Genomic DNA, 57,671 nt, shown 5'->3' with positions numbered 1-57,671 from the left:
CTCGACGGAGGTGAGGCGGTCGCCCGCCACGGCGAGGGCCGTCTTCGCTCCGGCGACGGTTCCCTTGGTCCACCAGACGAAGTCCTTGATCGTCGCAGGGCCGTGCCCGGCCAGATAGCGCACCAGGAACTCGGCCAGGGCCTCGTCCGGTTCGAGGTGGCGCGGCTCCGGGACCCACTCGTCGAGGAGCACGAGCGCCTGCTGGGACCGGTGCGTCGGCCCCCAGCACAACAGGCCCGTCTGCGCGAGGTAGTAGATGAGGTGATAGCCGCGTTGGCCGGCCGTCGCGATCCCGTTCGCCTCCCAGAGCTCCATCAGCTCGGCGCGCCCGATGCTGCGACCGCCGCTGAGCGCTTCGGTGACGAGGTCGCGTGCCCGGCCGAAGTCGGCATCTTCGAGCTCGAGCTGCCGGTGCCGCAGCGTGAGGCCGCTGATCATGCGCTGGGTGGTGACGCCCAGCATCCAGCCCAGATCGGCCGGCGGCACGAAGTGCAGGGTGCCGCGCATCGGCCACGACCGGATGACCGTGCCGGCGTCGAGCGCTGCCGTCACATCACCGAGGGTGATGCCGGGAGCGCGGATGCCGAGCGCCCAGCATGCCGCGCCGAAGTCCTGCGCCTGCACGGCGAGAAGATGCTGCACGACGGCTGCCGCGTCGACCGGGCTCGCGTCGTCGACATCATGCGGGCTCAGACCCTGCGGGCTCAGACCCTGCGCGATCAGACGAAGTCGGAGCAGGTCGGCGATGCTGGCGGGCATGCGCCCAGTATGGCGGAGACCGCCGACAGCCCGGCTAGGGAAGCATCCCGGCGTCGGTCAGCTGCTCGCTGAGGCCGGCGCCGTCGGGCGCGTAGACCCACGGCGCGCCGCTGATCTCGCTGTGCTTCTCGGCCTTGGAGCGTCCACCGGCCAGTACCGCCTCACCATTGGAGAGCTGGCGGATGGCGACCGCGGCGACGCTGTCAGGGTGCTCACGGGTGAAGTCGGCGTAGAGCTGCTCGTCGTGCTGACCGTCGTCGCCCACGAGCAGCCACTTGAGTCCGGGGAACTCCTCGGCCAGTCGCACGAGGCTGGAGCGCTTGTGGTCGCGTCCACTGCGGAACCAGCGGTCGTGCGTCGGCCCCCAGTCGGTCAGCAGCAGGGGACCTGCCGGGAACAGATTGCGCGACAGGAAGCGCGTGAGCGTCGGGGCGACGTTCCAGGCTCCGGTCGAGAGGTACACCACGGGAGTGCCGGGATGCGTGGCGGCGAGGCGCTCCAGCAGCACGGCCATCCCGGGGGTGGGGACGCGCGCGTGCTCGTCGAGCACAAAGGTGTTCCAGGCAGCCAGCAGCGGGCGGGGGAGCGCGGTGACCATCACGGTGTCGTCGACATCGGAGACGATGCCGAACGTCGCCGACGGATCGATGATGAGCACGGGGGACTCGAATGTGCGCGACGAGCCTTCTGTCGACATCCGCACCGTGTGCCAGCCGGGGGAGAGCTGCACCGGGATGACCGTGTCGAACACGCCGCCGCGGTCGGGCATCACCGTATGGGTGTCGCCCTCGATCTCGATCGTGACCGGCACGTCGGCGACGGGGACGCTCGTGAACGACCGCCAGCCCCGGATGCTCTCCTCGCGCTTGCGGTGCAGCCGCTCGGCGCGACTGCCCGGCTTCGGGTCCTTCGCCAGCACCACCCGGCCCAGGATGCGCGCCCACGTCGGCGCACCATAGCCGGTGTACGGCACGACGGTGGGCAGGTAGCCCCGCTTGCGTGCACGTCGCGCGCGGAAGGCGTGGAAGGCGTCCTCGACGCGCGCAGCACGATGCATGATGGGCTCGACGCTGCCGGCGCGTCGGTCAGAGGACTGAGGCATATGTGACCAGTTTCTCATGTTCCATGAGCACGTTTGCGCGCAGCCCCCAGATCTGGGGGACAGAATGACGGCGCGTCGTTGACAATTCGGAGGCGGAAATGAGGTTTCCACGAATATGATCCGAATATCGCAGAGCTGATGCTTCTGCGGGGCTGGGGACCCGGACCAACGTATTGTTGACCTGCAGGAAAGAAGGAGTTGCCCTCGTGCCCATCAATGACCTCGTAGCCGGTCAGAACCAGACAGGTGCGCCGCTCGTCCGCACGGAGCCGATCCAGGAGCGCAGTGCCGCCCGCATCGACGCGCTGCTCGACGCCGCGGCCGAAGTCGTCGACGAGATCGGTTTCGACCGACTCACGACGGCCATGGTCGCCGAACGCGCCGGCGCGTCGATCGGTACCGTGTACCGCTACTTCCCGGATCGCATCGTGCTGCTCCAGGCGCTGCGCGACCGGGCGGTGCAGCGCTATCGGGGCGCCGTCGTCGACGCGATCCGCGACGCCGAGCCCGAGCACTGGTGGAACGCTGTCGAATGCGCGATCGACGCTTTCGTGCTGATGTTCCGCACCGAGCCCGGTTTCCGCATCATCCGGTTCACCGACGCCGAGCGCTCGGGGTTGCCCGGCGAGACCGTCGACGATGATGACGACTTCTTCGCCCACCGCTTCGCCGAGATCCTGTCCGACGAGTTCGGTCTGCCGGCCGGAGACGAGTTGAAGTTCCGGCTCGAGATCGTCGTCGAGATCTCGGACTCGCTGATCAACCGCGCGTTCCTTGTCGATCCGGATGGCGACGAGCGGTTCATCGCCGAGGCGCGCGTCGTGGCCCGCGAGTACCTCGCGAAGCGCTACGGCGACGGCGAGTAGCGCGTCACCGCTGCGGTCGCGGTCTGCGCCCGCTGAAGGCTCGGCACGAGTCAGGCTCGCCCGCTGACGTGATCGGCACAGGCTGACCGGCCACGTGCGTACTCCGAGCGCCTGCCAATGCGCATGCGCCCGGTGGTCGGCGTGCGCTGGAGGCCGGCTCCGTACAACGGCGTAGGTGCGTGCGCGCTCCGCCGGATCCGGGCAGTCGATCCCGACCGAGCCGAGGACGGCGGCACCTGGTGTGCTCACACGCCGCTCCACCCTGGGATCGGGCTGGGAATGTCGGTGGGCGATGGCATGTTGGCATCCGATACGGCCCGCACGACGAACACAGTAGACACTCCTGCCGACAGCGAAAGGGGGCAACCGATGGCCGGCGCCCGCGTTGCCACAAATCGTCTCAATGCTTTGCCAAACCCCCGGAATGGTGTTTGGGTGGAAGGACAGGCCTGTGTTGATCCGATGCACACTTCGAGGAATGAGCCGCACACATGATCGAGTTCCGCTCGGTAACGAAGCAGTTTCCCGACGGCACCGTTGCGGTCAAAGACTTCTCGCTGGTCATCCCCTCCCGCACCATCACGGTGCTCGTCGGTTCGTCCGGTAGCGGCAAGACGACCATCCTGCGCATGATCAACCGGATGGTCGACCCGACCAGTGGATCCGTCGAGATCGACGGCGAAGACGTCATGACGCTCAAGCCGGTCCCGCTGCGGCGCAGCATCGGTTACGTGATGCAGAACTCCGGGCTGCTGCCGCACCGCAAGGTCGTGGACAACATCGCGACCGTTCCGCTGCTGCGCGGCGTGAAGAAGAAGGACGCCAGGGAGCGCGCGCTGGAGCTGATGGACGACGTCGGTCTCGAGCGGTCGCTCGCCGACAAGTACCCGAGCCAGCTCTCCGGCGGGCAGCAGCAGCGCGTCGGAGTGGCCCGCGGCCTCGCGGTCGACCCGAACATCCTGCTCATGGACGAGCCGTTCGGCGCCGTCGACCCGATCGTCCGCGACGAGCTCCAGAACGAGCTCCTCCGGCTGCAGCGCGACCTCGACAAGACGGTGGTGTTCGTGACGCACGACATCGACGAGGCTTTTCGCCTCGGAGAGCAGGTCGTGATCTTCCGCAAGGGCGGGATCGTCGCGCAGAAGGGCACGCCGTCCGAGATCCTGGCGAATCCCGCCGACGACTTCGTCGCCTCGTTCGTCGGGGCCGACCGCGGCAAGCGCGCGCTGCACATCGAGAAGACCCCGGCCGGCGACGTGCTGGTCGACAGTGAAGGGCGACCGGCCGGAGTGCTCTCCGGCGCGCCCGCTGAGGCAAAGGCTGCGACCGTCTCGGTCGTGGGTGCTCCGGCGCAGGGTGAGGAAGCGTCGTGAGCTGGCTGTGGTCGAACTTCGGCCTGGTCTGGGACCTCACGGTCGCTCACGTCATCCTGAGCGTCCTTCCGATCCTCATCGGGTTCGTCGTCTCCATCCCGATCGGCTGGGTCGCGAACCGCTATCACGCGAGCCGGGGAACGGTGCTGACGGTGTGCGGCATCCTGTACGCCATCCCGTCGTTGCCGCTGTTCGTGTCCATGCCCGCGTTGATCGGAACGCAGATCCTCAATCCGATCAACGTGATCATCGCGCTCAGCATCTACGCGCTCGCCCTCATGGTGCGCAGCACGGCCGACGCACTCGCCTCCGTCTCCGGCGACGTTCTCCAGTCGGCGACGGCGGTCGGGTTCTCCACCTGGAAGCGGTTCTGGACGGTCGAGCTCCCGCTCTCCGGTCCTGTGCTCCTGGCCGGCCTCCGCGTGGTGTCGGTGAGCACGGTCAGTCTCGTGAGCATCGGTTCCCTGATCGGCGTGAGCAGCCTCGGAAACCTGTTCACCGACGGCATTCAGCGCAACTTCCCCGACGAAGTGATCATCGGCATCGTGGCGATCATGATCATCGCGCTCGTGTTCGACACGATCCTGGTGCTTTTCGGGCGGCTGCTGATGCCGTGGACGCTCGTCGACCGCCGCAGCAAGCGGGCATCGCGACGCGCAGCACTGACGGCGGTGACTGAAGCATGACCGACATCCTCTCGGCGTTCGCCTGGCTCTTCGACCCCGTCAACTGGTCGGGGGAGGACGGCATCCCGAACCGCCTCTCACAGCACATCGAGTACTCGGCGCTCACCCTCGTCATCGCGGCGATCATCGCCATCCCGATCGGACTCGCGATCGGGCACACGCGGCGCTTCCGCGGCCTCGCGGTCGGCCTCTCGGGCGCTCTGCGCGCCATCCCGACGCTGGGCCTGGTCGTGCTGCTGGCACTCTCCCTCTCGAGCGTCAGCCTGACGATCATCCCCGCGCTCATCGCGTTGACGATCCTCGCGATCCCGCCGGTGCTCGCCGGCGCCTACGCCGGTGTCGAATCGGTCGATCCGCGCACCGTCGACGCCGCCCGCGCGATGGGCATGACCGAGTTCCAGATCCTGCGCAAGGTCGAGCTGCCGCTCGGGCTGCCGCTGCTGATCGGCGGACTCCGGTCGGCCGCACTGCAGGTGATCGCGACGTGGACCGTCGCGGCGATCCTGTCGGTCGGAGGGCTCGGACGATATCTGTTCGACGGCCTCCCGGTGCGCCGCTACGACGAGATGCTCGGCGGCTCGATCCTCGTGGTCGCGCTCGCTCTCGTCGTCGACGGGCTCTTCGCTCTGACGCAACGACTCGTCGTCCCGCGCGGCGTCACCGCCGGCAAGGTCGCCGACGTGCGCACCAGAGACACCGGACGCTCTGTCGGAACGGCCCGCGTGTCCTCGGATCCGGCCGTCAGCCCGGAGGCCCCCTGAACGTTCCCGACCCACCCAGCACCACTGACACCACTGCACCCACGAAAGAGAGAAATCACATGTTCGCACACAAGAGAGGCCGCATCGCGGCCGGCGTGATCGCGGCGGGAGCCCTGCTGGCTCTCAGCGCGTGCTCGTCTGGCGGCGGCGCGCTGAGCGGCGACACCGCCTCGTCCGCGCCCGACACCATCACGGTCGGCTCGGCCGCGTTCCCCGAGAACGAGATCCTGATGCAGATCTACGCGCAGGCGCTCGAGTCCAAGGGCGTGAAGGTCACCACCAAGCCGAACATCGGCCAGCGCGACGTCTACCTTGCCGCGCTCAAGGACGGCTCGATCGACCTGGTCCCGGAGTACAGCGGCAACCTGCTGCAGTACTACTCGAAGGACAGCACGGCGACCTCCAGCGACGACGTCTTCGCCGCGCTGAACGACGCCCTTCCCAGCGGGTTCGAGGTCCTCGATCAGTCGCAGGCCCAGGACGCCGACTCGTACAACGTCACCAAGGAGTTCTCGGACAAGTACGGCGTCACCAGCCTGGCCGATCTGTCCAAGGTGACGATCCCGCTGGTCGTCGGCGCGAACCCCGAGTTCGCCACGCGTCCGTACGGCATCCCGGGACTCAAGAGCGCGTACGGCGTTACCGCGACGCTCAAGAAGATCAGCGACAGCGGTGGTCCGCTGACCGTCGCCGCCCTGAAGAACGGCGACGTCCAGCTCGCGGACATCTACACGACCACGCCCGCGATCAAGGAAAACAACTTCGTGACCCTCAAGGACCCGAAGAGCCTGATCGCCGCGCAGAACGTGGTGCCGCTGATCAACAGCAAGAAGGCCTCGAACACCGTCAAGGACGTCCTGAACCAGGTCTCCAAGGCGCTGACCACCGAGGACCTCATCACGCTGAACAGCGAGAACCAGGGCGCGTCGAAGACGCAGCCCGACGCGCTCGCCAAGGAGTGGCTGGCGAGCCACCCGATCAAGTAGGCGGGGCTTCGGTCTCAGGTGCGTGCGGCGGCTCGGGTGACCGGGCCGCCGCATCCATGTGCCGGGCCTCCCGCTTCTGAAGCACCTTCTTCACCACGATCGCCAGAAGGATGAAGAAGGCGATGACCGCGACGAAGACGTAGCCGGCCCAGTGCAGTTCGCGCGAGAGCTCGCGGTAGCTTCCCGCGGCCGCCGAACCGACGGAGACGTACGCGAACGCCCAGATCACGCACGCCGGAATCGTCCAACGCATGAAGGTGCGGTACCGCATCGGGCTCATTCCGACCGTCAGCGGGATCAGCGAGTGCAGCACGGGCAGAAAGCGCGACAGGAACACCGCGATGCCGCCTCGCTTCGCGAGGTACGCCTCCGCGCGGTCCCAGTTGTTCTGGCCGATGCGACGACCCAGGCCGCTCGCCCGGATCTTGGGGCCGAAGAACCGGCCGAGCGCGAAGCCGATGCTCTCCCCGCAGAGCGCGCCGACGATGACGACGATCACGAGGGCGATGTACTCGACCGGATTGCCGACCGCCGTGCTCGCGACGAGCACGATCGTATCGCCGGGCACGACGAGCCCCACGAGGATCGACGTCTCGAGCAGCATCCCGAGGCCGGCGATGGCCGTGCGCAGAACGGGATCCACGCTCTGCACCAGGTCGAGGATCCAGGTGAGCGCGTCGTTCACCGGCGGTCCCCGGTGCGCTGAACGAGGTCCCAGAAGGCGGAGAGGGCGTCGGCCATGTCGGCCTCGCTGTCCAGCATCCACTGCACCTGCATGCCGTCGGCGACCGCGATGCCGAGCCTGGCGACCTGCAGCGCATCCAGTGCGGGATCGATCCGTCCGGCCTGCTGTTCTGCGCGCACGTGCTTCTCGAGCTGACCGATGAACGTGCGATAGCGCTCGACGAAGTAGTCGTGGCCCGGGTGATCGTCGTCGGCGGCTTCCGCCGAGATCGTGGCGTAGAGCTGCACGAGGCCGGGGACCTCGGCATTGTGCCGCACGGCACCCACCAGGGCGCCGAACGCGTCGAAGTCGCCGGCATCCGGATCGGTACCCGTCACATCCACCTCGTCGCGCTTGCGCAGCACCTCGGCGAAGAGTTCCTCCTTGGAGGAGAAGTGATGCAGCAGGCCCGCCTGGCTGAGCCCGACGGACTCGGCGATCTCGCGCAGAGATGCGCGGCGATACCCCTTCTGGGCGAACACCTCCAGCGCGGTCGTGAGGATCTCCTCCCGCTTGGCGATCCCCTTGGCGTACGACCCCTTCTTCGGCATGGTGGAAATGCTACTGTGCGCGGGCTGGGCGTCGCCTCACACCCCGCTGGCCGGCGCCCGGATCGCTCAGCTCGTCAGCACCAGGATGGGCGGCACGAGCACGAGCGCGGCGCAGATGACGACCACGAAGGCGCGCGCGGCCGGGCTGATCGGCGCCGGCGGGTCGAGAAGTCGCGCCTCGCGGGACACGAGCGCCGTGCGTCGCTCGGCCGGTGTGCGACTGTCTTTCGGGGCGCCGAGGACGGCGCCGGCGCTTCCCGTCGCGTCGACGAGCTCGATCGCCTCCGCCAGCACCGTGTCTCCTGACACACGTCGTGCCTGGTCGTCCGCCAGCATCTCGACGAGCAGAGCGACGGCATCCTGCGCGCGGGTCGCGATCGGGAACCACGGGAGAGCCCGCTTCCACGACCGGAACGCGTCGAGCAGCAGGTGGTGCTTCTGTCTCAGATGCGCACGCTCGTGCGCGATGACGGCCTCCAGCTGCTCGGGAGTGAGCAGTTCGATCATCCCCTCGGAGAGCACGGTGATGCTGCGTGCTCCCGGAAGGCAGTAGGCGGCAGGGGCGGGATGGTCGATCACCCGCGTCGACGGCGTGTCGGGAAGCGGGGAGCTCAGCAGGCCGAGGAGCTCCCGGTGTCGATGCCGCTGGCGGCGGCTGCGCACCGATGTGAGCGCGAGATTGAGGATCAGGTGCACGGCGAGCAGCACGGCCGCGCTCAGCGCGAAGGTGTTCAGCAGGGATGCCTGCGGCGGGAGAGGGCCGCTGAGGATCGAACCGAAGGCGCTGGCGATCCGGCTCCAGAGGTCGTCGCCGAATGGCTGGAGGCCGAAGAGCAGCAGAGAGCCGATCATCGAGATGCCACCGGCGAGGGCGATCGACTGCCAGAGGGCGAGTGCCAGCACGGGAGCCCTGGCGGGCCAGGATGCACGCGCCAGCAGCGCGGGGACCGGCCAGGCCAGCGCGACGGCGAGCACGCCGAGCGCGAGCGCGATGTCGTTGACGGGCGTCACCGGACGCTACTGCGAGCGCGTCGAGAGGAGGCGCCGGAGGGTCTCGGCTTCGGACTCGTCGACGGAGCCGACGAAGTGGGCGAGGGCCGCCGTGCGGTCGGACGAGCTCTCGAGGACCTCGTGCATGAGATCGGCGACATGGCTCGCGCGGGAGAGCGCGGCGAAGTAGAGGTGCGGACGGGTACCGCGGTCGCGCTCGACGAAGCCCTTGGTCTCGAGACGGGACAGCACGGTGAGCACCGTCGTGAGCGCCGGTCCCTTGCCGTCACCCCGGGATGAAGCTAGCTTGTCGCGTAGTTCGTTGGCGGAGACAGGGGTGCCGCTGTTCCACAGAGTATCCATCACTGCTCGTTCGAGTTCTCCGAGATTCGCCACGGTTCTAGGGTAGCGCGGCCTTGCTGAGAATGTTCTACACTGAGTAGAAATGTGTTCTACACGGTGTAGAAACCATGGGGATTGGTGGAGTTGCTGTGAACGAATGGTTAGATCCGCTGCTGCTCTCGCGGTGGCAGTTCGGATTGACGACGATCTACCACTTTCTGTTCGTCCCGATCACGATCGGGGTCGTGACCGTCGTCGCCATCTTCCAGACGGCGTGGTACCGCACGGGCAAGGTGCACTATCTGCAGCTCACCCACTTCTTCGGCAAGATCTTCCTGATCAACTTCGCCATGGGCGTCGTCACCGGCATCGTGCAGGAGTTCCAGTTCGGCATGAACTGGTCCAACTACTCGCGCTTCGTCGGCGACGTCTTCGGCGCCCCGCTCGCCCTCGAAGGGCTGCTCGCCTTCTTCCTGGAGGCGACCTTCATCGGCCTGTGGATCTTCGGCTGGGACAAACTCCCACGAGGGCTCCATCTCGCCACCATCTGGCTCACCGCGGCCGGCAGCATCCTCTCGGCGTACTTCATCATCGCCGCGAACGCATTCATGCAGAACCCCGTCGGCTACACGCTCAACGAGGGGCGGGGCCGTGCCGAGCTGACCGACATCTGGGCCGTGCTCACGAACAAGGTGGCACTGGCCGCGTTCCCGCACACGATCTTCGCGTGCTTCATGGTGTCGGCGGGACTGATCATCTCGGTGGCCGCGTGGCATCTCGCGCGCAAGCAGAACATCGAGACGATGCGTCCGGCGCTCAAGTTCGGCCTCTGGACCATGGTCGGCGCCGGTGCGCTCACCGTGCTGAGCGGCGACCAGCTCGGACTCGCCATGGTGCAGACGCAGCCGATGAAGATGGCCGCGGCAGAGGCTCTCTACAAGACGTCAACCGGCGCCGATGCATCGTTCTCGATCTTCACGCTGGGCACGCCGGACGGAGTGCACGAACTGTTCTCCATCCGCATCCCGTACCTGCTGTCGTTCCTGTCGACGCACACGCTCGACGGCACCGTCGAGGGCATCAACGACCTCCAGGCGCACTACGCGCAGATCTACGGCCCCGGTGACTACACCCCCATCATCTGGGTCACCTATTGGGCGTTCCGCTGGATGATCGGCCTCGGTGCGCTCCACGTGCTCATCGCCGTCGTCGGTCTGTGGATCACCAGGAAGGGCCGCATGCCGCAGCGGGTCTGGGTGTGGAAGGTCGCGATCTGGGCGTTCCCGCTCTCACTGCTGGCGATGACCGTCGGCTGGATCTTCACCGAGATGGGCAGACAACCGTGGATCGTCTTCAGCCTCATGAAGACGGCCGACGGCGTCTCGCCGAACGTCACCGGGCTCACCGTGCTCATCTCGCTCGTGGCGTTCACGGCGATCTACGGAGTGCTCGCGGTGGTCGAGTTCCTGCTCATCAAACGTGCGGCCCAAAAGGGCCCGGCCCCCGTCGAGGATCACCTCGACGAAGAGGGAAAACACGTCCCGGTCGCGACGGTCTACTAGGAGACACTGATGGATCTGGCAATTCTCTGGTTCGGCATCGTCGCCTTCTTCTTCGTCGGCTACTTCGTGCTCGACGGCTTCGACTTCGGCGTGGGGATGGCGTTGCCGTTCCTGGGCAAGGACGACGTCGACCGTCGCGTGATGATCAACACCATCGGCCCGGTCTGGGACCTCAACGAGACCTGGGTGATCGTCGGCGGCGCTGCGCTGTTCGCGGCCTTCCCCGAGTGGTACGCGACGCTGTTCAGCGGCTTCTATCTGGCCCTGCTCCTCATCCTGCTGGCGCTCATCGCCCGCGGCGTCTCGTTCGAGTACCGTCACCAGCGCCCCGACTCGCGCTGGAAGAAGTGGTTCGACGGCATGATCATCGTCGGGTCGGCTCTGCCCGCGTTCCTGTGGGGCTGCGCCTTCGCCAACATCGTGCAGGGCGTCGCCCTCGATGCCCAGCACAACTACACGGGGACGCTCTTCGACCTGCTCAACCCGTACGGGCTGCTCGGCGGCCTGACGACACTGCTGCTGTTCTTCACCCACGGGGTCGTGTTCATCTCGCTCAAGACGGACGGTCCCATCCGTGAGCGGGCCCGCCGGCTCGCCGTGAGGTCGGGCGCGATCGCGATCGTCGTCGCGGCGGCGTTCCTGCTTTGGACCGGCATCGCGCACTTCTCGGTCGTATTCCTGATCCTCGCCGCGCTGGCGGCGGTCGCCCTGATCTCGTCGTGGGTCGCCAACCTGCGCGGTGCGGAGGGATGGTCGTTCACGTTCATGGCGCTCACCATCGGCCTCGCCGTGGTGTCGCTGTTCGCAGCACTGTTCCCGAACGTGATGCCCTCCTCGCCGAACCCGGAGAACAGCCTGACGATCGCCAATGCGTCGAGCACCGATACGACGCTCACCGTGATGACCTGGGTCGCCGCGATCTTCCTGCCACTGATCCTGCTCTACCAGGGGTTCACCTACTGGATCTTCCGCAAGCGCGTGACCCGTGCCCAGATCCCGGAAGAAGCTCCGGTCACCGCGAACGCCGCCTGACCGTGCGTCCTCTCGATCCCCGTCTGCTCCGCTACGCCGCGGCGGCGCGCACCATGCTCGCCGCCGGAGGTGCGCTTGCGCTCCTGCGCACGGCCAGCATCATCGCGTTCGCCTGGCTCGTCACTCAGGTGGTCGTGCGCGCGATCGCCGGGGACGACATCGCGGCGATCAGTGGGCTGCTCGGCGCGCTGGTGCTCGTGATCCTCGTGCGGGGTCTGGTGCTCTGGTTGTCCGACGCGGCGGCGGCGCGGGGTGGGGCCGCCGTCATCGGCCAGTTGCGTCAGGCCTTGACCGGCGCCATCGGACGGCTCGGACCGAGCTGGCTCTCGACGCGCAGCGGCACGCAGGTGACGCTCACGATCGGCCGCGGGCTCGATGCTCTCGAGGGATACTTCACGGCCTATGTGCCGCAGCTCATCCTGACCGCCGTTGCGACCCCGCTGCTGGTCGGGATGATCTTCTGGAGCGACCCGACGAGCGGCATCATCGTGCTCATCACGCTGCCGCTCATCCCGATCTTCATGATGCTCATCGGCTGGGCGACCCAGGCGGCGCAGCAGAAGCAGTGGGCGGCCCTGTCGACACTGTCGCGGGGCTTCCTCGACGTTGTCGACGGGCTGTCGACGCTCAAGCTCTTCGGGCGGCAGCACCGGCAGACGGCCCGGATCCGCGCGGTCAGCGACGAGTACCGGGTGCACACCATGAAGGTGCTGCGCATGTCCTTCCTCTCGGGATTCGTGCTCGAGCTCGCAGCGAGCCTCTCGGTGGCGCTCGTCGCGGTAGCGATCGGGCTCCGGCTGCTGAACGGTCAGCTCGATCTGTCGGTCGGGCTGTTCGTGCTGCTGCTCGCGCCGGAGGCCTTCCTCCCGCTCCGCAACGTCGGCGCGGCGTACCACGCGGCGACGGAGGGCATCGAGGCCGCACAGGGCGCCTTCGAGATACTCGACGCCGACCGCGCGTCGGCGCCTCAGGCGGCCCCGGCGGCGGCTCAACAGGATCTCACCCGCGCATCACTGACGTTCGACGACGTCACGATCGCGTACGACGGTCGGCCGATCGTCGCCGGATTCAGCGCCGAGGCTCGGGCGGGCGCCCTCAGTGTGCTGAGCGCGCCGAGCGGGTCCGGGAAGTCGAGCCTGATCGGGGCTGCCCTCGGGTTCACTCCCGCCTCGGGCCGGATAGCGGTGGGAGCGGAGCACGACGACCTCGTCCGGCGCTCTCTCATCGCGTGGTCGGGGCAGAATCCCGGACTGATCGCCGGCACGATCGCCGCGAACGTCGCCCTGGGTGCCCCCGCTCCGGATGCCGACCTGGTCGCCGCGTCGCTGCGGGAGGCGGCGGCGCCGGAGCTCGAGCCGTCGACACTGCTCGCCCCCGGCGGGAGGGGTCTCTCGGGCGGACAGGCGCAGCGTGTCGCGGTCGCGCGGGCGCTGTACCGGATGCGCGCCGAGCGCTGCCCGGTGCTGATCCTCGATGAGCCCACATCCGCGCTCGACGACGCGACGGAGGCCGCGCTGATCGTGAATCTCCGGCGTGTGGCCGTTGAAGGCCGCACCGTGGTGGTCGTCAGCCACCGTGCCCCCGTCGTCGAGGCCGCCGACCACGTGATACCGCTGGAGGTGCTGACCAGTGTCCGCTGAATCCGCTCCGACCCGGCGCATCCTCCGGCTTGCGCTTCCCCCCGCCCGCCGGTTGTGGGTCGGCATCGCGTTCGGCGTGCTGAGCGCCGGCAGCGCTGTCGCCCTGCTGGCCGTCTCGGCGTGGCTGATCACCCGGGCGTCCGAGCAGCCCGCACTGATCTACATCTCGATGGCGGTCGTCGGCGTTCGGGCGTTCGCGCTCGGCCGGGCCTTCTTCCGCTATCTCGAGCGGCTCTCGGGTCACGATGCGGCCTTCCGGCAGTTGGCGACCATCCGCTCCGAACTGTTCGGGAGGCTGGTGCCCCTCGCGCCCGACGGCCTCGGCGACACCCGACGTGGTGACCTGCTGACCCGGGTAGCGGATGATGTCGACGAACTGCAGAATCACTCGCTCCGCGTCGTGCAGCCGCTCGTCACCGCCGGGATCATCGCAGCCGTGAGCGTCGTCGGCGTTACCCTGCTCCTTCCCGAGGCCGGACTCGCCCTCCTCGTCTCGCTCGTTCTCGCCTTCCTCCTGGGCACACTGATCAACCGCTGGGCATCCGGCGCGGCCGAGCGCACCATCGCCCCGCTCCGGGCAGCACTCAACGACAGCGTCAGCGACCTGGTCGGAAACCTGGATGTGCTCACGGCCTACGGCGCCCTGGACAGCGCACAGCGACGGGTCGGCGCCGCGAGTCGCACGCTCACCGACGCGATCCGGTCCCGCGCCTCGGGGTCCGCGTTGACCAGCGCCGTCGTGTCCGTTCTCGCGGGTGCGGCGACCGCTGCTGCGTTGGCGGCGGGGGTTCCCGCTCTCGGCGCCCACCGGCTCGACGCGCCGACGCTCGCGGTGATCGCGCTGCTGCCGCTCGCCGTGTTCGAGGTGTTCGGAACGGTGCCCCTGGCACTCGGTGCGCGACGCCAGGTGATCGCCAGCGCACGGCGGCTCGCCGCCACGACGCCCTACCAGCCGCCGGCAGGGGTGCCGGTCGACCGGCCCGACGCCGTGGCGCTCGAACGTCACGTGGGTCCCGTCATCGAGTTGCGGGGGATGAGCGCGCGATGGCCAGGAACGGCGGAACCGGTGCTGGACGACGTGTCGATCCGTCTGCACCCCGGCGAGCGCGTCGTGTTGACCGGCCCGACGGGTGCGGGGAAGACGGCCCTTGCCCATGTGCTCACCCGCTTCATCGACTACGAGGGCTCGTACACGATCGACGGCGTCGAGGCGCGGGATGCTCGGCAGGACGATGTGCGAACGATCATCGGGCTCTGCGAGCAGCGACCGTATCTGTTCGATTCCGACCTCCGTCAGAACCTGCTGTTCGCCAAGGACACGGCGACCGACGATGAGCTGTTCGCTGTGCTCGAACGAGTGGGTCTGAGCGACTGGGCCGTCGAGCGCGGTGGACTGGGGGCGCCGGTGGGGGAGCGCGGTGCGCTCGTGTCCGGAGGACAGGCACAGCGGATCGCCGTCGCGCGGGCGATCCTGGCCGACTTCCCCGTGCTGATCGTCGATGAACCGGCGGCGAACGTGGATGCCCGCATCGCCGACCGGGTCGTTCGCGACATCCTGACGACGGCCGCGGAGGACGGGCGTACGGTGCTGCTCATCTCCCACACCGCTGTGCCGGATGACCTGATCACGCGTCGGGTCCGCCTCGAGCGCGGTCGCGTGCTCGCGTAAGGCCCGGGCGTCAAAACGGACGGGCCAGAGCGGTCAGGCGTGCCCGCCATGCGGCGGTGCGCGCCGGATCCTGGGCGAGCGCCGGTCCGTCGACCCACGAAGTGACGGCGCGGATGCCGTGCAGCGCATTGACCGCCCAGAGCGTCGCGCCCTCCAACTCGGCCGGGGCGACGGCTTCCTCGTCCACCGGCACACGGAGGGCCGCGGCCACCCCGCGAACCGTCCTCGCCGCGACGCTGTCGACGCGCGGCAGCACCAGCGGCGGCGTGAAGAGAGTGTCGCCGCGCCACCAGAGCAGGGCGGTCGTCGCGCCGTCGCTGACCCGGCCGTCGTCGAGGATGACCGCCTCCTGCGCGCCGGCCCGCTGGGCCTCCTGGCGCAGGCGGCTCAGCGCCGCGAGATCCGGTCCCTTGAGATGCGGGACGCGACGCGGGTCGTCCGCAGCCGTTGCGACGACGACCGACTCGGTCAAGTCGGGCGCGGTACGCAGCCGGAATCGCAGCAGGGGAGCATCCCGGCTCGTCACGAGCTCGAAGCGCGGAAACCAGCGGCCGTCGCGGGGGATCGCGTCCAACCCGGCTTGCCAGAACTCGTCGAGCGCAGAGCGGTCGGAGAAACCTCGTTCGATGGCCGTCTCGGCGAACCGCTCCCGATGCAGCGCCAGAGCCAGGGCCCTGCCATCGGAGACCAGGAACGAGTCCGCCGCCTCGAGTGCGGTCTCACCGACCTCGCAGTGATCGACGACGACGAGGTCGCCACCGCGCCAGTCCCACAGGGTCGTGCTCGCAGCCATTCGCCTAGGCTAATGCAGTGGTTCCCCGACTCCGCAGTTACCCGGTCGACGGCTGGGCGGATCCCGCCGACGCCTTCGTCGCCCTCTTCGCCGACGCCGCGAACGCTGTCTGGCTCGACGCCGGCCCGGATGCCGACAGCGGTCGCAGCTACCTCGGTGCGGGCATGCGCGTCGCGACCTCCAGCGTTGCGGCAGGCGAGGTCGTCGTGGACGCGCCCTCGGGTCTCCGACGTCGTCCGGGGTCGATGCTCGACTTCCTCTCCGACGACCTGACGGAGCGCGGCCGCAGCGAGCCCCGCACCACCGAGCCGTCGTTCGCGCTCGGCTGGGTCGGCTGGCTCGGGTATGAGAGCGGAGCGGCTGCGAGCGGCGTCCCGATCGCGACGACGACCGGCCCTGATGCCGCGATGCTGTTCGTCGACCGTGCGATCGCGTTCGATCACGGCACCCGCACCATCGAGTTGCTGGCCGTCGACGACGCCGAGAGCGGGGAGTCGGAGGAGGCCTGGGTGGTGCGCGTGCGTCGCGCGATCGGGCGGCCAGCGGGGGCCGCCGCTCAGTACGCCGCCGCGCATCCGGTCGGACCGCCGCACCCGGCCGTCTGGCGGTACGACGACGCCGAGTACCTGCGGCTGATCGCCGAGTGTCAGGACGCCATCAGGCGCGGCGATGCCTACCAGCTGTGCCTCACCAACCAGGCCGTCGCCGAGACGACGATCGACGACGTCGCCCTGCACCTGCGCCTGCGCGCGGCGAGCCCCGCGCACCACGGCGGACTGCTCCGCATCGCAGGCGTGTCCCTCGTGAGCTCGTCTCCGGAGCAGTTCCTCGCCGTGCGATCCGACGGCCTCGTGCGCACCAAGCCCATCAAAGGCACGCGCCCCCGCGGCGCCACGGTCGCACGCGACGTCGAATTACGCGCAGAACTCGAGGCGAGCGAGAAGGAGCGCGCCGAGAACGTGATGATCGTCGACCTGATGCGCAACGACCTCGGACGCGTGTGCGAGGTCGGCTCCGTGGAGGTGCGGCACCTGCTCGCCGTCGAGAGCTACGCGCAGGTCCATCAGCTGGTCAGCACCGTCGAGGGCCGACTCCGCACCGGGTTCGGGGCGGTCGACGCGATCGCGGCGTGCTTCCCGGCCGGCTCGATGACCGGAGCTCCGAAACTCAGCGCGATGCGCATCCTGCACGAGCTCGAGCAGGGCGAGCGCGGCATCTACGCCGGATGCTTCGGGTATGTCGGTCTCGACGGCGCGGCGGACCTCGCGATGGTCATCCGGAGCATCACCGTGCGCCCCGATCTCGTGACCATCGGCGCCGGCGGAGGCATCACCGCGCTGTCGGTGCCGGAGGAGGAACTCGACGAGGTGGCGATCAAGGCGCGCGCCCTGCTCGCCGCGGCCGGGGTCATCGCAGCCGGTCCGACGGCGTCAGGGAACGGATCGGGCCTCCCGAACGTTTAGTAGTCTGGATGCTTGGGCACGCAGCAGCCCTCTGCTTTCCGCCGTCTCCCAGGCGAGGCGGCAAGAACCGACGAATGAGAGTCACGTGGCACACGAGCACGATTCAGCGCACGCGCCCGCCGAGGGCGCGCAGTACGACTTCGCCGACATCCAGAAGAAGTGGCTTCCGGTCTGGGAAGACCTCAAGCCGTTCGCGACGGACGACCCGGCCGACAAGCGTCCGCGCAAATACGTGCTCGACATGTTCCCGTACCCCTCGGGCGACCTGCACATGGGGCACGCGGAGGCGTACGCACTCGGCGATGTGATCGCGCGCTACTGGCGTCAGCAGGGCTTCAATGTGCTGCACCCGATCGGCTGGGACTCCTTCGGTCTGCCTGCCGAGAACGCGGCCATCAAGCGCGGACTCGACCCCAACGGCTGGACCAACGACAACATCGCTCAGCAGAAGGCGAGCATGCGCCGCTACGCGCCGAGCTTCGACTGGGACCGCGTCCTGCAGACGAGCGACCCCGATTACTACCGCTGGAACCAGTGGCTGTTCCTGAAGCTGTACGAGAAGGGTCTGGCGTACCGCAAGGCGAGCCAGGTCAACTGGTGCCCCTTCGACCAGACCGTGCTGGCGAACGAGCAGGTCGTCAACGGCCGCTGCGAGCGCTGCGACAATCTGGTCACCAAGAAGAAGCTGACCCAGTGGTACTTCCGCATCACCGACTACGCGGACCGCCTGCTGGACGACCTGAACCAGCTGGAGGGCGCGTGGCCGTCCAAGGTGCTGAGCATGCAGCGCAACTGGATCGGGCGGTCGACCGGTGCCGACGTGAACTTCACGATCGAGGGCCGGGATGAGCCGGTCACGGTGTACACGACGCGCCCCGACACGCTGTACGGGGTCACGTTCATGGTCGTCGCGCCCGACTCCGACCTGGCCGCCGAACTGGTTCGGGATGCGCGCCCGGAGGTCAAGGCCCGCTTCGACGAGTACCTGGATGCGGTGCGCGGCACCACGGAGATGGACCGTCTGAGCACCGACCGCGAGAAGACCGGCGTCTTCCTGGAGCGTCATGCCGTCAACCCGCTGACGGGGGAGAAGCTGCCCATCTGGGCCGCCGACTACGTGCTGAGCGACTACGGTCACGGCGCGATCATGGCCGTTCCCGCGCACGACCAGCGCGACCTCGATTTCGCTCGAGCGTTCGATCTGCCCGTGCGCGTGGTGCTGGACACGAACCAGCCGGTCACCGGCGCGATCCCGGTCATCCACACGGATCCGGAGACCGGCGAGCCGATCCTGCCCGACGATCTGCCGCTGGACAACCCGTCGGAGACCGGCGTCGCGCTCACCGGCGAGGGTCGGCTGATCAACTCGGGGCCGTTCGACGGCCTGAGCAAGTCCAACGCCATCCGGCGCATCACCGAGGCGCTGCAGGCGGGCTCGCTGGGCACGCCCGCGAAGAACTTCCGGCTGCGCGACTGGCTGATCTCACGCCAGCGCTACTGGGGGACGCCGATCCCGATCATCCACTGCGAGATCGACGGAGAGGTGCCCGTGCCCGAGTCGGAGCTGCCGGTGCTGCTGCCGCCGGCCGACGGTCTCGACCTGCAGCCCAAGGGCACGAGCCCGCTGGGTGCGGCCTCGGACTGGGTCAACGTGACCTGCCCGAAGTGCGGCGGACCGGCCAAGCGCGACACGGACACGATGGACACCTTCGTCGACAGCTCGTGGTACTTCCTGCGGTTCCTGTCGGTGAACGACGACACCAAGGCGTTCGACCCGGCGGAGGCCGAGAAGTGGGCGCCCGTCGACCAGTACATCGGTGGCGTCACCCATGCCATCCTGCACCTGCTGTACTCGCGGTTCATCACCAAGGTGCTGTTCGACCTCGGGTACCTGAGCTTCACGGAGCCGTTCACCGCACTGCTCAACCAGGGCATGGTGCTGATGGACGGATCGGCGATGAGCAAGTCGCGCGGCAACCTGGTGAAGCTGGCGGAGCAGCTGGATGAGCACGGAGTCGACGCCGTGCGCCTGACGATGTCCTTCGCCGGGCCTCCCGAGGACGACATCGACTGGGCGGACGTGTCGCCGTCCGGCAGCGCCAAGTTCCTCGCCCGCGCCTGGCGCGTGGCGAACGACGTCACGAGCGCTCCGGATGCTGTGTGGAAGAACGGCGATCAGGCGCTGCGTCGCGTGACGCACCGTTTCCTGGCCGACGCGCCCGGGCTGATCGAGGCGTTCAAGTTCAACGTCGTCGTCGCCCGCCTCATGGAGCTCGTCAATGCCACGCGCAAGGCGATCGACACCGGCGCCGGGCCCGCGGATCCCGCGGTGCGCGAGGCGGCCGAGGTCACGGCGATGGCTCTGAACCTGTTCGCTCCGTACACGGCGGAGGACATGTGGTCGATCCTCGGTTACGAGGCGACGGTGGCGCTGGCGCAGTGGCGCAAGCCGGATCCGACGCTGCTGATCGAGGAGTCGGTGACCGCCGTCGTGCAGGTCGACGGCAAGGTGCGCGACCGCCTCGAGGTGTCGCCGAAGATCGCGGCCGACGAGCTGGAGGCCCTCGGACGTTCATCCGATGCCGTCAAGCGCTCGGTCGGCGATCGCGAGATCGTCAACGTGATCGTCCGCGCGCCCCGTCTGGTGAACATCGCGACGAGGCCCCGCGGGTAGCGCCCGGTAGCGTTCGGTATCCGGGACGCGTCGTGTGACGCGAACTCGGCCCACGGCGGTCCTCCACAGCGGAGGGCCGTCGTTCGCTTTCCACCGGTGAGCCGTCGGGCGCCCGGCGCGCGACCCGGCTTCGTACCGTGGAGGGATGGGGGAGCGAAGTGCCGGGCGGCATCGTGGTGGTCAGGCGTCGGGCCTGGCGGATGCGGTGGACCCAGACGAGGTGCTGGGCTCGAACGAGGCGGTGAGCCCAGGCGGTACGTCCGGCGTGGATGCGGCTGCCCAGGGTCACGAATCATCACTGGCCGACCTCGCTCCTGCACCACGCTCCACGCGGGTGCGGATCGGGATCGGTGCCGCGGTCGTGCTCGTGATCGCGGCACTCGTCGTGACGGTGATCGTGACCGCGATCGGACAGCAGGGGACAGTCGCGGAACTCGCCGCGGCAGCGCCGGCCGGCTCGACGGCTCCGTCCGGTTCGGTGCCGAGCGCATCCGCCGGCGCGGTGGGCGGCGCGGAGTTGCTGGTGCACGTGCTCGGGGCCGTGAAGAAGCCCGGGCTCGTCTCGTTGGCGGCCGGATCCCGGGTGGTCGACGCGGTCGCCGCGGCCGGCGGACTCAGCGCCGATGCCGACGTGTCCGGCATCAATCTCGCGCGGCCGGTGTCCGACGGCGAACAGCTCCCGGTGCCGCGAGCCGGGGAGGTCCCGGCTGCTGCCCCGACGACCGCGCCCGGAGGCAGCGTCGCGGCATCCGGCGCCCTCGTCAACATCAACACGGCATCGGAGGCCGAGCTCGCCACCCTGCCGAGGATCGGACCGGCGCTCGCTCAGCGGATCACCGACTGGCGCTCGGCGAACGGACGCTTCACGGCTCCCGGCGACCTCATGAAGGTGACCGGGATCGGCGAGAAGCTGTTCGACGGGCTGAAGGACCGGATCACGGTATGACGGTGGATCTGCGGCTCGCGGTCCCTGCCGTCACGATGTGGGGCACTGCAGCGATGGCGGTCGGTGCGCCCCAGACGGCGCCCGTTGCCGCGGCTGTCACGTGGACGCTCGTGGGCGTGGGCACCGTGATCACCGTCTGGGTATGCCTGCGGGTCGCCGCAGCCGGCGGCCGTGGGAGCCAGGTAGGTGCGAGTCGAGATGACTCGAGGCGCACGGGGCACGGCGTGACGGTGATCTGGACCGCCGGCGTGCTCTCCCTCGTGGCTGCTGCGCTCGTGCTGAGCGTCATCGCGCGTGAACAACCCCGGCGCGCTCCCGAGCCGCTGGTCGACGCGGCCGCCGGGTCGGCCGCGGTCACCCTGGAGGTGCGCGCCGACCGCACACCGCAACGGATCTCGGGCGGCTTCGACGGGCGACCCCGGTGGATGTGGAAGGGCACGGCGTCGTCCGTGACCGCGCGCGGCGAGTGGTACGCCGTCGAGTCTCCCGTGACAGTGATCGGGTCGATGGAGGCGGGCGACGCGCGGACGATCGTGTTCGGCTCCGTGTCGCGGGTGGAGGGGAGCGTACGCACGAACGTCCCCGGCGATACGACCGCCTTCCTGGTGAGCGCGCGTTCACCGCCCGTCGTGGTCGCCGACGCGGCCCCCTGGCTTCGCTGGACCGACGTGCTCCGGAACGGTTTCTCGGCTGCCGCGGCGGCGACGCCGGGCAACGGCGGTTCCCTTCTTCCCGGACTGGCGATCGGTGACGTCTCCGCCGTCGGCCTCGAGCTGGACGAGGCGATGAAGGTCAGTGCGCTGAGTCACCTGACCGCGGTGTCCGGGGCCAACTGCGCGCTGGTGACGGGCATCGTGTTCCTGCTCTGCGCAGCGGCAGGCCTCGGACGCGGCACTCGGGTCCTCATGTCCCTCGCGATGCTGCTGGCGTTCGTCGTGCTGGTGACGCCCGGAGCGAGTGTCGTGCGCGCGGCGACGATGGCGGTGATCGTTCTGGTCGCGCTTGCACGCGGTCGCCCGGCACAGGGAGTGCCGGTGCTCGCCCTTGCGGCGATCGTGCTGCTCGCGCACGACCCGTGGCTCGCCCGCGACTACGGCTTCGCGCTCTCCGCGCTGGCGACCGCGGGCCTCCTGGTGCTCGCCGGTCCGCTGGCGCGCGTGCTCGCGCGCTGGATGCCGCGCAGTCTCGCAGCCGTCGTCTCCATTCCGCTCGCGGCGCAGCTCGCCTGTCAGCCGGTGCTCATCCTGCTCACGCCCACGTTGCCGCTGTACGGCGTCGCCGCCAATCTGCTGGCCGAACCCGCGGCGCCCATCGGCACCCTTGTCGGCCTCGTCTCCTGCCTGGTGCTCCCTGTCGCGCCGGTGCTCGGCCAAGCCCTGGTCTGGATCGCCTGGCTGCCGTCGGCGTGGATCGCGGCGGTCGCGCAGACGACCGCGTCCCTTCCGGGCAGCAGTCTGCCCTGGGTGGACGGTCCACTCGGGGTGGTGCTCAGCGCGGGCACGCTGGCGGCCGTGGCGGTCCTGGCTCTCGGACGGCGGTCCGGTCGGCCATCCCACGGAGTGGTGGGGGCGCAGCCCGACGAGGGAGCCGGTCGTCGCCGCACGCGGGGGATCGCGATGTCTGTGGCGTCCGCGGTGCTGATCGGCGGAATCGGTGTCTACGCGGGAGCGCTCGGCGGCGCCACGCTCGGGAGCGCCCTCGCGACGCCCGACGACTGGCAGATCGCGGCGTGCGACGTCGGCCAGGGTGACGCGCTGCTCCTTCGCGACGACGGCCGCACAGCGATGATCGACGTGGGGCGCACCGCCGGCCCCACCGCGGCGTGCCTCGATCGGCTCGGTGTGGAACAGCTCGACCTGCTCGTGCTCACCCACTACGACGCCGACCACATCGGCGGCCTCGAGTCCGTGATCGGCCGCGCAACGGCGGCGGTGGTCGGCGCGACGTCGAACGCCGCGGACGACACTACCGTCGGCCGGCTGGAGTCCACAGGGACGACCGTCTCGCGCGGAGAGGCCGGGATGCACGGCACGCTCGGGGGTCTGAGCTGGCGCGTGGTGTGGCCGCCGGCAGCATCTGCGGCGCCCCCGCCCACAGGGAACGCGGGCAGCGTTGTGATCATGGCCGAGGGACACGGTCTGACGTCGCTGTTCCTAGGCGACCTGGGGGAGCGCGAGCAGGATCAACTGCTCGCATCGGGCAGGGTCGGCGCCGTCGAAGTCGTCAAAGTCGCCCATCACGGATCCGCCGATCAGAGCGCCGCCTTGTACGCCGAGCTCGGAGCGGCGCTCGGCCTCCTGTCGGTGGGTGCGGCGAACGGTTACGGGCATCCCACGGCGCGCGCGTTCGAGATCCTCGGCGCGGCTTGCACGTCCTGGGCGCGCACCGATCGTCAGGGTCTCGTCCTCGTCTCGCCCGGGTCGGCCGAGGGAGCGGTGTCGCTCTGGACGGAGCGCTCCGACGCCTCCGGCGCGCGGATCGATGACAGTGGGCCCCCGTATGCTGGAGGGGAACGAGGAGGAACGTGGCGGCACGAGGCAGCAGCAGGTCGAACGCGAGCGCGGGGCGTACGGCGGCCGCCATCCCGCAGCTCTCCTGGAACCAGGTTCGGCCCGCACCGATCGTCCTCGTCTCCGGCCCAGAGGGCTTTCTCGCGGATCGTTCGATCCGTGCGCTGCGCGACGCGCTCAAGACGGAGGACCCGAGCCTCGAAGTCAGCGATCTCGCCGCCAACGACTACGCCCCCGGCGAGCTCCTGACCCTCGCCAGCCCGTCGCTGTTCGGCGAGCCGCGGCTGATCCGGGTCGAATCGGTCGAGAAATGCAGCGACGTCTTCCTCGCCGAGATGCTCGACTACCTCGCCTCTCCGGCTGACGGCACCGTCGTGGTGCTCCGCCATGGTGGCGGGGTGCGCGGCAAGAAGCTGCTCGACGCGATCCGAGCGGGAACGGGCGGCGGCATCGAGGTCGTCTGCACGGAACTCAAGAAGGACTCCGACAAGTACGACTTCGCGCAGGCGGAGTTCCGGGCGGCGGGAAAGAAGATCAGCCCCGGCGCGCTCCGCGCCGTCACCTCCGCCTTCGCCGATGACCTCGCCGAACTCGCCGGCGCCTGCCAGCAGCTCATCTCCGATACGGCTGCCGAGATCACCGAGGCGACGGTCGACAAGTACTACGGCGGCCGGATGGAGACCAACGCGTTCCAGGTCGCCGACGCCGCGATCGCCGGCCGGCACGGCGAGGCGCTCATCACCATGCGGCACGCCTTATCATCCGGTGCCGACCCGGTGCCGATGGTCGCGGCGTTCGCCAGCAAGATCCGCACGATGGCGAAGATCTCCGGTGCACGCGGCGGATCCGGGCAGCTGGCCCAGCAGTTCGGGCTCGCTCCCTGGCAGGTCGACCGCGCCCGCCGCGACCTCTCCGGCTGGACGGAAGACGGCCTCGGCCGCTGCATCGAGGTCCTGGCCGAGACCGACGCGAACGTGAAGGGCGGCGGCCGGGACCCGGTGTTCGCGCTCGAACGGATGATCCGCATCGTGAGTTCACGCGGCCGCGACTGAGCCCCAGCACGAGCACGGAACCAGCGCGAGAAACTGCCCCGACCGCGACAACGCGAGTGAAACGCGAAGAGCCCCCGTCGCCATGACGGGGGCTCTTCGACTCACGGGACCAGGCCCGCGGACGTGTGGTGCTTAGAGGCTCGCAACCTGCTTGGCGATCGCCGACTTGCGGTTCGCGGCCTGGTTCTTGTGGATGACGCCCTTGCTGGCGGCCTTGTCGAGCTTCTTGCTGGCGACGGTGAGGGCTGCGGTCGCCTTGTCCTTGTCTCCGGCGACGACGGCCTCGCGGGCTGCGCGAACGGCGGTCTTGACCTCGCTCTTCACGGCCTTGTTGCGCTCCTGCGCCTTCTTGTTCGTACCGATGCGCTTGATCTGCGACTTGATGTTTGCCACGTGTGGTTACTTTCGTTCGTAAGTGAGTTTCGGATGAGCCGCTCAGCGAGAGAGGGCGCCTTGCGGCAATCGTGCGGACGGAACCCACACGCAAGCCAACAAACAACTTTACCAGTGCGGGCCCGTCTGACCAAACGCATCGACCCCGCGCGCCGCGCCGAACCGACAGGCTGCCTGGCGCGCGGGCCGACGAGCCCGCCCGGCCTCCGTGTGCGTCAGGCGGTCGCGGTCTGCTTCACCGCGTACGAACCGGATGTGATCTCCTCGACCAGCGTCGGGCCGTTCGGCTCCCAGCCCAGGTCGATGCGCGCCTTCGTGCCACGTGCCTGCTGATCGAGCAGCAGGGCGTCGGCCAGCCCGGCGCCGAGCCGGTCGCGCGATTCCTCGACGGTCTCCGGCTGAACGCCGCCGGCGATGTCCGCCGCCGCGGCCGCGGCCGCGCCGAGCTCGCGCACGGTCGGGTTCGTCCCGCTCGCGCCGAGGTAGACCGACCCGCCGTCGCCGTTCTCGAAGGCCAGCACGTACAGGGCGGCGAGGTCGTCCACGTGCACGGTCGCCCAGTGCTGCGAGCCGTCACCGATGAGGCGGAGCGCCGGGGCGACCCCGTCTCCGCGCGGCGCGTCGACGATCTCGTTCGCGAGACCCCTGCCGTAGCCGTAGACGATCGACGGGACGACGACGGCCGTGCGGATGCCGCGAGCCGCCAGCACGCGCGCCTCGTTCGCACCGCGCCACGAGGTCAGGGCCGGGGGTGCCGACGGCGAGTCCTCGGTGATGTCCTCGTTCGAGCCGTAGGTCCAGATGCCGCCGGTGTGCACGAACGCCTTGCCGGTGCCCTCCAGCGCGCTGAGAACAGCGCCGATGAAGACCGGGTCGACATCCTTCGACGATGCCAGGTGGATCACTCCGTCGCTCTCGCGCGCCGCGCGCTCGACGAGCTCCACGTCCGTCGCGTCCCCGATCAGGGCGGTCGCGCCCGCGGCCTCGACCGCGGCGGCCTTCGTCTCGTCGCGCACCAGGGCGACGACGCTGTGGCCTTCGTCGATGAGGCGGGGGAGGACGGATGATCCGATGAAGCCGGTCGCGCCGGTGAGGAGGATGCTCATGCTTGCGTGCAACGCGACGGCGACGCATCCATTCCCGCACCGTGCCGCCGATGCCCGGGCGTAGGCTCGAAATCATGAAGAATCCCGCATCCATCGCCATCGTCAACGCCTACCTCGTCCCCGTCGCCGGGGACCCGATCGAGAACGGCACCGTGCTCGTCGAGAACGGCCGGATCACGGCGGTCGGCGCCGATGTCACGGTTCCGGACGGCGTCGAGACCGTCGATGCGAGCGGCAAGTGGGTTCTTCCCGGCTTCATCGAGTCGCACGGCCACGTCGGCATCCACGAAGAGGCCAACGGCCCCGCCGGTGACGACACGAACGAGATGACGGTGCCGAACACCGCCGCCGTGCGCGCGATCGACGCGATCAACATCGACGACGAGGGCTTCCGCGACGCGCTCTCCGGCGGCGTCACCTCGATCGTCGTCAAGCCGGGATCCGGCAACCCGATCGGCGGCCAGACCGTCGCGATCAAGTCGTGGGGCGGGCGCACGATCGACGAGCAGGTCATCCGCGAGGCCGTCAGCGTGAAGTCGGCCCTCGGTGAGAACCCGAAGCGCGTCTATGGAGCGAAGAACGTCACCCCCAGCACGCGCCTGGGCGTCGCGATGATCATCCGCCAGGCGTTCGTCGAGGCCCAGAACTACCGCGCCCAGCGCGACGAGGCGGAGAAGGACGGCAAGTCGTTCGCCCGCGACCTCGGCAAGGAGACGCTGGTTCGCGTACTCGACGGCGAGCTCGCCTGGGACCAGCACACGCACCGTCACGATGACATCGCGACGGCCATCCGGCTCGCCGACGAGTTCGGCTACCGTCTCGTCATCAACCACGGCACCGAGGGTCACAAGCTCGCCGACGTGCTCGCCGAGCGCGACATCCCGGTCATCTTCGGACCGATGTTCACGTCCCGTTCGAAGGTCGAGCTCAAGGATCGCGCGATCGCGAATCTCGGCAAGCTGGCCGCCGCGGGCGTGCGGGTGGCGATCACCACCGACCACCCCGTCGTGCCGATCAACTTCCTCGTGCACCAGGCGTCCCTCGCGGTCAAGGAGGGGCTGCCCCGCGACACCGCGATCGAAGCCCTGACGGTCAACCCCGCCTCCTTCCTGAAGCTGGACGAGCGCGTCGGCTCGCTGACGCCGGGACTGGACGGGGACATCGTCGTGTGGTCGGGCGACCCGCTCGACGTGAACTCGCGCGCCGAGCGCGTCTTCATCGAGGGCGCAGAGGTGTACCGCTGGGAGGGCGACCACGGCGTCGTCGTCGAGCGCTCCGAGCGGTTCGACACGGCCGTCTGACCCGTCGGCGGGTGCCGTCCGATCCGTCGACGGCGCCCGCTCGCCCGGCAGCCGATGCCGCCGCCGACGCCCGAATAGGGAAGCGGGCTCGGCTCGTGGGAGAATCGACCCACAATGTCACCACGAGCTCTGAAGGCCCTCGAGCCCGCCGCGACCGATCCGGCGTTCATCCGCAATTTCTGCATCATCGCCCACATCGACCACGGCAAGTCCACCCTGGCCGACCGGATGCTGCAGATCACCGGCGTCGTCGCCGAGCGCGACATGCGCGCGCAGTACCTGGACCGCATGGACATCGAGCGTGAGCGCGGCATCACGATCAAGAGCCAGGCCGTGCGCATGCCGTGGGCCGACGACTCCGGTCAGTCCTTCACGCTCAACATGATCGACACCCCAGGGCACGTCGACTTCACCTACGAAGTGTCGCGATCGCTGGCGGCGTGCGAGGGTGCGATCCTCCTCGTCGATGCTGCGCAGGGCATCGAGGCCCAGACGCTGGCCAACCTGTATCTCGCGCTCGAGAACGACCTCACGATCATCCCGGTGCTCAACAAGATCGATCTGCCGGCGGCCGATCCCGACAAGTACGCCGCCGAGCTCGCGAGCCTCATCGGCGGCCGTCCCGAAGACGTCCTCCGCGTCTCCGGGAAGACCGGCATGGGCGTGGATGCCCTGCTGGATCGTGTCGTCGAACTCATCCCGCAGCCGGTCGGCAAGAAGGATGCGCCGGCTCGCGCGATGATCTTCGACTCGGTCTACGACAGCTACCGCGGTGTCGTCACGTACGTCCGGATGATCGACGGCAAGCTCTCGCCGCGCGAGCGCATCCAGATGATGTCGACGAAGGCGACGCACGAGATCCTCGAGATCGGCGTGAGCTCCCCGGAGCCGACCCCGTCGAAGGGCCTCGGCGTCGGCGAGGTCGGATACCTCATTACGGGTGTGAAAGACGTGCGCCAGTCGAAGGTCGGTGACACGATCACGACCGCGTCGAAGCCGGCGACGGAGGCCCTCCCGGGCTACACGGAGCCCAAGCCGATGGTGTTCTCGGGTCTCTACCCGATCGATGGCAGCGACTATCCCGAACTGCGCGAGGCGCTCGACAAGCTCAAGCTGTCGGATGCCGCGCTCGTGTACGAGCCGGAGACCTCGGTCGCCCTCGGCTTCGGCTTCCGCTGCGGCTTCCTCGGACTCCTCCACCTCGAGATCGTCACCGAGCGCCTCGAACGGGAGTTCGGTCTCGACCTGATCACGACGGCCCCCAGCGTGATCTACGAGGTCACCACCGAGGACAAGAAGACCATCACGGTCACCAACCCGAGCGAGTTCCCCGGCGGCAAAATCGCCAAGGTCGAGGAGCCGATGGTGAAGGCCGCCATCCTCGCCCCCAAGGACTACGTCGGCGTCATCATGGAGCTGTGCCAGAGCCGCCGCGGCGCGCTCATGGGCATGGAGTACCTCGGCGAGGACCGCGTGGAGATCCGCTACACCATGCCGCTCGGCGAGATCGTGTTCGACTTCTTCGACCAGCTCAAGAGCCGCACCGCCGGCTACGCGTCGCTCGACTACGAGCCCGCCGGCGAGCAGGAGGCAGATCTGGTGAAGGTCGACATCCTGCTGCAGGGCGAGCAGGTCGACGCGTTCAGCGCGATCGTGCACCGCGACAAGGCCTACGCCTACGGCGTGCTGATGACCGGGCGGCTGCGCGAGCTCATCCCGCGCCAGCAGTTCGAGGTGCCGATCCAGGCCGCCATCGGCGCGCGGATCATCGCCCGCGAGAGCATCCGGGCCATGCGCAAGGACGTGCTCGCGAAGTGCTACGGCGGTGACATCACCCGCAAGCGCAAGCTCCTCGAGAAGCAGAAGGAGGGCAAGAAGCGCATGAAGATGGTGGGCCGGGTCGAGGTACCGCAGGAAGCCTTCATCGCCGCGCTCTCGGGCGACGTCGAGAAGAAGGACAAGAAGTAGGCACGCCATGCGACGCTCAACGTTCACCGATCAGCCCGTGACGTACGGCGCGGTGGGCGGCACGCAGGCTCCCGACCTGCTGTACTACCCGCCGAAGGGCTACCGCCCCCTTGAGCGCCAGGCGCGGCTCGGCAGCGGCGAGGAGCGCTTCGCCACGGCGGTCACCTCCCTCATGACGTGGGGCGTGCAACGGGGGAGCGGGATCAAGGTCACCGACGCCCACGAGGGGACCGGCGTGCAGTACGAAGGGGTGATCTTCAACCCGGACGGCTCGCCCGCCAAGCTCCAGGAGCACCGTCAGGCCGAGGCCGTGTTCGCGGATGACGGGTCGCCGTACATCGCCAACGGCATGACCGCCGTGCTCAAGATCCCCTTCGGTCCCATTCACGTCTCGGCGCCGATGCGCGTCGTCTACGTGATCGACGAGCCCAACCGCGCCGGCTTCGCCTACGGAACCCTGCACGGGCATCCGGAGAGCGGCGAGGAGGCGTTCATCGTCGAGCAGCGGGACGACGGGTCCGTCTGGTTCGTGCTGCGTGCGTTCTCGCGGCCGGCGAACGGCTTCTACCGTGCGTTCGGGCCCATCCTGCGGCTGGTGCAGCGTCACTACACGGCGAAGTACCTGCGCGCCCTCCTGCCCGTTCGGTCGGTCTGACCGTGCCGAGTGCTCTTCCGCTGGGCGATCCGGCGCCCGCCGACGGCCTGCTGCCCGCGTCGACCGCCGAGCGCGCCGCCGAACGCAACTTCGGCGTCTATCTGCACGTGCCGTTCTGCCGGGTGCGCTGCGGCTACTGCGACTTCAACACGTACACGGCGACCGAGCTCCGCGGAGTCGCGCAGAGCGACTACGCCGCGCATGCGATCAGCGAGGTCGCGTTCGCGGCCGGGGTGCTCGAGGCGACCGGCATCGCACCGCGTGCGGCGTCCACCGTCTTCTTCGGGGGCGGCACGCCGACGATGCTGCCGGCGACCGACCTGACGGCCATGCTCGCCTCCGTGCGCGACGCGTGGGGCCTCGCCGAGGGCGCCGAGGTGACGACCGAGGCCAATCCCGACTCCGTCGATGCCGCGTATCTCGAGCAGCTCGCGGCCGCCGGTTTCACGCGAGTCTCCTTCGGGATGCAGTCGGCTGTGCCTCATGTGCTCGCCACCCTCGAGCGCACCCACGACCCCGAGCGCGTTCCGCTCGTCGTCGAGTGGGCGCGTGCCGCCGGGCTCCAGGTGAGCCTCGACCTCATCTACGGCACGCCGGGGGAGTCGCTCGACGACTGGTCGCGGTCGCTCGAGAGCGCGATCGCCTGCCGTCCCGACCATCTGTCGGCCTACTCGCTGATCGTGGAGCCGGGCACCAAGCTCGCGCGCCAGATCAAATCGGGCGGCGTCGCGGAACCCGACGAGGACCTGCAGGCCGACATGTACGAACTGGCGGATGCTCGGCTCGCCGCCGCGGGCTACGGCTGGTACGAGGTCAGCAACTGGGCGACGGACGACGCCCACCGGTCTCGCCACAACCTCGCCTACTGGCAGGGACACGACTGGTGGGGCATCGGCCCTGGCGCGCACAGCCACGTCGGCGGCGTGCGCTGGTGGAACGTGAAGCATCCTGCGGCGTACGCCGGCCGGGTGCTCGCGGGCGAGTCGCCGGCCGCGGGCCGCGAGACGCTGGATGCCGAGACGCAGCGCGTCGAGCGCGTGCTGCTGCTGACGCGCATCCGGGACGGACTCTCGACCACCGAGCTCGACCAGCACGGCCGCACGGCCGTGGCCGGCCTGATCGCCGACGGCCTCGTGGACGCGAAAGCCGCCCTGCGCGGTGTCGTGGAACTGACACTGCGAGGGCGGCTGCTGGCCGATGCCGTTGTGCGGCGCCTGCTGGCCGACGACTGACCGGCAAAGCGGGCCGCGGCCGGCGGACCGGGCGCTTTCGCGACTAGCTGACGAACTTGATGGCGAGCGGGTAGGTGTAGAACTCGCCCTGGTTCGCCTTGACCGCCGCGATGATGCTGAAGACGATGTTGATCACCCAGGCGGCCGCCAGGATGAGGAACCCGATGAACACGATCGTCAGCAGCCAGCCGACGATGTAGGCGATGAAGATCGTGATCTGGAAGTTGAGCGCGGTCGCGGTGTGCGCCCGCACGAACGGTCCCTTGTCTTTCAGCACGAGGTAGCCGATCAGCGCCGGGATCCAGTTGAACAGGATGCCGCCGATGTGGACGAGCGTCGACCAGAGCTTCTCGTCGGACGGACTGAGCTGCTGCGGAGTACCGCCATACGGCGCTCCGGGAGGGGGCGGGGGCGTTGCGGACATCTTCACTCCTTGGGTGCGCCCGGACTGCGGGCGGGTCGGGACCACTGTCGCCACCAACTCTAGGACGATCGAGCCGAAACTGAGAAGAAGCCGGGAGGGCTGTCAGCCTCCCGGCTTCTTCTCGCGCCCGTCGCTGAGGCGGCGCCGACCTACTTGATGAACCGGAAGTTCACCGGATACCGGTACGTTCCCCCGCCGTTGACCTTGACGAAACCGAGGATCGAGAACACCAGGTTCACGACGTAGAGCACCCACGGGATCAGCAGGCCGAAGAGCAGCCAGCCGATGCCCGTGAACGACAGGATGGCGCCGACGATCTGGGAGGCGATCCAGACGATGATCCAGGTGATCTGCCAGTTGAGCGCTTCCTTCGCCTCCTGGTTGGTCAGCCGGCCGCGGTCTTTGAAGACGAGGAAGATGATCAGCGACGGCAGGATCCAGAGGATGCCGCCGAGGTGCGCGAAGGAGGCCCACTGCTTGTCTTGGGCCGGGTCGAGCGGGGCGGCCGGTGCGCCGTACGGCTGCTGCGGCTGCTGGGGCGGAACGCCGCCGTACGGCTGCTGCGGCTGCTGCGGCTGCTGGGGCGGAACCGATCCGTAGGGCTGCTGCGGCGGAACCGATCCGTAGGGCTGCTGGGGAGGAGGCGGCGGTACGGCGCCTGCGGGCGGAACGGGTTGCTGCGGCTGCTGCGGCGGAACCCCGCCCGCGGCCGGATCGCTCGGGGGTTGAGTCGGGTCGCTCATGATCGGTGCCTTTCGTTCGAGCTCGTTCGGATCGAACCGTCGGCCGGCCGGGCCTGCCGATCAGTGCGCGCCACGCAGTTGTGGGAGCGCATGCATACGGTACTGCTGTGAATCTCAGGCGTGCAATGAATGTGTCTGCGTGTCGGCACGATATGATTAGCACTCAAGAGAAGTGAGTGCTAACAGTTCGGACAGGAGGCGAGTCGTATGGTGTCCGAGCGCAGCCTCGAGGTTTTGCGTGTGATCGTGCAGGACTACGTCGCGTCTCGTGAACCGGTCGGCTCCAAGAGCATCGTGGAGCGGCACGCCTTCGGAGTCTCCGCCGCGACCATCCGCAACGACATGGCGGCGCTCGAAGAAGAAGAGCTGATCGTCGCGCCCCACACCTCATCCGGCCGGGTGCCGACGGACAAGGGCTACCGGCTGTTCGTCGACCATCTCGCCGAGATGCGTCCGCTCAGTCCCGCGCAGCGGCAGGCGATCGAGGTGTTCCTCGGGCAGTCCGTCGACCTCGACGACGTGCTCGCGCGCACCGTGCGCCTGCTCTCGCAGCTCACCAACCAGGTCGCGCTGGTGCAGTATCCGTCGGTCGCGCGCTCGCGCATCCGGCACATCGAGCTCGTCATGCTGGCGCCGCGACGGCTGCTCAGCGTGTTGATCACGGATTCCGGCGCGGTCGAGCAACGCGTCATCGAACTCGGGTCCGACCTGAGCGATGAAGACGTCGCGGAGATCCGGGGCGCCATCAACGGCGCGTCGGCCGGGCTGTCGCTGAACGACGCCGCACACCGGCTCAACGATCTGCCGGAGGCGCTCACCGAGCGCACCCGCGGCCTCGTCGCGCCCGTGGCGAGCGCACTGATCGACCAGATCGCCGCCAACCGCCAGGAGAAGCTGGTCATGGCCGGCGCTGCGAACCTCGTGCGCACCGAGCACGATTTCACCGGCAGCATCTTCCCGGTGCTGGAGGCGATCGAGGAGCAGGTCGTGCTGCTACGTCTGTTCGGCGAGATGGCCACCGATCAGCACGGCGTCGCCGTCAGCATCGGTCGCGAGAACGCCGCCTTCGGCCTGGCCGAGACCAGCGTGCTCTCCAGCGGTTACACCTCTTCCGGATCCGACATCGCCCGGCTGGGTGTGCTCGGACCGCTCCGCATGGATTACTCCAACAACATGGCGGCCGTTCGCGCGGTCGCCCGATACCTCTCCCGCCTGCTGGGCGAATAAGCACCGAACGAGAAGGAAAAGCCGTACGTGGCCGACCATTACGAAGTCCTGGGCGTTGAGCGCAACGCCACCCCCGACGAGATCAAGAAGGCGTACCGCCGCCTCGCGAGGGAACTCCACCCCGACGTCAACCCCAGCCCGGAGGCGTCCGAGCGATTCAAGCAGGTCACGCACGCGTACGACGTGCTGAGCGACCCGCAGCAGCGCCAGCAGTACGACCTCGGCCCGCAGCCCGGCTTCGGTGGCGGAGGCGGCGCGGACTTCGGCGGCTTCGGCGACATCTTCGAGACCTTCTTCGGCGGCGGCGGAACGTCGCGCGGCCCCAAGTCGCGCCGGGAGCGCGGTCAGGATGCGCTCCTGCGCGTCGAGGTCGACCTCGACGAGGTCATCTTCGGCACCCACCGCGACCTCGAGGTCGACACGGCTGTCGTCTGCGAGACCTGCAACGGGTCCTGCTGCCAGCCGGGCACGGCGCCGGTCACCTGCGACATCTGCCACGGCACCGGCAGCATCCAGCGCTCGGTCCGTTCGCTCCTCGGCAACGTCATGACCTCGAGCCCCTGCGGCACCTGCCGCGGGTACGGCACCGTCATCGCCACGCCGTGCGTCACCTGCCAGGGTCAGGGACGCGTGCGCGCCCGCCGTACCGTACCGGTGGACATCCCCGCCGGCGTCGACACCGGCCTGCGTCTGCAGATGCCGGGCAGCGGCGAGGCCGGTCCCGCCGGTGGCCCCAACGGAGACCTCTACCTCGAGATCAAGGTCAAGCACCACGACGTCTTCAGCCGCGACGGTGACGACCTGCTCTGCACCCTCGAGGTCGCGATGACGGATGCGATCCTCGGCACCACCGCGACGGTCAAGGCCCTCGACGGCGACATCAGCATGGACCTCAAGGCCGGCGTGCAGAGCGCGGATATCATCACGATCAAGGACCGCGGCATCACGCACCTGCGTGGCAGTGGGCGAGGCGACCTGCGGGTCGGCATCCAGGTGGTCACGCCGGTGAAGCTCGACCACAAGGAACGCGAACTCATCAAGCAGTTCGCCGCGGCCCACAAGCACACCGAGCCGACCCTGGCGCGATTCCAGCAGGGTCTCTTCGCGAAGCTGCGCGACCGGTTCCTCAACGTCTGATCCGGGGTCTGGTCCGTCATGAGCGCGCTGTACTTCCGTGAAGACCTGGAGTCGATCGACGTGGGCGCCCGGCTCTCGCTGACCGGCCCGGAGGCCAAGCACGCGGCGACGGTGAACCGCACGCGTCCCGGCCAGTCGGTGATGATCGGCAACGGCCGCGGACTGATCGCGACCGGGGAGGTTCTGGTGGCCACGTCCACCGAGCTGACGATCGAGGTCGAAACGGTTCAGCACGTCGCATCCCCGTCGCCTGCGGTGACGCTGGTTCAGGCCCTCGCCAAGGGCGACCGCGACGAGCTGGCGATCCAGGCGTCGACGGAGCTGGGTGTCGACCGGGTGGTTCCCTGGGCCGCCGCGCGTTCGGTGTCGCGCTGGGAGGGCGCCAAGATCGCGAAGGGCCGCGACCGCTGGGCGACGATCGTGCGGGAGGCGGCGAAGCAGTCCATCCGGGCGTGGGTGCCGTCGGTCGGCGAGCTGTCGTCGACGAAGGCGGTGGCCGAGTTGAGTGGATCATCGCGCGTTCTGGTGCTCGAGCCGGATGCGACGACGCGGCTGAGCGACATCGTCGTCGAGACGGGTCCGGATGCGCGCCCGCTCGTGCTCGTGGTGGGGCCGGAGGGCGGGATCGCGCCGGAGGAACTCGGGCTGCTGACCGCTGCGGGAGCGGAGCTGGTGCGGCTGGGGACGACGGTGCTTCGCACGTCGACGGCCGGACCCGCTGCGTTGGCTGTGCTGAACGGTGCGCTCGGGCGTTGGTGAGTTCAGCCGGGTCTCGCGGACTCTCCTCCACAGGTCCTTAGTTCCCAAAGTTGTCCACAGGTAATTGCCTGATCAGAGGGTCATTCTGACGGTCCGAATGTCAGTGGTCGCTGATTGACTGGTGTCATGACCAACCGCCACGCCGATCGGATGCGCGAGTTCCTTGCGCCCTTCGCCACGCCGAATCGGTTCGCCCGCGACGAGCTTTTCGGGGCCCTCACCGAGCTCGGCGAGCTCCAGGCCGCACTCGACGCGGTGAAGCTGCGGGTGGTGGGCGAAGTGGTTGCGCGTTCGATTCTTCCCTGCGACGAGAACCCGGTGTCGCGCGCAGGTCATGCATCCATTGCATCGCTGCTGGCGGAGCGGTGGCGCATCTCGCTTTCTGCCGCACGCACCATGCACGTGGTGGGCGAAGCGATCGCTCCGCGGCGGTCGCTCGTGGGTGAGAGTCTCCCGTCCCGGTTCCCGGTGGTCGCCGCTGCCCTCGGCGCAGACGATGCCGGCGGCGCGATCCTCAGCCTCGACGAGGCCGCCGTCATCGTGCGCGAGCTGACGAAGGCGGAAGCGAACTGCAGCGTGGACGAACGCTCTCTGGGCGAGAGCCTGCTGGTCGAGCGCGCCCGCGATCTGGGCGTGGCCGACCTGCGGTGCCTGGCCGTTCACGTGCGGGATCGTCTCGATCAAGACGGCATCCGCCCACGGGAGGAGCGACAACGGCAGCGACGGTCGCTCGCGATCAGCACCACGTCCGACGGGATGACGCATGTCGACTGGTACCTCGATCCGGAGTCGGCAGGCCATGTGGTTTCGGCGATCGACGCGGTCGTCGGGCATGGGATGCGGTCGGTTGGATTCAGGGATACCGACGAGGGTTCGAGCGATTGTGCCGAGGGTGAGTCGATCGAGGAGTTGCCCGACTCGCGAACCATCGCACAGCGTCGATCCGACGCCGGAACAGAGGTGTTCCGGCATTTCGCCGCCTGCGAGCAACGCGTGAGCCTGGGCGGTGCACCCGTGACGATGGTCGTGCGCGTCGGCCTCGATGCATTGCGGGCCGGCATCGGCGCAGCGGAGATCGACGCTGTGTCGACTCCGATCAGCGCGTCGACCGCACGGCGGATGGCACTGGACGCCCGAGTGATCCCTGTCGTACTCGGTGGCGCGAGCGAGGTGCTCGACCTCGGCCGAAGCAGGCGGCTGTTCTCGAAGGCCCAGCGGCTGGCTCTCGCGGAGCGCGACGACGGCTGCGCGTGGCCCGGATGCCCGCATCCACCGACCTATACCGAGGCGCACCACATCCGCTGGTGGGAGGCGCATGCGGGACCGACCGATCTCCGCAACGGCGTGCTGCTGTGCTCGAGTCATCATCACCGCGTCCACCAGGACGACTGGGACATCGTGGTGCGCGACGCGGTGCCGCACTTCGTCCCGCCCTGGCACCTCGACGCGACCCGAAGGCCGCGAGCCGGTGGCCGGGTCCGGCTCAGACCCACGGGATGACCGCGTTCGATCGGGCGACGCCCGCCACCACGCGACCGACGGCGCCGTTCCGCCGATCGCGAACGGTGCCCGCCATCGTCTGTGCCATTGCCCCGATCGACCCCCAATGACGGAGCCGAACTCTAAGATGGAGAGTATGGAAACCGACCAGCGCTCGATCTTCTCGCGCATCATCGCCGGAGAGATCCCGGCCGACATCGTCTACGACGACGATCGGGTCATCGCGTTCCGCGACATCGCGCCGAAGGCGCCGGTGCACGTGCTCGTGGTGCCGAAGACCGAGGAGTACAGCGATGTGGCCGAGTTGGCCGCGGGCGATCCGGCTCTGCTGGCGCACGTGGTCGAGGTTGCTCAGAAGCTTGCGACGGAGCTCTCCGACGGCGATTTCCGACTGATCTTCAACACCGGGGCGGGAGCGGGACAGACAGTGTTCCACGTCCATGCACACATTCTGAGCGGGGAGCTCGAGGAAGGAAGCCTTGCCGATTAGCGAACCGACGCCGCAGCGCAACGGACAGCACGACAGCACGAGCCAGAGCAGCGCGAATCGCCCGACCGAGGGCCAGGCAGAAGCGCGGTTCGAGGTCGACGGAGTGGCGATGGTCCGGCTGCTCGGCCCGCAGGACCGCCTGCTGACCACGCTCGAACACCAGTACCCGCTGGTGAACGTGCACGTCCGCAGCAACGAGATCTCGCTGATCGGCGACCCCGCCCAGGTGGATGCCGCGCGGCGCCTCATCGAAGAGCTGCTGCAGATGGTCCGCAACGGCCACGAACTCAGCCCGGCCGAGGTCACGAGCTCGGCGAAGATGCTCGACACCGACCTCAACCTCAGCCCGTCCGATGTGCTGAGCCAGGCCATCCTGACGGCACGGGGCAAGAGCATCCGTCCCAAGACGCTCGGCCAGAAGCAGTACGTCGACGCGATCGACCACAACACGATCGTGTTCGGCATCGGCCCGGCGGGAACCGGCAAGACGTACCTGGCGATGGCCAAGGCGGTGCAGGCCCTGCAGCGCAAGGAGGTCAACCGCATCATCCTCACGCGTCCGGCCGTCGAGGCGGGGGAGCGGCTGGGCTACCTGCCCGGAACGCTCACCGACAAGATCGACCCGTACCTGCGCCCGCTCTACGACGCGCTCAACGAGATGATGGACCCGGAGATCGTTCCGAAGCTGCTGGCAGCGGGCACGATCGAGGTGGCCCCGCTGGCCTACATGCGCGGCCGCACGCTGAACGATTCGTTCATCGTGCTCGACGAGGCGCAGAACACGACGCCGGAGCAGATGAAGATGTTCCTCACGCGACTCGGGTTCGGCTCCCGCATGGTGGTCACCGGTGACATCACCCAGGTGGACCTTCCGACGGCCGCGAGCGGCCTGCGGCTGGTGACGCGCGTGCTCAAAGACATCGACGACATCTACTTCGCGCGACTGACGAGCGACGATGTCGTGCGCCACACGCTCGTCGGCCGCATCGTCGACGCGTACACGGAGTACGACGCCCAGAAGCAGGCCCTGCACTACGAGCGCGAGCAGGCGGCGGAGTTCGCCAACCGCGCTGAGCGCCGTTCGGCGATCCCGCGCGATCGCACGCCGAAGAGACGATAGAAAGACGAACAGGGACCGCCAGCGATGAGCATCGAAGTCAACAACGAGTCGACGATCCCGGTGGACGAGGCAGCGTTGCAGCGCCTCGCCACCTACGCCTTCGACATCATGCACGTGCACCCGGACGCGGAACTCGCGATCGTGCTCGTCGACGAAGCGGCGATGGAGCAGCTGCACGTGCAGTGGATGGACGAGCCGGGGCCGACGGACGTGCTCAGCTTCCCGATGGACGAGTTGCGTCCCGGCACCGAGGACGAGCCGTCGCCGGCAGGTCTGCTCGGCGATGTGGTGCTCTGCCCGCAGGTCGCTCAGGCGCAGGCGGAGACGGCCGGTCACAGCCTGATGGAGGAGCTCCTGCTGCTCACGACGCACGGGATCCTCCACCTCCTCGGTTTCGATCACGCCGAACCCGCCGAGGAACGCGAGATGTTCGGCATCCAGCGCGACATCCTGATCGGGTTCTCGCGCTACGACCGACAGCGCTAGAGGCGCGGATGCTCACCACCCTCTTCTTCGTCATCGCCTTCGTGCTCGTCGCGTTCGGCGGCCTGATGGCGGCGGTCGACGCGGCGATCTCGGTGCAGTCGCGCGGCGACATCGCCGAACTCGCGGAGACGTCGCGGTCGAAGAAGTCCCTGCTGGCCATAGCGGCCGACCCGGGCGCGCACATCAACGCGATCAACTTCATCCGCATCACGGCGGAGACGACGGCCGCCGTGCTCGTCACGCTCGCCTTCGAGATGATCTTCGAACAGTGGTGGATCTCACTGATCCTGTCCGCGCTGATCATGACGGGTGTCTCGTTCGTGCTGGTCGGGGCGAGCCCGCGCAGCGTCGGCCGGGCGAACTCGACGCTGCTGCTGCGGCTGACGGCTCCGCTCATCCGGTTCGTGCGCGTGCTCCTCGGGCCGATCGCCGACGGTCTGGTCGCCCTCGGAAACCGGGTGACGCCGTCGCGCGCCCGTTCGGCCCCGGTGGCGAGCGAGGAGCAACTGCTCAGCATCGTGGACGAGGCGACTGAGTTCGACGTCCTCGAGGAGGACGACCGGGAGCTCATCCACTCGATCTTCGAGTTCAACGACACGGTGGTGCGTGAGGTGATGATCCCGCGCACCGACATGATCACCATCGATCGCGGCGCCGGGCTCGGCACGGCGATGGGCCTGTTCCTCAGCAAGGGCGTGTCCCGGATGCCCGTGATCGACGGCGACCCCGACGACGTCGTCGGCGTGCTGTACCTGAGGGATGTGGCGAAGCTCAGCTTCGAGAGCCCGCTCGGCGCCGACCAGGTGACGATGGGCGACCTGGCTCGCCCGGCCCTGTTCGTGCCCGAGTCGAAGAAGGCCGATCAGCTGCTGCGGCAGATGCAGCTGGAATCGAACCACCTGGCGATGGTCGTGGACGAGTACGGCGGTATCGCCGGCCTGGTCACGCTCGAGGACCTCATCGAGGAACTGGTCGGCGACATCTCCGACGAATACGACCACGAGGTCGAGCTCGTGCAGCAGGTCGGGCCTGGCCGCTACCGGGTCGGGACCCGCCTGCCGATCGACGAGCTCGGCGAACTGTTCGGACTCGAGATCGAGGACGACGACGTCGACAGCGTCGGCGGCCTGGTCTCCAAGGCGCTCGGCCGCCTCCCCGAGGTCGGATCGACGGCGACGGCGTACGGGCTGCGCTTCACCGTCGATCGCACCGAAGGCCGCCGCAAACATGTCAGCACCGTGCTCGTCGAGCGCGACACCGCCCTGATCGCGACGCCGGACGCGTCGCTGGAGGAGAAGCACTCGTGAACGATTTCCATGCGGGATTCGTCTCGTTCGTCGGCCGCCCGAACGTCGGGAAGTCGACGCTCACGAACGCGCTCGTCGGCGAGAAGGTGGCGATCACCAGCTCGAAGCCGCAGACGACGCGTCGCGCGATCCGGGGGATCGTCCACCAGAAGGAGGGCCAGCTGATCCTGGTCGACACGCCGGGCATCCACCGCCCTCGCACGCTGCTGGGCGAACGCCTGAACTCCCTCGTGCAGTCGACGCTCGGCGACGTCGATGTGATCGGCTTCTGCGTTCCCGCGGACGAGAAGATCGGCCCTGGTGATCGCTTCATCAATGATCAGCTCGACGAGTACCCGCGGGCGAAGAAGGTGGCGATCGTCACGAAGATCGACACGGCGAGCAAGCAGGCCGTGGCCGAACAGCTGCTGGCCGTCTCCGAGCTGCGCGAGTGGGAGGCGATCATCCCGATCTCGGCGACGAGCAGCATCCAACTCGACACGCTCACGAGCGAGCTGATGCGGCTGCTCCCCAACTCGCCCGCTCCGCTGTACCCGGCCGATGCTGTGACGGACGAGGGGCTCGAGGACCGCATCTCGGAGTACATCCGCGAGGCGGTGCTCGAGGGCGTGGAGGACGAGCTCCCGCACTCGCTCGCTGTGACGATCGACGACATCATCGAGCGCGACGACAAGGACATCGTCGACATCTACGCCAACCTGTTCGTCGAGCGCGACAGCCAGAAGGCGATCGTGATCGGCAAGGGCGGCAGCCGCATCCGCGAGGTGGGCGCAACAGCGCGCGTGCCGATCGAGAAGCTGATCGGCAAGCACGTGTTCCTGTCCATCCGGGTGAAGGTGGCCAAGGACTGGCAGCGCGACCCGAAGCAGCTCGGCCGCCTCGGGTTCTGACCCGAGCGCGGGCGCTGCCGCGTACATCCAGCGGATGAAATCCGCCCGTGCGCGCGGCGACGGCCTCATTCGCCCCGTACCGTAGAAGGATGCTGCAGCGCTCCCGACTCGTGGACCGGCTCGTGCCCTTCCGCTGGGTGCTCGAGCCCGCCCTGGGGCTCCTGCTGTTCGCCGTCTGGATCGCGACCGGTCTCCCGGTCGACGTGGAGTCGGCGCTCGCGCTCGTGTTCGCCTGTGCGGCCGTCGCGCTGTCACGGGTCATCCCCGCGGTCTCGCTCGGGCTGGTCTGGGCATCGGTACTTCTCGAACTGGCCGCACCCGACTCGCTCGGTGCGCCGTTCCGGCTCGTCGGCGGCATCGCGGTGCTGCTCGCGATCTTCGGTGTCGCCGCCCATTCGGGCGTGGTGGTCCGTTGGCTCGACTTCGTCTCGGCGGTACTGCTCGGGCCCGCCGTCGCGTACCTCTTCACCGTGCGCGGCGACCTCAAGTTCCCGCAGTTCGGCCCGGTGATCGCCGGCTATTACACCAGCCAGGGCGTCGGTCTGCTGCTGATGAGCCTGATGGTCGTGGTGCTCTTCGTCGCCGGCTGGTTCGTGGGCTACCTCGTCGCGCGCCAGCGCGCGATCGGCACGGACGGCGGACGCTCGGTGCTGATGTGGCTGGCCTCGTCGGGCGGAACGCCGACACTCGACGCCGACGTCGACCGCGCTGCGCTGGTGCGCCGCCTCACCCGCCCTCAGCTGGCGTTCGACATCGCCGGCGCGGCCCTGTTCGCGGTGGTCTGCCTCCTGCTCGACACGGTGAACGTGTTCGGATTCGACTCGTCGCCGCGCACCGGCTTCGTGGTGATGATCGGCTTCGCGGTCGCGGTGGCTGTGCGCCGCATGTCGCCGCCGGTGGCGCTCGCGATCGCCTGGCTGGCTGCCGTGCTGCAGATGATCTCCGGCCACAACATCCTGTTCAGCGACGTCGGCGTGCTGATCGTGCTGTACTCGACGGCGGCCTACGGAGACCGCGTCGTGCGTTGGTCGGGCCTGATCTCGGCCGGAGTCGGCGCCGTCGTCGCGGCCCTGTACCTCACGCTGACCGCGGCGGTCAGCCAGAACTACCTCGATCTGCTCTCCGGGGCGATCACCCGGCTCGCGCTGCAGTTCGTCTTCCTGTTCGTCGTCAGCGCGACCGTGCTGGGCCTCTCCTGGGTACTCGGGCTGCTCATGCGCACGTGGCGCAACGCCAGGATCTCGCGCCGCGCGCAGGTCGCCGCCGAGTTCGATCGCGCCCGCGCCGTCGAAGACGTCGTCGTCGAGCAGGAGCGAACGCGCATCGCCCGCGATATGCACGACGTGGTCGCGCACTCGCTCGCCGTGGTCATCGCCCAGGCCGACGGGGCGCGCTACGCCCGTCACGCCGATCCGGATGCCGTCGACGAGGCGCTCACGACCATCGCGTCGACGGCCCGCTCGGCGCTGGGCGACGTGCGGGTACTGCTCGCCGAACTGCGCCACGCACAGCCGGAGGGCCCGCAGCCGTCGCTCGACGACCTCGACAAGACCGTCGATCAGGTTCGAGCAGCGGGGCTGGACGTGACGATGGAGCGCAGCGGCGACCTCGAGCGTCTCGGCTCCGCCCAGCAGATCGCCGCCTACCGCATCGTGCAGGAAGCGTTGACCAACGCGCTCCGGCACGGCAGCACCGCCGACCCGGCGACCGTCGTCCTCGCCTCGATCACGAGCGAGGCCGGCGTGCAGGGGGTCGGCATCACCGTGAGGAACACCATGAAACCGATCACGCTCGACACCACCGCGACCGGGACGGGAGCCCTGCCCCGCATCGGCCACGGTCTGCCAGGGATGCGCGAGCGTGCGACGCTCGCCGGTGGCTCGCTCACCGCGGGTCCGACCGGCGACACATTCACCGTCGCCGCGTTCCTGCCGGTGGGAGCCCCGGCGTGAGCGGGATGGGCGCAGGCGCGGGCGAACGCATCCGGGTGCTGCTGGTCGACGACCAGGCGCTGTTCCGCGCGGGCATCCGGATGCTCGTCGGATCGCAGCCCGACCTCGAGTTCGTGGGGGAGGCGGCGAACGGCGAGGAGGGCGTGCAGGTGGCGCTCGAGACGTCGCCCGACGTGGTGCTGATGGACATCCGGATGCCCGTGATGGACGGGATCGCTGCGACGTCGGAGATCGTCGGGCGGGCCGTGCGCGATGGTCGCAGGCCGCCGAGGATCGTGGTGCTGACCACGTTCGACCTCGACGAAGCGGCGGCACGCGCCATCCGGGGAGGGGCGAGCGGCTTCGTGCTCAAGGACGCGGAGCCGGAGTTCCTGCTGGCGGCGATCCGCACGGTGCACGCCGGCAATGCGGTGATCGCGGCCGGAGCGACGCGCGAGCTGTTCCAGTACTTCTCCGCCGGCGAGCCCGCCAAGGAGCAGCCGCAGGAGTTCGGCAACCTCACCTCGCGGGAGCGCGAGATCTTCGTGCTCGCCGCCCGGGGCCTCAGCAACTCGGAGATCGCCTCGACCGAATACCTGAGCGAGGCGACGGTGAAGACGCACATCAGCCGCATCCTGAGCAAGCTCGGGCTCCGCGACCGGGTGCAGATGGTCGTCTACGCCTTCGAGCACGGGCTCACGGCGGCGGAATAGGAATCATCCTCCAGGCTGAGTGACGATCGACCGCTGGCCTGATTCGCGGCCGAGCGCGGATCTCTAGCGTTGTCGACATGGACAATGTCACCAGCCGGACGATCACGACCGCCAACCCGATTCTGAGCCCCGACTCCCGCACCGCCCTGGTGGCGCGAGTGGTGGATGCCACCAAGTCGTACGGCGCCGGCGCCGGACGGGTCAACGCGCTCGACGGCGTGACCCTGGGGATCCCGGCCGGGCAGTTCACCGCGATCATGGGGCCGAGCGGCTCGGGCAAGTCGACTCTGATGCACGTGATGGCAGGACTCGACACGGTCACGACCGGTCAGGTCTGGCTTGGCGACACCGAGATCACCCGCCTGAAGGATGCCGAGCTCACGGTGCTGCGCCGGCGCCGGATCGGCTTCGTGTTCCAGTCGTTCAACCTGGTTCCCACGCTCGACGTCCAGGCGAACATCCGGCTGCCGTTCGAACTGGACGGTCGTCGCCCGACCCGTACGCAGGCGGAGTGGATCGACCACCTCGTCGGCTCGCTCGGCCTCGGCGACCGGCTCACCCATCGTCCGCACGAGCTGTCCGGTGGGCAGCAGCAGCGGGTCGCCATCGTGCGCGCGCTCGCGACCCGTCCCGACCTGATCTTCGCGGACGAGCCGACCGGCAATCTCGACTCGCGCACGGGGCGCGACGTCCTCGCCCTGCTCGCCGAGGCGAGCCGGTCGTACGGGCAGAGCATCGCGATGGTGACGCACGATCCGATCGCCGCGAGCTTCGCCGATCGCATCGTCTTCCTGGCGGACGGCGTTGTCGTCGCAGAACGGGAGCGGTCGTCCGCCGAAGAGATCTCCACGTTCATGCTGGGCATGGAGCAGCGCGCGTGAGCCGGCCGTTCTCGGCGTTCCGCGCCAACGCGCGCGAGCACCGCGCGAGCATCCTGGTCGCCGCATTGAGCTCGGCATTCGGCGTCGCCCTCCTGTCGTCGACGGGAGTGCTGGCGGCGTACATCGCACAGGACGACGTCGCCGCGCACGGCTCGGTGACGGTGGCGCTCAACGTCGTGGCCGTGATCTTCTTCATCATCGCGGTCTACGTGGGGGCGATCGTGACCACCAACACCTTCGCGACGATCATCGCCGGGCGCACCCGCACGATCGCCCTGCTGCGACTGATCGGCTCGAGCGCCCAGGCGCAGAGGCGCTCGGTGGCGAGTGAGGGACTGACCGTCGGGCTGATCGGCTCCCTGCTCGGCGGCGCGATCGCCGCAACGCTCGCCCTGGCGACCGTACGGGTGTTCGTCGCGCTGCGCGTGCTCCCGGATCTGCTCTACCCGGTGATCACGCCGGCGCTGCTCGCGCCGCTGGTGGTCGTCGTGCTCACGACATGGCTGGCCTCCTGGGTCGGCGGACGCCGGGTGCTGACCGTGACGCCTGTTCAAGCTCTGGGCGCCGCCGAGGAGCGCCCGCCCGCCGCACTGCGGCAGGGCAGGGGCCGCACTGTCGTCGCATCCGCCCTGATCCTCGTCGGCGCGGCGCTCCTCGCCTTCGGCCTGCTGCTGGGGCTCGATGTGTTCGCGACACCGGTGCTCCAGCAATACCACTCGTACGGAGTGCTGGTCGCCCTGCCCGGCGGCGTGCTCTCGTTCACCGGCATCATCCTCGCCGCGCCCCTCTTCATGCCCTCCATCCTTCGCGGCGTCGGATTGTTGTTCGGCCGCGGGACGGCGACGAGACTGGCCGCGGCCAACGCGGTGCGCAACCCGGAGCGCAGCTCCCGCACCACGATCGGCTTGGTCATCGGGGTCACCCTGATCACGATGTTCGTCGTGGCCGCGCAGTCCTATCTGCAGATGATTCAGGAGGCTCAGAGCAACGAGCCGGAGCTGTATGCAGGCGTGACCCCCGTGGTCACGGTGACGATGATCGTGTTCTCTGTGATGATCGGATTCTCGGCCGTCATCGCGGCGGTCGGCGTGATCAACAACCTCTCGTTGAGCGTGCTGCAGCGGCGCAGGGAGCTCGGGCTGCTCCGAGCTCTCGGATTCACGGCGCAGCAGGTGAAGCGGATGATCCTCGCCGAGAGCGCTCAGCTCACGGTCTCAGCGGTGCTGACCGGGCTGGTGCTCGGCACGGTCTACGGCTGGATCGGTGCGCAGTCGCTGCTCGGCAGCATCCCGGGAGGTGGCCTGCTCGTCCCTGCTCTTCCGTGGCCGTTCCTCGCGCTTGTGGCGGTGGCCGCCGCTGTGCTCGCCGTCGTCGCCTCGATCGCGCCGACGCGCCGGGCGACGGCGCTCTCGCCGGTGGCCGCGCTGGCCGTCGAGTAGCACCCGGCCGGCCCGGCCACGGGCGCCGGCCGTCCGGTCCGGCGCTCCGGCGCTCGCGCATTCTTCCGTGAAGCCCCCTGGATGCTCGGAGTTTGCTGAGCGCCCCCGTCAGCGCAGCTCTGCGCAGGCTGAATACCCGAGAATTGTGCGTCGGCCTGCCGGCACCCTGAAAGGATCCACCCTGAACTGGCTCATGTCCCTGCGCATCGATCAGCAGCCGTTTCTGATCGCCGCCGACGTCGTGGCCGCGGCGCTCGCGCTCTACCTCCTGGTGCGCCCGACGTGGAGGCGCGTGCTCGCCGGCGTGCTCGCGGCCATCGCCGGGGGAGTGCTCGGCTGGTTCGTCACGTGGCTGTTCGGCGACGTGCTCAACCTGTTCGGCGTTCAGCTGACGACGGTCACGCGGTTCTGGGTCGTCATCGGATGCGCCGGAATCGCGCTGGCACTGGCGAACCTGTTCCGCTCGCGGTGGTGGCGGAAGGTCATCGCCGTGGTGAGCATCCCGGTGTTCCTGATCGCGTCGGCGGCGGCGATCAACGTGGACTTCGGCGCATACCGCACGCTGGACGACGTCGTCGGTGTCGTGCCGTACCGCGGCCTCGACCTGCATCACGAGCACGGCGAGGTCGTCGCGGTGGGCACCGACTACGGATCGACCTGGACCCCGCCCGCTTCGCTGCCGGCCACGGGCGAGACGGGAACGGTTCGGATTCCGGCGACGACCTCGGGCTTCCCCGCCCGCACGGCCGTCGTCTATCTGCCGCCCGCAGCGCTGACGGCCGCGCCGCCGGTTCTGCCCGTGCTGTACGCCTTCGCCGGGCAGCCGGGGGCTCCGGCGGACGTGTTCACCGCCGGCCGGATCGGCGCCGTCATGGACGCCTACGCGGCGAAGCACGGGGGCCTGGCGCCGATCGTCGTCGCCGCCGACCAGCTCGGCGGCCCCGATCGCAACCCGATGTGCGTCGACTCGTCGACGCTCGGCCGTTCGGCGACCTATCTGCTGAAAGACGTTCCGACGTGGATCCGGGCCCATCTGCGGGTGAGCAGCGATCCGGCCGCGTGGAGCGTCTTCGGGTACTCCCAAGGTGCGACCTGCGCGGTGCAGTTCGCCGCCGGGCATCCGGAGCTCTTCGGGTCGGCGCTGGCGTCGTCGAGCGAACTCGGCCCCACCCTCGGCGCCGGCGGATCGACCGTGGCGACCGGGTTCGCGGGCTCGGTGACGGCGTACCGGGCCGCCCAGCCGAGCGCGCTGCTGCGCGCCAACGCCCCGTACCGTGACTCGCTGATCGTGTTCGGCGTCGGGCAGAACGACCTGCGGTACACGGGATACGCGCACACGCTCCGCGCCGACGCCGACCGGGCCGGGATGTCGACCGACCTGCTCGTCTCGCCCGGTTCGGCGCACGACTGGAACACGGTCCGCTACACACTCGCGCACGGCTTCCCGCTCATCGCCGCACACCTGGGACTCGAAGGATGAGCCGGATGTCGTGGGCCGGACGCGCGCGGGCGGTCGTCGCCGCGCGTCCCTTCACCGTGGTCATCACCCTGGTGATCCTCGCCCTCGCCCTCGCGACCGGACCGATGCACGGACCGCGCCGTCCGCTCGGCGTGTGGCTGGGAACCGGGCCGGGACCGCTCGTCGACGGGCACTGGTGGACGCCGCTCACCTCGGTGCTGTTCACGAACGACATCGTCGAGCTGATCGTCGCCCTCGTGCTGACGATCGTCCTCGTCGGCGCGGCCGAGCACCTCATGGGCACGTGGCGCACGCTCGTCGCATTCGTGGCCACCCCGATCGCCGGGATCTCCGCCGGGATCGGGCTGCAGCTGCTCGCCTCGGACACGGGCGAGATGTGGGCGACGAGCGTGCGGCACCTGGTGGTGCTCGACGTGTTCACCGCGCTGGGCGGCACGATCATGACGGCGAGCGCGTTCGCCGGAGCGCTCTGGCGACGACGCATCCGCGTGCTGACCGTGCTCGTCGCCGTGGTCTTCCTGCTGTACTCGGGCCTCCCGTCGGATGTCTACCGTCTGGTGGCCGTGCTCGCCGGCCTCGGGCTGGGGGTGCTGTTGCGGCCGACCGCGAAGCGCACCGGATGGGTGCGCAGTTCGCACCACGAGATCCGGGTGCTGCTCGCGTCCGTCGTGGCGGTGACCGCGGTCGGTCCCGTCATCGGCCTGCTGACACGTTCGCGCTACGGATTGCTGGCGCCGATCGCCCTCCTCTTCACCAGCGAGGCCCCCGACAAGGGGACGCTGCTGGAGCGCTGCCAGGCGTTCGCGGTTACTCGCCAGTGCGTGCACGATCTGGCGGTGGAGCGGATCAGCGGCGTCGGCCCGGTGCTGGTCTCGGTGCTGCCGCTGCTGGTGCTGCTCGTCGCGGCGTACGGACTGCTGCGGGGGAGCCGCTTCGCGCTCTGGCTGGCGGTCGCGGTGAATGTGCTGCTCGCGGTGCTCTCAGCGTTCTACTTCGGCATCCTCCCGCTCGCGGGGGTGACGCCCCGCATCTCGTTGACGCCGCGGTACTGGGAGATCACGGCGATCCTCGCCCTGTCATCGCTGCTCCCGCTGGCGATCGCGATCGTCCTCGTCGTGCTCCGGCGGCACTTCCCCGTACGACCCGCGTCGCGCGCTGTTCAGCGCTACATCCTCATCGTCGTGGCCACTGGGCTGGGTCTCGCCCTCTTCTACATCGCCGTCGGGTACCTCCAGAAGGACACCGGTTTCACGCGGCCCCTCGACCTGAGCGATCTCGTGAACGACGTGCTCGAACGCTTCATCCCCGTGACCTTCCTGCGACGGGAACCCGTGCAGTACCTCCCGACGACGCCGTTCGCCACCTTCGTCTACGACAACGTCGGGACCGTGTTCTGGCTGGTCGCCATCCTGGCCGCCATCCCGGTGCTGCGCGGCAGCGGATCACGGCGCGGTGAGACGGATGCCGTGCGTGTGCGCGAGGCGATCGAGCGCGGCGGTGGCGATGCGATCTCGTTCATGGCCACCTGGCCGGGCAACGACTACTGGTTCGATCCGGTCGACGGGCACGCCATCGCCTACCGCGTGATCGGCCGCGTCGCGATCACCACCGGCGGCCCGTTCGGCGCTCCGCCCCCGCACGACCGCTCGGTGGACCGCTTCGCGCGATTCTGCGACGACAACGGTTGGACGCCCGTCTTCTACAGCGTCGACGCCGCCTTCGAGGGACTCTTCCGCGAGATGGGATGGTCGACCATGGTCGTCGCCGAGGAGGCGGTCATCGACCCGCAGAACTGGTCGACCACCGGCAAGAAGTGGCAGGATGTGCGCTCGTCCATCAATCGGGCGGAACGTGCGGGCATCCGGGCCGAGTGGACGACGTTCGCCGCCCTCCCGCTCAGCCAGGTCGTGCAGCTCTCGGACATCTCGGAGCAGTGGGTGGCCGAGAAGGACCTGCCGGAGATGGGCTTCACCCTCGGCGGCCTGGACGAACTGCGTGATCCCGCCGTTCGGCTGATGCTCGCCGTGGACGAGGAGGGACGGATCGAGGGGGTCACCAGCTGGCTGCCCACCTTCCGCGACGGCGTCGTGGTCGGCTGGACGCTCGACTTCATGCGTCGTCGGCCCGGCAGCATCAACGGCGTGATGGAGTTCCTGATCGCCGAGGCGGCCATCCGGATGCGCGACGACGGCATCGAGTTCATGAGCCTGTCGGCGGCGCCCCTCGCGCACACCGCTGTCGAACCGGAGGACGCGGAGCGCAGCGGCATGGACCGCACGCTCGGATTCCTGAGCTCGTCCTTGGAGCCCGTGTACGGCTTCCGGTCGCTGCTGCGCTTCAAGCGCAAGTTCCAGCCGGCCCAGCGACCCATGATCATGGCGTACCCCGACCCGGTCGCACTGCCGGCGATCGGCGTCGCGCTGATCCGGGCGTACCTGCCGCAGCTGTCGGTGCGGCAAGCGGCGGCCCTGGCACGCGGGCGCGGCTGAGCGGTGCGTGGTACTCTCGATTCTGTGTACGGTCTGCTCCTTCTTAGCTGCCGCGACGAGTCCTAGTTCTGGGCCTCCCTCGTCGCGGAGTTCGTCGTTGGCTCTCCAGATGACACCACGAGGAGATTTCAGACCATGAAGAACACCCAGGCGCCGAGCGCCATGCCGATCCACAAATACCGGCCCTTCCACGAGCAGATCCGCGTCGACCTGCCCGACCGCACCTGGCCCGACCAGCGCATCACCGTCGCGCCGCGCTGGTGCGCCGTCGATCTGCGTGACGGCAACCAGGCCCTCATCGACCCGATGAGCCCGGAGCGCAAGCGCATCATGTTCGACCTGCTGGTCCGCATGGGCTACAAGGAGATCGAGGTCGGCTTCCCGAGCGCGAGCCAGACCGACTTCGACTTCGTGCGCAGCCTGATCGAAGAAGACGCCATCCCCGACGACGTCACGATCCAGGTGCTGACCCAGGCGCGCGAGCACCTGATCAAGCGCACCTACGAGTCGCTCGTCGGCGCGAAGCAGGCGATCGTTCACCTGTACAACTCCACGAGCATCCTGCAGCGCGACGTCGTGTTCCGCACCGACCAGCAGGGCATCATCGACATCGCTCTGAGCGGCGCACGGCTGTGCCGCCAGATGGAATCGATGGTCCCCGGCACGACGATCTACTACGAGTACTCGCCCGAGAGCTACACGGGCACCGAGCTCGAGTTCGCCGCCGACATCTGCAACCAGGTGCTCGACGTCTTCGAGCCGACCGCCGAGCGCAAGGTCATCATCAACCTGCCGGCGACGGTCGAGATGGCGACGCCCAACGTCTACGCCGACTCGATCGAGTGGATGTCGCGCCACCTGAACCACCGCGAGAACGTCATCCTGTCGCTGCACCCGCACAACGACCGCGGCACGGCGGTCGCCGCCGCCGAGCTCGGCTACATGGCCGGCGCGGACCGCATCGAGGGCTGCCTGTTCGGCAACGGTGAGCGCACAGGCAACGTCGACCTGGTCACGCTGGGCATCAACCTGTTCACGCAGGGCATCGACCCGCAGATCGACTTCAGCGACATCGACTCGGTCAAGCGCACCGTCGAGCACTGCAACCAGTTGCCGGTGCACGAGCGCAGCCCCTGGGGCGGCGACCTGGTGTTCACCGCATTCAGCGGATCCCACCAGGACGCGATCAAGAAGGGCTTCGAGGCGATGGCCGCCGAGGCCGAGGCGAAGGGCACGTCGGTCGACGAGCTCGTCTGGGCCGTTCCGTACCTGCCGGTCGACCCCAAGGATCTGGGACGCAGCTACGAGGCGGTCATCCGGGTCAACTCGCAGTCGGGCAAGGGCGGCGTCGCCTACCTGCTGAAGACCGACCACGCTCTGGACCTGCCGCGCAAGCTGCAGATCGAGTTCTCCGGGGTCGTGCAGGCCAAGACCGACGAAGAGGGCGGCGAGGTGTCGAGCGACGACATCTGGGCGATCTTCCAAGACGAGTACCTGCCGGCGCCGGCGCACGAGGCGGAGAGCAAGTGGGGCCGGTTCGAACTCGGCAGCACGAGCACCACCAACGAGACCGGCGATCACGTCTCGCTCACCGTCACACTGCGCGACGGCGACTCGGTGGCGAAGGCCACCGGCGAGGGCAACGGCCCGATCGCGGCGTTCCTCGACATTCTGAACGCGCGCGGCATCGACGTTCACCTCTACGACTACTCGCAGCACACGCTGTCGGCGAGCGAGTCCGCGCTGGCTGCCGCCTACGTGGAGCTCGAGGTCGACGGCACGCGCCTGTGGGGCGTCGGGATCGACGCCGACACGACCACGGCGTCGTTCAAGGCGGTCGTCTCGGCGGTGAACCGTGCGGTGCGCGGCAGTGCTCCGGCGGAGGCGCAGGAGCTCGTCACGGCGTAGCGCCCAGTCGGATTTCGTGTAGAACTCCGGAACTCGTCGGTCTCAGGGCCCAGGAGTTCCGGAGTTCTGCGTTTCCGGGCGGCGTGGCGCTGCGGGCATCCGGAGTTGCGGGAGCTGCGGGAGTTGCGGGAGTTGCGCGTGCGGACGCGGGCGCGGTGCCGCTACTCGGGCTTGGGGCTACTCGGGCTTGTCGAGCTTGTAGCGCGGGATCGAGCCCGTCTCGGTGCGCTCGTCGACGCGCACGGCGCGCCATGAGAGACGCGGCCAGCGCGGCCGAGGGATGCGGCTCAGCTCACGTTGCTCCGGGAGGCTCCAGCCGAAACGCACTGCCAGCAACCGGATGATCGTGGTCACGGCGACGCAGACGATCGCGGCCACCGGAATGGGCACGCCGAGGTCGACGAGCACCACCAGCACGATCGTGCCGGCACCCGCGGCGACCGCGTAGAGCGAACCGACGTGCATCAGGGCGATGGGCAGGTTCAGCAGGAGATCCCGCAGGATCGACCCGCCGACCGCGGAGACCACGCCCACGAAGATCGCGGGCACCTCCGGGAGCCCGAGCGACAGCGCCTTGGTCGCGCCGATGGCGCCGAACAGCCCGATCGTGAGCGCGTCGAGGAAGGTGATGATCGGGTCGAGGCGCCGGAACATCCGCACCAGGAGCATCCCGACCAGTGCGGCGACGACCGTGATCGGCAGATACCAGTTCGACTGTAGGGCGACCGGACGCACCACCAGCAGGATGTCGCGCAGCAGGCCGCCGCCGACACCCGTGGCGACGCCGATGATCGCGACACCGAGCAGGTCGAGGCGGCGGTCGCGGAAGCCGGACGCGAACATCGCACCCTGCAGGCTGCCGACCCCTACCGCCACCAGATCGACCCAGATGGGGATCGTGAGGGCGGTGGTGCTCATACGTCACTTTGTATCATGCGCGGCTGACCCGGACTGTCGGTGTTACGCGGGATACTTGAGTGTGCCTGTCTACCGTGATGAAGCCGTCGTGCTGCGCACCCACAAGCTGGGCGAAGCCGACCGGATCGTCACGATGCTCACGCGCCAGCACGGCAAGGTGCGGGCGGTGGCGAAGGGGGTCCGCCGCACCGCCTCGAAGTTCGGCTCGCGCCTCGAGCCGTTCATGGTCGCGGATGTGCAGCTCTACGAGGGCCGCAGCCTCGACGTGATCACCCAGGCCGAGTCGCTCGGCGCCTACGGCGCGCTGATCGCGGGGGACTACGCCAGCTACACGGCGGCGAACGCCATGGTCGAGACGGCCGATCGCGTGACCGAGGCGGAATCGTCGTTGCAGCAGTACCTGCTGCTCGTCGGAGCGCTCCGCTCGCTCTCGCGGCAGGAGCACGGGGCCTCCCTGACCCTCGACTCGTACCTTCTGCGGGCGCTGTCGCTGGCCGGCTGGGCGCCGAGCTTCCTCGACTGCTCGCGCTGCGGGGCACCCGGTCCGCACCTCTCGCTCGTGGTGCAGCTCGGCGGCGTGGTCTGCACCGACTGCGCCCCGCAGGGTGCGCCACGACTCGACACGCAGACGGTCGGGCTGCTCGGCGCGCTGCTCAGCGGCGACTGGGAGGCGGCGGACGAGACCGACGACGCTACGCGGTCGAAGGCGAGCGGCGTCGTCGCTGCGTACACGCAGTGGCACCTCGAGCGCGGTCTGCGATCCCTGGCGCACGTGCAGCACGAACGGAAAGCGAACGGATGAGCCCCAAGCCCTACACGCACAAAGACGCGGTGGAGTTCCGCCCGCTCGACTGGACGGGTCTGTATCCGCCCGAGCTGCCGATCTCCGCTGTGCCCGAGCACGTGGCGGTCGTGATGGACGGCAACGGACGCTGGGCGAACGCGCGCGGGCTCACCCGCATCGAAGGGCACCGCGCGGGCGAGGCAGCCCTGCTCGACGTGGTCGCCGGAGCGGTGCAGATCGGCGTGAAGCACCTGAGCGTGTACGCGTTCTCCACGGAGAACTGGAAGCGGTCGCCCGAAGAGGTGCGCTTCCTCATGGGCTTCAACCGCGATGTGCTGCACCGGCGCCGCGACCAGCTGAACGAGTGGGGCGTGCGTGTGCGCTGGGCCGGTCGCAAGCCGCGGCTCTGGTCGTCCGTGATCAAGGAACTGCAGTTCGCCGAGAAGCTGACGGCCGGCAACAACGTGCTCACCCTCACGATGTGCGTCAACTACGGCGGTCGCACCGAGATCGCGGATGCCGTGCGCACGCTCGCGTCCGAGGTGGCCGCCGGTCGCCTGAAGCCGTCCGCGATCACCGAGAAGAGCATCCAGCGCCACCTATACGCGCCCGAGCTGCCGGATGTCGACCTGTTCGTGCGCAGTTCGGGGGAGCAGCGCACCAGCAACTTCATGCTCTGGCAGAGCGCCTACGCCGAGATGGTCTTCCTCGACACGCTGTGGCCGGACTTCTCCCGGGTCGATCTGTGGCGCGCGATCGAGCTGTACGCGGGGCGCAACCGCCGTTTCGGCGGTGCGGTGGACGCGCCGGGAATGCCCGGCTGACCTTCACCGTTGCAGAACTGCGTGAGTGAACCCATCAAGATAGACATCTGGTCCGACATCGCCTGCCCGTGGTGCTACATCGGCAAGCGCAAATTCGAAGCCGGCAGCGGCCTGTTCGCCGGCACCGGCGACGACCGGGCGGTCGAGGTGGAATACCACTCCTTCGAACTCTCGCCCGACACCCCCGTCGACTTCGACGGCAGCGAGATCGACTTCCTCGCCGGCCACAAGGGCATGCAGCCCGCACAGGTCTCGCAGATGCTGGAGCGCGTCACCGGCATCGCGTCGTCGGTGGGTCTCGACTACGACTTCGACATCCTGAAGCACACGAACACCGTGAAGGCGCACGAACTCCTGCACTTCGCGAAGGCGAACGGAAAGCAGCTGGAGCTCTCCGAGCGGCTCTTCCGGGCGTACTTCACCGAGGGCCGCCACATCGGGCGCGTCGACGACCTCGTCGACCTCGCCGCCGAGGTCGGGCTGGACCGTGACGCTGCGCGTGCGGCTCTGAGCTCGGAGGAGTTCCTCTCCGACGTGCGGGCCGACCAGGCTTTGGCGCAGGAGTACGGCATCCAGGGCGTTCCGTTCTTCGTGATCGACGGCCGCTATGGGGTGTCTGGTGCCCAGGACGCGGCGACGTTCGCGCAGGTGCTCGAGCAGGTGTGGTCGGAGCGCGCTGCGGGCGCCGGCACCGCCGCCGACGCCTCCGCGGACGCCGAGGTGACCGCGTGACCGCGGCCGAGGTCGCGGCCGCCGAAGCCGTCGCCAGCGGCGCTCCCGCGGCGCCTGCTGCTCCCAGTGTGCCTGCCGCTCCCGCGGCTCCCGCGACCTTCTCGCTGATCCCACTCGGCGACGCGAACGCCGTCGTCTGCGACGGCGACTCCTGCGTCATCCCCGCCGCCGACTAGCCCCGTCGCGTCCCCCTTTCGATGAGGGGTCCAGACACGCCGTTCGATTGTCGATCTCGCGGCGCGTCTGGACCCCTCATTTCGGTGTGAGCGCCTGCCGCACGCGATTCACCGCTTCATGCGCATTGTTGCGGAGGTGGGCGCGGTTAAGGCGGACCAATTGCCACCCGGAGTTCTGCATTCTCCAGTGGCGGTCAACGTCTGCCGAGTACTGCGCAGGGTCCGATCGATGGTGATCCCCGTCGTATTCGACGACGACGCGTGCTCCTGCGTACACGAGATCCCCGAAGCCGATGAACGAATCCCGGCTATCGAGGGTCGCTCTGTTCACCTCCGGCTCGGGAAGACGAGCGCGAATGAGGGCAAGCCGCAGCCGCGTCTCCATCGAGGAGTCGGTGCGTGGGCGGATCAATCGGAGCGCCCGCCGAAACCGATCCACCCCTGGACGGTCGGTCGCCGCTTCGATTGCCATCCCGAGCGCATCGGGTTCGGTCAACGGATTCTTCCGACGCAGGAGCGCGTCTCCTGCGCAGACCAGATCGTCAACCTCGAGCAGGCTCGCGAGCTCGCACCACACCTCCACGGCTTGCGGCACGCGAAGTCCTGACCGGATTCGCAGCGAATCCTGGTCGATCCGGAGTCTGTGGCCGATGACACCCGCTCCTTTTGGTGCGCGGCGCGGTTCGACCGTCGAGATATGCAGCTCCGCCTTCCGCTCGATCTCGCGGGGCAGACAGAGACCATAGATCCGAGCAGCTGTGGTGTGGCTGATGAATCGCTCGACTCCCATCCTCGCCTGAGCGGCATGGCAGCGGTCGAAGAGCTCAGCTTCGGCAGAGGCGAGCTCGGCCGCGTCCGGCTCGGTCGAGCCGCGCGAGCTCGATCGTCTCGTCGAGGGCTGCGGGGATGGTGCGGCTCGCATCGGCCCACCCTGGCACAGCCCGCGGGTCTTGCCCGAACGTTCTCCACAGTTCGGCGAATCAGGGGTCCTGACACGCCGTCGCATGCGTCGGTACGCGGCGCGTCGGGGCCCCTTCTGCGTGCGGGAGGGAGGGGCGCTACTCGGGGTCGGTGATGTCGGCGACGGTGGCGCCGAACGCGGTGACGAGTTCGTCGGCGTCGACGAAGAGGGAGTAGCCGTGCTCGCCGGCGCCCATCGAGACGGTGCGTCCCACGACGGTCTCGTCGACGACGACCGGCCAGGCGGTGGTGCTGCCGAACGGCGTGATCGTGCCGCGAACGTAACCGGTGGCCTCGAACGCGACCTGAGCGTCGGGCAGCTGAAGCTTGTTCACGCCCAGGAGCCCGCGCAGTTTCGGCCACGAGATCTTGCGGCCGCCGGGCACCAGCGCGAAGACGAAGGTCCCGTCGCTGCGCTTGACGACCAGGGACTTCACGATGTCCGACGGCTGGATCCCGAGGAGCTGCGCGGCCTCGTCGAGGCTCCTGACCGCCGGTCGTTCGATGACCCGGATGCTCACGCCGCGCGCCTGCGCATCGGCCTCGACGCGCGCGCGCCCGGTCTCCTGAGCGGCCTCCACAGAAGAGTCGTTGCTCGGAGTCTCCACAGCATCCTGCCCCTCGGTCATGGCCTACCGCGCTTTCTGGGAGAATTGAGTGAAATGTCTACTACAGCAACGATAAGCCACGCACCCCAGCTGACCATCGGTCCGCTGGCGCTCGACGTGCCCGTCGTACTGGCGCCGATGGCGGGGATCACCAACACCGCGTTCCGCCGGCTCTGCCGCGAGTTCGGCGCCGGGCTCTACGTGAGCGAGATGATCACGTCACGGGCGCTGGTCGAGCGCACTCCCGAATCCCTCAGACTCATCACACATCACGAGTCCGAGACGCCCCGTTCCATCCAGCTCTACGGCGTCGACCCGAAGACGGTGTCCGAGGCGGTCACGATGCTCGTCGCGGAGGACCGCGCCGACCACATCGACCTGAACTTCGGATGCCCGGTGCCCAAGGTCACCCGCAAGGGCGGGGGAGCGGCGCTTCCCTGGAAGCTCGGTCTCTTCCGCGAGATCGTCGAGGGCGCGGTGAAGGCCGCCGGGTCCATCCCGCTCACGGTCAAGATGCGCAAGGGCATCGACAGCGATCACCTCACCTACCTCGAGGCGGGCAAGGCCGCGGAGGGAGCCGGTGTCGCATCGATCGCGCTGCACGCTCGA

General features: G+C 68.9%; 52 protein-coding genes and 1 pseudogene (2 of these 53 only partly in view). 39 read left to right on the top strand and 14 right to left on the bottom strand.

Annotated features, from left to right (window positions below):
* Both AC1DB1_RS07560 and AC1DB1_RS07555 read right to left on the bottom strand, forming a co-directional pair.
* A protein-coding gene (locus tag AC1DB1_RS07560; RefSeq protein WP_477200319.1) for a winged helix DNA-binding domain-containing protein crosses the window boundary here: on the bottom strand, positions 1–759 show its 5' portion. It extends 378 nt beyond the left edge of the window; only the first 759 of its 1,137 coding nucleotides appear in the window; it begins with the start codon at positions 757–759; its stop codon lies off the left edge, out of view.
* A gap of 34 nt (positions 760–793) precedes the next feature.
* Positions 794–1,861: an App1 family protein gene (locus AC1DB1_RS07555; protein WP_271178542.1), complete on the bottom strand. Its 1,068-nt coding sequence runs from the start codon at positions 1,859–1,861 to the stop codon at positions 794–796.
* 206 nt (positions 1,862–2,067) lie between these two features.
* Between AC1DB1_RS07555 and AC1DB1_RS07550 the strand changes: the two genes are divergently transcribed.
* The 5 genes from AC1DB1_RS07550 (at position 2,068) to AC1DB1_RS07530 (ending at position 6,533) form a co-directional block, all read left to right on the top strand.
* Positions 2,068–2,727, top strand: coding sequence for a TetR/AcrR family transcriptional regulator (locus tag AC1DB1_RS07550; protein ID WP_271178543.1), 660 nt, complete (start codon positions 2,068–2,070; stop codon positions 2,725–2,727).
* Between the two features lie 491 nt (positions 2,728–3,218).
* The gene (locus AC1DB1_RS07545) at positions 3,219–4,100 is read left to right on the top strand and encodes an ABC transporter ATP-binding protein (RefSeq protein ID WP_271178544.1); all 882 of its coding nucleotides are present in this window, start codon (positions 3,219–3,221) and stop codon (positions 4,098–4,100) included.
* Positions 4,097–4,786, top strand: a complete 690-nt coding sequence (locus AC1DB1_RS07540; protein ID WP_271178545.1) for an ABC transporter permease — start codon at positions 4,097–4,099, stop codon at positions 4,784–4,786. Before AC1DB1_RS07545 ends, AC1DB1_RS07540 begins: the two co-directional genes overlap by 4 nt.
* The gene (locus tag AC1DB1_RS07535) at positions 4,783–5,547 is read left to right on the top strand and encodes an ABC transporter permease (protein ID WP_477200318.1); all 765 of its coding nucleotides are present in this window, start codon (positions 4,783–4,785) and stop codon (positions 5,545–5,547) included. The genes AC1DB1_RS07540 and AC1DB1_RS07535 overlap by 4 nt, the downstream gene beginning before the upstream one ends.
* 59 nt (positions 5,548–5,606) lie before the next feature.
* Positions 5,607–6,533 carry an ABC transporter substrate-binding protein gene (locus AC1DB1_RS07530; RefSeq protein ID WP_271178547.1) on the top strand — a complete coding sequence of 309 codons (927 nt, stop codon included), beginning with the start codon at positions 5,607–5,609 and terminating at the stop codon, positions 6,531–6,533.
* On the opposite strand, the gene AC1DB1_RS07525 is transcribed toward AC1DB1_RS07530, so the two are convergent.
* From AC1DB1_RS07525 to AC1DB1_RS07510, 4 genes are all read right to left on the bottom strand, one after another.
* The gene (locus tag AC1DB1_RS07525; protein WP_477200317.1) at positions 6,526–7,218 is read right to left on the bottom strand and encodes a DedA family protein; all 693 of its coding nucleotides are present in this window, start codon (positions 7,216–7,218) and stop codon (positions 6,526–6,528) included. The two genes, AC1DB1_RS07530 and AC1DB1_RS07525, sit on opposite strands and share 8 nt — an antisense overlap.
* Positions 7,215–7,808, bottom strand: coding sequence for a TetR/AcrR family transcriptional regulator (locus tag AC1DB1_RS07520; RefSeq protein ID WP_271178549.1), 594 nt, complete (start codon positions 7,806–7,808; stop codon positions 7,215–7,217). Before AC1DB1_RS07520 ends, AC1DB1_RS07525 begins: the two co-directional genes overlap by 4 nt.
* Positions 7,809–7,874: 66 nt before the next feature.
* On the bottom strand, positions 7,875–8,819 hold the full coding sequence (locus AC1DB1_RS07515) for a M56 family metallopeptidase (protein ID WP_271178550.1): 945 nt from the start codon (positions 8,817–8,819) through the stop codon (positions 7,875–7,877).
* Positions 8,820–8,825: 6 nt separating this feature from the next.
* On the bottom strand, positions 8,826–9,194 hold the full coding sequence (locus AC1DB1_RS07510; protein ID WP_271178551.1) for a BlaI/MecI/CopY family transcriptional regulator: 369 nt from the start codon (positions 9,192–9,194) through the stop codon (positions 8,826–8,828).
* A gap of 95 nt (positions 9,195–9,289) precedes the next feature.
* Between AC1DB1_RS07510 and AC1DB1_RS07505 the strand changes: the two genes are divergently transcribed.
* Genes AC1DB1_RS07505 through cydC form a run of 4 tightly spaced genes read left to right on the top strand, consistent with a single transcriptional unit; the run spans position 9,290 to position 15,043 of the window.
* Positions 9,290–10,702, top strand: a complete 1,413-nt coding sequence (locus AC1DB1_RS07505) for a cytochrome ubiquinol oxidase subunit I (protein ID WP_477200316.1) — start codon at positions 9,290–9,292, stop codon at positions 10,700–10,702.
* A gap of 9 nt (positions 10,703–10,711) precedes the next feature.
* Positions 10,712–11,734: a cytochrome d ubiquinol oxidase subunit II gene (gene cydB / locus AC1DB1_RS07500; RefSeq protein ID WP_271178553.1), complete on the top strand. Its 1,023-nt coding sequence runs from the start codon at positions 10,712–10,714 to the stop codon at positions 11,732–11,734.
* A gap of 2 nt (positions 11,735–11,736) precedes the next feature.
* Positions 11,737–13,374 carry a thiol reductant ABC exporter subunit CydD gene (gene cydD / locus AC1DB1_RS07495; RefSeq protein WP_477200315.1) on the top strand — a complete coding sequence of 546 codons (1,638 nt, stop codon included), beginning with the start codon at positions 11,737–11,739 and terminating at the stop codon, positions 13,372–13,374.
* Complete coding sequence (cydC, locus tag AC1DB1_RS07490; RefSeq protein WP_477200314.1) at positions 13,364–15,043, top strand: thiol reductant ABC exporter subunit CydC; 1,680 nt, start codon at positions 13,364–13,366, stop codon at positions 15,041–15,043. The genes cydD and cydC overlap by 11 nt, the downstream gene beginning before the upstream one ends.
* 10 nt (positions 15,044–15,053) lie before the next feature.
* Here cydC and AC1DB1_RS07485 read toward each other — a convergent pair whose 3' ends face one another.
* Positions 15,054–15,836 (bottom strand): aminotransferase class IV, encoded by a 783-nt coding sequence (locus AC1DB1_RS07485; RefSeq protein WP_477200313.1) that lies wholly within the window; start codon positions 15,834–15,836, stop codon positions 15,054–15,056.
* Between the two features lie 17 nt (positions 15,837–15,853).
* Between AC1DB1_RS07485 and AC1DB1_RS07480 the strand changes: the two genes are divergently transcribed.
* The 5 genes and pseudogenes from AC1DB1_RS07480 (at position 15,854) to holA (ending at position 24,481) form a co-directional block, all read left to right on the top strand.
* Positions 15,854–17,299: an anthranilate synthase component I family protein gene (locus AC1DB1_RS07480; RefSeq protein ID WP_477200312.1), complete on the top strand. Its 1,446-nt coding sequence runs from the start codon at positions 15,854–15,856 to the stop codon at positions 17,297–17,299.
* Positions 17,300–17,384: 85 nt separating this feature from the next.
* Positions 17,385–19,973: a leucine--tRNA ligase gene (gene leuS / locus AC1DB1_RS07475; RefSeq protein ID WP_477200311.1), complete on the top strand. Its 2,589-nt coding sequence runs from the start codon at positions 17,385–17,387 to the stop codon at positions 19,971–19,973.
* A 145-nt stretch (positions 19,974–20,118) separates the two neighbouring features.
* Positions 20,119–20,919: a helix-hairpin-helix domain-containing protein gene (locus AC1DB1_RS07470; RefSeq protein WP_477200310.1), complete on the top strand. Its 801-nt coding sequence runs from the start codon at positions 20,119–20,121 to the stop codon at positions 20,917–20,919.
* Positions 20,916–22,886: pseudogene (locus AC1DB1_RS07465) on the top strand (ComEC/Rec2 family competence protein); the annotation flags it as partial. The gene AC1DB1_RS07470 and the pseudogene AC1DB1_RS07465, both read left to right, overlap by 4 nt.
* 557 nt (positions 22,887–23,443) lie before the next feature.
* Positions 23,444–24,481: a DNA polymerase III subunit delta gene (gene holA, locus AC1DB1_RS07460; RefSeq protein WP_477200309.1), complete on the top strand. Its 1,038-nt coding sequence runs from the start codon at positions 23,444–23,446 to the stop codon at positions 24,479–24,481.
* 132 nt (positions 24,482–24,613) lie between these two features.
* On the opposite strand, the gene rpsT is transcribed toward holA, so the two are convergent.
* Together rpsT and AC1DB1_RS07450 are read right to left on the bottom strand one after the other, a co-directional pair.
* A complete protein-coding gene (gene rpsT, locus AC1DB1_RS07455; RefSeq protein WP_477200308.1) occupies positions 24,614–24,874 on the bottom strand; it encodes a 30S ribosomal protein S20 in 261 nt (86 codons plus the stop codon).
* Positions 24,875–25,089: 215 nt separating this feature from the next.
* Positions 25,090–25,980, bottom strand: coding sequence for an NAD-dependent epimerase/dehydratase family protein (locus tag AC1DB1_RS07450; protein ID WP_477200307.1), 891 nt, complete (start codon positions 25,978–25,980; stop codon positions 25,090–25,092).
* Between the two features lie 74 nt (positions 25,981–26,054).
* Here AC1DB1_RS07450 and AC1DB1_RS07445 point away from each other — a divergent pair, with 74 nt between their 5' ends.
* The 4 genes from AC1DB1_RS07445 to hemW all read left to right on the top strand — a co-directional run bounded on the left by AC1DB1_RS07445 (position 26,055) and on the right by hemW (position 31,136).
* Positions 26,055–27,281, top strand: coding sequence for an amidohydrolase (locus AC1DB1_RS07445; RefSeq protein WP_271178562.1), 1,227 nt, complete (start codon positions 26,055–26,057; stop codon positions 27,279–27,281).
* Positions 27,282–27,395: 114 nt separating this feature from the next.
* Positions 27,396–29,249: a translation elongation factor 4 gene (gene lepA, locus AC1DB1_RS07440; protein WP_271178563.1), complete on the top strand. Its 1,854-nt coding sequence runs from the start codon at positions 27,396–27,398 to the stop codon at positions 29,247–29,249.
* 7 nt (positions 29,250–29,256) lie between these two features.
* Entirely contained in the window at positions 29,257–29,904 is a 648-nt protein-coding gene (locus AC1DB1_RS07435; protein ID WP_477200306.1) for a DUF1990 family protein, read from the top strand.
* 2 nt (positions 29,905–29,906) lie between these two features.
* Positions 29,907–31,136: a radical SAM family heme chaperone HemW gene (gene hemW / locus AC1DB1_RS07430; RefSeq protein ID WP_477200305.1), complete on the top strand. Its 1,230-nt coding sequence runs from the start codon at positions 29,907–29,909 to the stop codon at positions 31,134–31,136.
* A gap of 43 nt (positions 31,137–31,179) precedes the next feature.
* On the opposite strand, the gene AC1DB1_RS07425 is transcribed toward hemW, so the two are convergent.
* Positions 31,180–31,560 (bottom strand): DUF4870 domain-containing protein, encoded by a 381-nt coding sequence (locus AC1DB1_RS07425; RefSeq protein WP_271178566.1) that lies wholly within the window; start codon positions 31,558–31,560, stop codon positions 31,180–31,182.
* A 149-nt stretch (positions 31,561–31,709) separates the two neighbouring features.
* Positions 31,710–32,303, bottom strand: coding sequence for a DUF4870 domain-containing protein (locus AC1DB1_RS07420; RefSeq protein WP_477200304.1), 594 nt, complete (start codon positions 32,301–32,303; stop codon positions 31,710–31,712).
* 207 nt (positions 32,304–32,510) lie between these two features.
* Here AC1DB1_RS07420 and hrcA point away from each other — a divergent pair, with 207 nt between their 5' ends.
* The 16 genes from hrcA to leuA all read left to right on the top strand — a co-directional run bounded on the left by hrcA (position 32,511) and on the right by leuA (position 52,060).
* On the top strand, positions 32,511–33,530 hold the full coding sequence (hrcA, locus tag AC1DB1_RS07415; RefSeq protein WP_271178568.1) for a heat-inducible transcriptional repressor HrcA: 1,020 nt from the start codon (positions 32,511–32,513) through the stop codon (positions 33,528–33,530).
* Positions 33,531–33,557: 27 nt separating this feature from the next.
* Entirely contained in the window at positions 33,558–34,667 is a 1,110-nt protein-coding gene (gene dnaJ, locus AC1DB1_RS07410; protein ID WP_477200303.1) for a molecular chaperone DnaJ, read from the top strand.
* An 18-nt stretch (positions 34,668–34,685) separates the two neighbouring features.
* Positions 34,686–35,426: a 16S rRNA (uracil(1498)-N(3))-methyltransferase gene (locus tag AC1DB1_RS07405; protein WP_477200302.1), complete on the top strand. Its 741-nt coding sequence runs from the start codon at positions 34,686–34,688 to the stop codon at positions 35,424–35,426.
* A gap of 126 nt (positions 35,427–35,552) precedes the next feature.
* Complete coding sequence (locus tag AC1DB1_RS07400) at positions 35,553–36,926, top strand: HNH endonuclease signature motif containing protein (protein WP_477200301.1); 1,374 nt, start codon at positions 35,553–35,555, stop codon at positions 36,924–36,926.
* 136 nt (positions 36,927–37,062) lie between these two features.
* The gene (locus AC1DB1_RS07395) at positions 37,063–37,416 is read left to right on the top strand and encodes a histidine triad nucleotide-binding protein (protein WP_477200300.1); all 354 of its coding nucleotides are present in this window, start codon (positions 37,063–37,065) and stop codon (positions 37,414–37,416) included.
* Between the two features lie 109 nt (positions 37,417–37,525).
* The gene (locus tag AC1DB1_RS07390; RefSeq protein ID WP_477200552.1) at positions 37,526–38,536 is read left to right on the top strand and encodes a PhoH family protein; all 1,011 of its coding nucleotides are present in this window, start codon (positions 37,526–37,528) and stop codon (positions 38,534–38,536) included.
* A gap of 24 nt (positions 38,537–38,560) precedes the next feature.
* Positions 38,561–39,022, top strand: coding sequence for an rRNA maturation RNase YbeY (gene ybeY / locus AC1DB1_RS07385; RefSeq protein ID WP_271178573.1), 462 nt, complete (start codon positions 38,561–38,563; stop codon positions 39,020–39,022).
* Positions 39,023–39,030: 8 nt separating this feature from the next.
* Complete coding sequence (locus tag AC1DB1_RS07380; RefSeq protein ID WP_271178574.1) at positions 39,031–40,329, top strand: hemolysin family protein; 1,299 nt, start codon at positions 39,031–39,033, stop codon at positions 40,327–40,329.
* On the top strand, positions 40,326–41,219 hold the full coding sequence (gene era / locus AC1DB1_RS07375; protein WP_477200299.1) for a GTPase Era: 894 nt from the start codon (positions 40,326–40,328) through the stop codon (positions 41,217–41,219). Before AC1DB1_RS07380 ends, era begins: the two co-directional genes overlap by 4 nt.
* A gap of 89 nt (positions 41,220–41,308) precedes the next feature.
* Positions 41,309–43,171 carry a sensor histidine kinase gene (locus AC1DB1_RS07370; RefSeq protein ID WP_477200298.1) on the top strand — a complete coding sequence of 621 codons (1,863 nt, stop codon included), beginning with the start codon at positions 41,309–41,311 and terminating at the stop codon, positions 43,169–43,171.
* Between the two features lie 5 nt (positions 43,172–43,176).
* On the top strand, positions 43,177–43,863 hold the full coding sequence (locus AC1DB1_RS07365) for a response regulator (RefSeq protein WP_271178940.1): 687 nt from the start codon (positions 43,177–43,179) through the stop codon (positions 43,861–43,863).
* A 149-nt stretch (positions 43,864–44,012) separates the two neighbouring features.
* On the top strand, positions 44,013–44,744 hold the full coding sequence (locus AC1DB1_RS07360; RefSeq protein ID WP_477200551.1) for an ABC transporter ATP-binding protein: 732 nt from the start codon (positions 44,013–44,015) through the stop codon (positions 44,742–44,744).
* A complete protein-coding gene (locus tag AC1DB1_RS07355) occupies positions 44,741–46,183 on the top strand; it encodes an ABC transporter permease (RefSeq protein WP_477200297.1) in 1,443 nt (480 codons plus the stop codon). The genes AC1DB1_RS07360 and AC1DB1_RS07355 overlap by 4 nt, the downstream gene beginning before the upstream one ends.
* Before the next feature lie 193 nt (positions 46,184–46,376).
* Positions 46,377–47,663 carry an alpha/beta hydrolase gene (locus tag AC1DB1_RS07350; protein WP_477200296.1) on the top strand — a complete coding sequence of 429 codons (1,287 nt, stop codon included), beginning with the start codon at positions 46,377–46,379 and terminating at the stop codon, positions 47,661–47,663.
* A gap of 5 nt (positions 47,664–47,668) precedes the next feature.
* Positions 47,669–50,152 carry a phosphatidylglycerol lysyltransferase domain-containing protein gene (locus tag AC1DB1_RS07345; protein ID WP_477200295.1) on the top strand — a complete coding sequence of 828 codons (2,484 nt, stop codon included), beginning with the start codon at positions 47,669–47,671 and terminating at the stop codon, positions 50,150–50,152.
* A 135-nt stretch (positions 50,153–50,287) separates the two neighbouring features.
* On the top strand, positions 50,288–52,060 hold the full coding sequence (gene leuA / locus AC1DB1_RS07340) for a 2-isopropylmalate synthase (protein ID WP_271178580.1): 1,773 nt from the start codon (positions 50,288–50,290) through the stop codon (positions 52,058–52,060).
* 177 nt (positions 52,061–52,237) lie between these two features.
* Here leuA and AC1DB1_RS07335 read toward each other — a convergent pair whose 3' ends face one another.
* Positions 52,238–52,978 (bottom strand): trimeric intracellular cation channel family protein, encoded by a 741-nt coding sequence (locus AC1DB1_RS07335; protein WP_477200294.1) that lies wholly within the window; start codon positions 52,976–52,978, stop codon positions 52,238–52,240.
* Positions 52,979–53,039: 61 nt separating this feature from the next.
* Here AC1DB1_RS07335 and recO point away from each other — a divergent pair, with 61 nt between their 5' ends.
* Genes recO through AC1DB1_RS07315 form a run of 4 tightly spaced genes read left to right on the top strand, consistent with a single transcriptional unit; the run spans position 53,040 to position 55,494 of the window.
* Entirely contained in the window at positions 53,040–53,780 is a 741-nt protein-coding gene (gene recO / locus AC1DB1_RS07330) for a DNA repair protein RecO (protein WP_271178582.1), read from the top strand.
* Complete coding sequence (locus tag AC1DB1_RS07325; protein WP_477200293.1) at positions 53,777–54,586, top strand: isoprenyl transferase; 810 nt, start codon at positions 53,777–53,779, stop codon at positions 54,584–54,586. The genes recO and AC1DB1_RS07325 overlap by 4 nt, the downstream gene beginning before the upstream one ends.
* 21 nt (positions 54,587–54,607) lie before the next feature.
* The gene (locus tag AC1DB1_RS07320; RefSeq protein ID WP_477200292.1) at positions 54,608–55,318 is read left to right on the top strand and encodes a DsbA family oxidoreductase; all 711 of its coding nucleotides are present in this window, start codon (positions 54,608–54,610) and stop codon (positions 55,316–55,318) included.
* Positions 55,315–55,494: a hypothetical protein gene (locus tag AC1DB1_RS07315; protein ID WP_477200291.1), complete on the top strand. Its 180-nt coding sequence runs from the start codon at positions 55,315–55,317 to the stop codon at positions 55,492–55,494. Before AC1DB1_RS07320 ends, AC1DB1_RS07315 begins: the two co-directional genes overlap by 4 nt.
* Before the next feature lie 76 nt (positions 55,495–55,570).
* Here the strand turns inward: AC1DB1_RS07315 and AC1DB1_RS07310 are convergent, their stop codons facing one another.
* Entirely contained in the window at positions 55,571–56,416 is an 846-nt protein-coding gene (locus tag AC1DB1_RS07310; RefSeq protein WP_477200290.1) for a DUF559 domain-containing protein, read from the bottom strand.
* A 136-nt stretch (positions 56,417–56,552) separates the two neighbouring features.
* Positions 56,553–57,083: an aminoacyl-tRNA deacylase gene (locus tag AC1DB1_RS07305; RefSeq protein ID WP_477200289.1), complete on the bottom strand. Its 531-nt coding sequence runs from the start codon at positions 57,081–57,083 to the stop codon at positions 56,553–56,555.
* Between the two features lie 33 nt (positions 57,084–57,116).
* On the opposite strand from AC1DB1_RS07305, the gene dusB reads away from it, so the two are divergent.
* Positions 57,117–57,671, top strand: partial view of a tRNA dihydrouridine synthase DusB gene (gene dusB, locus AC1DB1_RS07300; protein ID WP_477200288.1) — the 5' portion only. Its footprint extends 636 nt past the window's final position; the window shows 555 of its 1,191 coding nt (coding positions 1–555); it begins with the start codon at positions 57,117–57,119; the stop codon falls past the right edge of the window.

Source organism: Leifsonia sp. 10N434 (genome assembly GCF_056394405.1).
The sequence above is the reverse complement of the archived record's forward strand: the minus strand, read 5'-3'. Positions and strand labels throughout refer to the sequence as shown.

Excerpts from the sequence above, each read along its gene's own strand:
- AC1DB1_RS07555 (WP_271178542.1), bottom strand. The coding sequence starts at position 1,861 with ATGCCTCAGTCCTCTGACCGACGCGCCGGCAGCGTCGAGCCCATCATG.
- AC1DB1_RS07545 (WP_271178544.1), top strand. The coding sequence starts at position 3,219 with ATGATCGAGTTCCGCTCGGTAACGAAGCAGTTTCCCGACGGCACCGTT.
- AC1DB1_RS07535 (WP_477200318.1), top strand. The coding sequence starts at position 4,783 with ATGACCGACATCCTCTCGGCGTTCGCCTGGCTCTTCGACCCCGTCAAC.
- AC1DB1_RS07530 (WP_271178547.1), top strand. The coding sequence starts at position 5,607 with ATGTTCGCACACAAGAGAGGCCGCATCGCGGCCGGCGTGATCGCGGCG.
- AC1DB1_RS07520 (WP_271178549.1), bottom strand. The coding sequence starts at position 7,808 with ATGCCGAAGAAGGGGTCGTACGCCAAGGGGATCGCCAAGCGGGAGGAG.
- cydB (WP_271178553.1), top strand. The coding sequence starts at position 10,712 with ATGGATCTGGCAATTCTCTGGTTCGGCATCGTCGCCTTCTTCTTCGTC.
- AC1DB1_RS07485 (WP_477200313.1), bottom strand. The coding sequence starts at position 15,836 with ATGGCTGCGAGCACGACCCTGTGGGACTGGCGCGGTGGCGACCTCGTC.
- AC1DB1_RS07470 (WP_477200310.1), top strand. The coding sequence starts at position 20,119 with ATGGGGGAGCGAAGTGCCGGGCGGCATCGTGGTGGTCAGGCGTCGGGC.
- AC1DB1_RS07450 (WP_477200307.1), bottom strand. The coding sequence starts at position 25,980 with ATGAGCATCCTCCTCACCGGCGCGACCGGCTTCATCGGATCATCCGTC.
- AC1DB1_RS07445 (WP_271178562.1), top strand. The coding sequence starts at position 26,055 with ATGAAGAATCCCGCATCCATCGCCATCGTCAACGCCTACCTCGTCCCC.
- lepA (WP_271178563.1), top strand. The coding sequence starts at position 27,396 with ATGTCACCACGAGCTCTGAAGGCCCTCGAGCCCGCCGCGACCGATCCG.
- AC1DB1_RS07435 (WP_477200306.1), top strand. The coding sequence starts at position 29,257 with ATGCGACGCTCAACGTTCACCGATCAGCCCGTGACGTACGGCGCGGTG.
- AC1DB1_RS07425 (WP_271178566.1), bottom strand. The coding sequence starts at position 31,560 with ATGTCCGCAACGCCCCCGCCCCCTCCCGGAGCGCCGTATGGCGGTACT.
- AC1DB1_RS07420 (WP_477200304.1), bottom strand. The coding sequence starts at position 32,303 with ATGAGCGACCCGACTCAACCCCCGAGCGATCCGGCCGCGGGCGGGGTT.
- hrcA (WP_271178568.1), top strand. The coding sequence starts at position 32,511 with ATGGTGTCCGAGCGCAGCCTCGAGGTTTTGCGTGTGATCGTGCAGGAC.
- AC1DB1_RS07405 (WP_477200302.1), top strand. The coding sequence starts at position 34,686 with ATGAGCGCGCTGTACTTCCGTGAAGACCTGGAGTCGATCGACGTGGGC.
- AC1DB1_RS07400 (WP_477200301.1), top strand. The coding sequence starts at position 35,553 with ATGACCAACCGCCACGCCGATCGGATGCGCGAGTTCCTTGCGCCCTTC.
- AC1DB1_RS07395 (WP_477200300.1), top strand. The coding sequence starts at position 37,063 with ATGGAAACCGACCAGCGCTCGATCTTCTCGCGCATCATCGCCGGAGAG.
- AC1DB1_RS07390 (WP_477200552.1), top strand. The coding sequence starts at position 37,526 with ATGGTCCGGCTGCTCGGCCCGCAGGACCGCCTGCTGACCACGCTCGAA.
- ybeY (WP_271178573.1), top strand. The coding sequence starts at position 38,561 with ATGAGCATCGAAGTCAACAACGAGTCGACGATCCCGGTGGACGAGGCA.
- AC1DB1_RS07380 (WP_271178574.1), top strand. The coding sequence starts at position 39,031 with ATGCTCACCACCCTCTTCTTCGTCATCGCCTTCGTGCTCGTCGCGTTC.
- AC1DB1_RS07370 (WP_477200298.1), top strand. The coding sequence starts at position 41,309 with ATGCTGCAGCGCTCCCGACTCGTGGACCGGCTCGTGCCCTTCCGCTGG.
- AC1DB1_RS07365 (WP_271178940.1), top strand. The coding sequence starts at position 43,177 with ATGGGCGCAGGCGCGGGCGAACGCATCCGGGTGCTGCTGGTCGACGAC.
- AC1DB1_RS07350 (WP_477200296.1), top strand. The coding sequence starts at position 46,377 with ATGTCCCTGCGCATCGATCAGCAGCCGTTTCTGATCGCCGCCGACGTC.
- AC1DB1_RS07345 (WP_477200295.1), top strand. The coding sequence starts at position 47,669 with ATGTCGTGGGCCGGACGCGCGCGGGCGGTCGTCGCCGCGCGTCCCTTC.
- leuA (WP_271178580.1), top strand. The coding sequence starts at position 50,288 with ATGAAGAACACCCAGGCGCCGAGCGCCATGCCGATCCACAAATACCGG.
- AC1DB1_RS07335 (WP_477200294.1), bottom strand. The coding sequence starts at position 52,978 with ATGAGCACCACCGCCCTCACGATCCCCATCTGGGTCGATCTGGTGGCG.
- AC1DB1_RS07325 (WP_477200293.1), top strand. The coding sequence starts at position 53,777 with ATGAGCCCCAAGCCCTACACGCACAAAGACGCGGTGGAGTTCCGCCCG.
- AC1DB1_RS07310 (WP_477200290.1), bottom strand. The coding sequence starts at position 56,416 with ATGCGAGCCGCACCATCCCCGCAGCCCTCGACGAGACGATCGAGCTCG.
- AC1DB1_RS07305 (WP_477200289.1), bottom strand. The coding sequence starts at position 57,083 with ATGACCGAGGGGCAGGATGCTGTGGAGACTCCGAGCAACGACTCTTCT.